At 69.5% G+C, this 56,335-nt stretch carries 51 protein-coding genes, 1 tRNA gene and 5 pseudogenes (2 of these 57 only partly in view); 44 read left to right on the top strand and 13 right to left on the bottom strand.

Annotated elements, in window-relative coordinates; translation table 11 throughout:
* The 11 genes and pseudogenes from F1D61_RS04185 to F1D61_RS04135 all read left to right on the top strand — a co-directional run.
* Positions 1-2,254: the 3' portion of a TonB-dependent siderophore receptor gene (locus F1D61_RS04185; RefSeq protein WP_432443204.1), read on the top strand. 263 nt of this gene lie to the left of the window's left edge; the window shows 2,254 of its 2,517 coding nt (coding positions 264-2,517); its start codon lies off the left edge, out of view; it ends in the stop codon at positions 2,252-2,254.
* A gap of 562 nt (positions 2,255-2,816) precedes the next feature.
* Positions 2,817-4,607, top strand: coding sequence for an IucA/IucC family protein (locus tag F1D61_RS04180; RefSeq protein ID WP_203156636.1), 1,791 nt, complete (start codon positions 2,817-2,819; stop codon positions 4,605-4,607).
* Positions 4,591-6,303, top strand: coding sequence for an IucA/IucC family protein (locus F1D61_RS04175; protein ID WP_246775704.1), 1,713 nt, complete (start codon positions 4,591-4,593; stop codon positions 6,301-6,303). Before F1D61_RS04180 ends, F1D61_RS04175 begins: the two co-directional genes overlap by 17 nt.
* Positions 6,300-7,580, top strand: coding sequence for an AMP-binding protein (locus tag F1D61_RS04170; protein ID WP_203156635.1), 1,281 nt, complete (start codon positions 6,300-6,302; stop codon positions 7,578-7,580). Before F1D61_RS04175 ends, F1D61_RS04170 begins: the two co-directional genes overlap by 4 nt.
* Complete coding sequence (locus F1D61_RS04165; protein ID WP_432443203.1) at positions 7,577-8,899, top strand: DUF6005 family protein; 1,323 nt, start codon at positions 7,577-7,579, stop codon at positions 8,897-8,899. The genes F1D61_RS04170 and F1D61_RS04165 overlap by 4 nt, the downstream gene beginning before the upstream one ends.
* Positions 8,896-9,174 carry a DUF2218 domain-containing protein gene (locus F1D61_RS04160; RefSeq protein ID WP_203156634.1) on the top strand — a complete coding sequence of 93 codons (279 nt, stop codon included), beginning with the start codon at positions 8,896-8,898 and terminating at the stop codon, positions 9,172-9,174. The genes F1D61_RS04165 and F1D61_RS04160 overlap by 4 nt, the downstream gene beginning before the upstream one ends.
* On the top strand, positions 9,171-9,683 hold the full coding sequence (locus F1D61_RS04155; RefSeq protein ID WP_246775703.1) for a GNAT family N-acetyltransferase: 513 nt from the start codon (positions 9,171-9,173) through the stop codon (positions 9,681-9,683). The genes F1D61_RS04160 and F1D61_RS04155 overlap by 4 nt, the downstream gene beginning before the upstream one ends.
* A gap of 151 nt (positions 9,684-9,834) precedes the next feature.
* A complete protein-coding gene (locus tag F1D61_RS04150; protein ID WP_246775923.1) occupies positions 9,835-10,758 on the top strand; it encodes a siderophore ABC transporter substrate-binding protein in 924 nt (307 codons plus the stop codon).
* Between the two features lie 2 nt (positions 10,759-10,760).
* Positions 10,761-11,692 (top strand): annotated as a pseudogene (locus F1D61_RS04145) (ABC transporter permease).
* Complete coding sequence (locus F1D61_RS04140) at positions 11,685-12,650, top strand: iron chelate uptake ABC transporter family permease subunit (protein ID WP_203156633.1); 966 nt, start codon at positions 11,685-11,687, stop codon at positions 12,648-12,650. Before F1D61_RS04145 ends, F1D61_RS04140 begins: the two are co-directional and overlap by 8 nt.
* A gap of 10 nt (positions 12,651-12,660) precedes the next feature.
* Entirely contained in the window at positions 12,661-13,419 is a 759-nt protein-coding gene (locus F1D61_RS04135; RefSeq protein WP_203156632.1) for an iron ABC transporter ATP-binding protein, read from the top strand.
* On the opposite strand, the gene F1D61_RS04130 is transcribed toward F1D61_RS04135, so the two are convergent.
* Positions 13,410-13,616: a hypothetical protein gene (locus tag F1D61_RS04130; protein WP_203156631.1), complete on the bottom strand. Its 207-nt coding sequence runs from the start codon at positions 13,614-13,616 to the stop codon at positions 13,410-13,412. The two genes, F1D61_RS04135 and F1D61_RS04130, sit on opposite strands and share 10 nt — an antisense overlap.
* Before the next feature lie 289 nt (positions 13,617-13,905).
* Here F1D61_RS04130 and F1D61_RS04125 point away from each other — a divergent pair, with 289 nt between their 5' ends.
* From F1D61_RS04125 to F1D61_RS04115, 3 genes are all read left to right on the top strand, one after another.
* A complete protein-coding gene (locus tag F1D61_RS04125; RefSeq protein ID WP_203156630.1) occupies positions 13,906-14,403 on the top strand; it encodes a MucR family transcriptional regulator in 498 nt (165 codons plus the stop codon).
* A gap of 321 nt (positions 14,404-14,724) precedes the next feature.
* Complete coding sequence (locus F1D61_RS04120; RefSeq protein ID WP_203156629.1) at positions 14,725-16,314, top strand: gamma-glutamyltransferase; 1,590 nt, start codon at positions 14,725-14,727, stop codon at positions 16,312-16,314.
* A gap of 87 nt (positions 16,315-16,401) precedes the next feature.
* Positions 16,402-16,478, top strand: a tRNA-Arg gene (locus F1D61_RS04115).
* 252 nt (positions 16,479-16,730) lie between these two features.
* On the opposite strand, the gene F1D61_RS04110 is transcribed toward F1D61_RS04115, so the two are convergent.
* Complete coding sequence (locus F1D61_RS04110) at positions 16,731-17,111, bottom strand: hypothetical protein (protein WP_203156628.1); 381 nt, start codon at positions 17,109-17,111, stop codon at positions 16,731-16,733.
* A gap of 167 nt (positions 17,112-17,278) precedes the next feature.
* On the opposite strand from F1D61_RS04110, the gene F1D61_RS34970 reads away from it, so the two are divergent.
* The 8 genes from F1D61_RS34970 to F1D61_RS04075 all read left to right on the top strand — a co-directional run bounded on the left by F1D61_RS34970 (position 17,279) and on the right by F1D61_RS04075 (position 24,110).
* Positions 17,279-17,992, top strand: coding sequence for a recombinase family protein (locus F1D61_RS34970; protein WP_348649425.1), 714 nt, complete (start codon positions 17,279-17,281; stop codon positions 17,990-17,992).
* Positions 17,986-18,768, top strand: coding sequence for a recombinase family protein (locus tag F1D61_RS34965; protein WP_348649424.1), 783 nt, complete (start codon positions 17,986-17,988; stop codon positions 18,766-18,768). The genes F1D61_RS34970 and F1D61_RS34965 overlap by 7 nt, the downstream gene beginning before the upstream one ends.
* Positions 18,768-19,664 carry a plasmid partitioning protein RepB C-terminal domain-containing protein gene (locus F1D61_RS04100; RefSeq protein WP_246775702.1) on the top strand — a complete coding sequence of 299 codons (897 nt, stop codon included), beginning with the start codon at positions 18,768-18,770 and terminating at the stop codon, positions 19,662-19,664. Before F1D61_RS34965 ends, F1D61_RS04100 begins: the two co-directional genes overlap by 1 nt.
* The gene (locus F1D61_RS04095) at positions 19,661-20,569 is read left to right on the top strand and encodes a plasmid partitioning protein RepB C-terminal domain-containing protein (RefSeq protein ID WP_203156627.1); all 909 of its coding nucleotides are present in this window, start codon (positions 19,661-19,663) and stop codon (positions 20,567-20,569) included. Before F1D61_RS04100 ends, F1D61_RS04095 begins: the two co-directional genes overlap by 4 nt.
* A gap of 260 nt (positions 20,570-20,829) precedes the next feature.
* Positions 20,830-21,210 (top strand): hypothetical protein, encoded by a 381-nt coding sequence (locus F1D61_RS04090; RefSeq protein ID WP_203156626.1) that lies wholly within the window; start codon positions 20,830-20,832, stop codon positions 21,208-21,210.
* On the top strand, positions 21,195-21,380 hold the full coding sequence (locus F1D61_RS04085; RefSeq protein ID WP_203156625.1) for a hypothetical protein: 186 nt from the start codon (positions 21,195-21,197) through the stop codon (positions 21,378-21,380). The genes F1D61_RS04090 and F1D61_RS04085 overlap by 16 nt, the downstream gene beginning before the upstream one ends.
* A gap of 1,228 nt (positions 21,381-22,608) precedes the next feature.
* Positions 22,609-22,965 (top strand): hypothetical protein, encoded by a 357-nt coding sequence (locus F1D61_RS04080; protein WP_203156624.1) that lies wholly within the window; start codon positions 22,609-22,611, stop codon positions 22,963-22,965.
* Between the two features lie 248 nt (positions 22,966-23,213).
* The gene (locus F1D61_RS04075) at positions 23,214-24,110 is read left to right on the top strand and encodes a hypothetical protein (RefSeq protein WP_203156623.1); all 897 of its coding nucleotides are present in this window, start codon (positions 23,214-23,216) and stop codon (positions 24,108-24,110) included.
* Here F1D61_RS04075 and F1D61_RS04070 read toward each other — a convergent pair.
* Complete coding sequence (locus tag F1D61_RS04070) at positions 24,097-24,381, bottom strand: hypothetical protein (protein WP_203156622.1); 285 nt, start codon at positions 24,379-24,381, stop codon at positions 24,097-24,099. The two genes, F1D61_RS04075 and F1D61_RS04070, sit on opposite strands and share 14 nt — an antisense overlap.
* Before the next feature lie 118 nt (positions 24,382-24,499).
* Between F1D61_RS04070 and istA the strand changes: the two are divergent.
* A pseudogene (gene istA / locus F1D61_RS04065) lies at positions 24,500-25,993 on the top strand (IS21 family transposase); the annotation flags it as partial.
* 5 nt (positions 25,994-25,998) lie between these two features.
* Positions 25,999-26,730 (top strand): IS21-like element helper ATPase IstB, encoded by a 732-nt coding sequence (gene istB, locus F1D61_RS04060; protein WP_058619611.1) that lies wholly within the window; start codon positions 25,999-26,001, stop codon positions 26,728-26,730.
* Between the two features lie 153 nt (positions 26,731-26,883).
* On the opposite strand, the pseudogene F1D61_RS04055 reads toward istB, so the two are convergent.
* Positions 26,884-27,204: pseudogene (locus F1D61_RS04055) on the bottom strand (transposase); the annotation flags it as partial.
* 179 nt (positions 27,205-27,383) lie between these two features.
* Between F1D61_RS04055 and wrbA the strand changes: the two are divergent.
* The 3 genes from wrbA (at position 27,384) to F1D61_RS33850 (ending at position 28,635) form a co-directional block, all read left to right on the top strand.
* On the top strand, positions 27,384-28,013 hold the full coding sequence (gene wrbA / locus F1D61_RS04050; protein ID WP_246775700.1) for an NAD(P)H:quinone oxidoreductase: 630 nt from the start codon (positions 27,384-27,386) through the stop codon (positions 28,011-28,013).
* A 113-nt stretch (positions 28,014-28,126) separates the two neighbouring features.
* The gene (locus F1D61_RS34775; RefSeq protein WP_281437036.1) at positions 28,127-28,258 is read left to right on the top strand and encodes a hypothetical protein; all 132 of its coding nucleotides are present in this window, start codon (positions 28,127-28,129) and stop codon (positions 28,256-28,258) included.
* 50 nt (positions 28,259-28,308) lie between these two features.
* Positions 28,309-28,635, top strand: coding sequence for a DUF892 family protein (locus tag F1D61_RS33850; protein WP_246775699.1), 327 nt, complete (start codon positions 28,309-28,311; stop codon positions 28,633-28,635).
* A gap of 65 nt (positions 28,636-28,700) precedes the next feature.
* On the opposite strand, the pseudogene F1D61_RS04040 reads toward F1D61_RS33850, so the two are convergent.
* Both F1D61_RS04040 and F1D61_RS04035 read right to left on the bottom strand, forming a co-directional pair.
* A pseudogene (locus F1D61_RS04040) lies at positions 28,701-29,681 on the bottom strand (DUF4113 domain-containing protein); the annotation flags it as partial.
* 818 nt (positions 29,682-30,499) lie between these two features.
* Entirely contained in the window at positions 30,500-30,886 is a 387-nt protein-coding gene (locus F1D61_RS04035) for a hypothetical protein (RefSeq protein ID WP_203156620.1), read from the bottom strand.
* A 143-nt stretch (positions 30,887-31,029) separates the two neighbouring features.
* Between F1D61_RS04035 and F1D61_RS04030 the strand changes: the two genes are divergently transcribed.
* From F1D61_RS04030 to F1D61_RS04015, 4 genes and pseudogenes are all read left to right on the top strand, one after another.
* Positions 31,030-31,659, top strand: a complete 630-nt coding sequence (locus tag F1D61_RS04030; RefSeq protein ID WP_203156619.1) for a hypothetical protein — start codon at positions 31,030-31,032, stop codon at positions 31,657-31,659.
* Positions 31,542-32,042: pseudogene (locus F1D61_RS04025) on the top strand (integrase core domain-containing protein); the annotation flags it as partial. The gene F1D61_RS04030 and the pseudogene F1D61_RS04025, both read left to right, overlap by 118 nt.
* Position 32,043: 1 nt before the next feature.
* Entirely contained in the window at positions 32,044-32,214 is a 171-nt protein-coding gene (locus F1D61_RS04020; RefSeq protein ID WP_203156618.1) for a DeoR family transcriptional regulator, read from the top strand.
* 215 nt (positions 32,215-32,429) lie between these two features.
* Positions 32,430-32,585 (top strand): hypothetical protein, encoded by a 156-nt coding sequence (locus F1D61_RS04015; RefSeq protein ID WP_203156617.1) that lies wholly within the window; start codon positions 32,430-32,432, stop codon positions 32,583-32,585.
* A 108-nt stretch (positions 32,586-32,693) separates the two neighbouring features.
* On the opposite strand, the gene F1D61_RS04010 is transcribed toward F1D61_RS04015, so the two are convergent.
* Positions 32,694-33,938 carry a metal-dependent hydrolase family protein gene (locus F1D61_RS04010; protein ID WP_203156616.1) on the bottom strand — a complete coding sequence of 415 codons (1,245 nt, stop codon included), beginning with the start codon at positions 33,936-33,938 and terminating at the stop codon, positions 32,694-32,696.
* Between the two features lie 122 nt (positions 33,939-34,060).
* On the opposite strand from F1D61_RS04010, the gene F1D61_RS04005 reads away from it, so the two are divergent.
* The 7 genes from F1D61_RS04005 (at position 34,061) to F1D61_RS03975 (ending at position 41,516) form a co-directional block, all read left to right on the top strand.
* Complete coding sequence (locus F1D61_RS04005) at positions 34,061-34,717, top strand: TetR/AcrR family transcriptional regulator (RefSeq protein WP_203156615.1); 657 nt, start codon at positions 34,061-34,063, stop codon at positions 34,715-34,717.
* Positions 34,718-34,850: 133 nt separating this feature from the next.
* Positions 34,851-35,693, top strand: a complete 843-nt coding sequence (locus tag F1D61_RS04000; protein ID WP_203156614.1) for an ABC transporter permease — start codon at positions 34,851-34,853, stop codon at positions 35,691-35,693.
* Positions 35,693-36,778 (top strand): ABC transporter ATP-binding protein, encoded by a 1,086-nt coding sequence (locus F1D61_RS03995; RefSeq protein WP_203156613.1) that lies wholly within the window; start codon positions 35,693-35,695, stop codon positions 36,776-36,778. The genes F1D61_RS04000 and F1D61_RS03995 overlap by 1 nt, the downstream gene beginning before the upstream one ends.
* Entirely contained in the window at positions 36,775-37,800 is a 1,026-nt protein-coding gene (locus F1D61_RS03990) for an extracellular solute-binding protein (RefSeq protein ID WP_203156612.1), read from the top strand. The genes F1D61_RS03995 and F1D61_RS03990 overlap by 4 nt, the downstream gene beginning before the upstream one ends.
* A 226-nt stretch (positions 37,801-38,026) precedes the next feature.
* Positions 38,027-38,854, top strand: a complete 828-nt coding sequence (locus F1D61_RS03985; RefSeq protein WP_203156611.1) for an ABC transporter permease — start codon at positions 38,027-38,029, stop codon at positions 38,852-38,854.
* A 26-nt stretch (positions 38,855-38,880) separates the two neighbouring features.
* Positions 38,881-40,491, top strand: a complete 1,611-nt coding sequence (locus F1D61_RS03980; RefSeq protein WP_203156610.1) for an amidohydrolase family protein — start codon at positions 38,881-38,883, stop codon at positions 40,489-40,491.
* Positions 40,488-41,516: a CobW family GTP-binding protein gene (locus tag F1D61_RS03975; protein ID WP_203156609.1), complete on the top strand. Its 1,029-nt coding sequence runs from the start codon at positions 40,488-40,490 to the stop codon at positions 41,514-41,516. The genes F1D61_RS03980 and F1D61_RS03975 overlap by 4 nt, the downstream gene beginning before the upstream one ends.
* An 83-nt stretch (positions 41,517-41,599) precedes the next feature.
* Here F1D61_RS03975 and F1D61_RS03970 read toward each other — a convergent pair whose 3' ends face one another.
* The 4 genes from F1D61_RS03970 to F1D61_RS03955 all read right to left on the bottom strand — a co-directional run bounded on the left by F1D61_RS03970 (position 41,600) and on the right by F1D61_RS03955 (position 45,706).
* A complete protein-coding gene (locus F1D61_RS03970) occupies positions 41,600-42,538 on the bottom strand; it encodes a pirin family protein (RefSeq protein WP_203156608.1) in 939 nt (312 codons plus the stop codon).
* Between the two features lie 445 nt (positions 42,539-42,983).
* Positions 42,984-44,717: a ubiquinone-dependent pyruvate dehydrogenase gene (gene poxB, locus F1D61_RS03965; RefSeq protein WP_203156607.1), complete on the bottom strand. Its 1,734-nt coding sequence runs from the start codon at positions 44,715-44,717 to the stop codon at positions 42,984-42,986.
* Between the two features lie 443 nt (positions 44,718-45,160).
* Entirely contained in the window at positions 45,161-45,436 is a 276-nt protein-coding gene (locus F1D61_RS03960) for an adenylosuccinate synthase (protein ID WP_203156606.1), read from the bottom strand.
* 15 nt (positions 45,437-45,451) lie between these two features.
* A complete protein-coding gene (locus F1D61_RS03955; RefSeq protein WP_203156605.1) occupies positions 45,452-45,706 on the bottom strand; it encodes a hypothetical protein in 255 nt (84 codons plus the stop codon).
* Positions 45,707-46,050: 344 nt separating this feature from the next.
* On the opposite strand from F1D61_RS03955, the gene F1D61_RS03950 reads away from it, so the two are divergent.
* The 6 genes from F1D61_RS03950 (at position 46,051) to F1D61_RS03925 (ending at position 54,517) form a co-directional block, all read left to right on the top strand.
* On the top strand, positions 46,051-46,980 hold the full coding sequence (locus tag F1D61_RS03950) for an AEC family transporter (RefSeq protein ID WP_203156604.1): 930 nt from the start codon (positions 46,051-46,053) through the stop codon (positions 46,978-46,980).
* An 81-nt stretch (positions 46,981-47,061) separates the two neighbouring features.
* On the top strand, positions 47,062-48,408 hold the full coding sequence (gene gltX / locus F1D61_RS03945) for a glutamate--tRNA ligase (protein ID WP_203156603.1): 1,347 nt from the start codon (positions 47,062-47,064) through the stop codon (positions 48,406-48,408).
* Between the two features lie 1,302 nt (positions 48,409-49,710).
* The gene (locus F1D61_RS03940) at positions 49,711-52,074 is read left to right on the top strand and encodes a TonB-dependent siderophore receptor (RefSeq protein WP_203156602.1); all 2,364 of its coding nucleotides are present in this window, start codon (positions 49,711-49,713) and stop codon (positions 52,072-52,074) included.
* A 9-nt stretch (positions 52,075-52,083) separates the two neighbouring features.
* Positions 52,084-52,392, top strand: coding sequence for an iron transporter (locus tag F1D61_RS03935; RefSeq protein WP_203156601.1), 309 nt, complete (start codon positions 52,084-52,086; stop codon positions 52,390-52,392).
* Positions 52,393-52,631: 239 nt separating this feature from the next.
* Positions 52,632-54,185 carry a PepSY-associated TM helix domain-containing protein gene (locus F1D61_RS03930; protein ID WP_203156600.1) on the top strand — a complete coding sequence of 518 codons (1,554 nt, stop codon included), beginning with the start codon at positions 52,632-52,634 and terminating at the stop codon, positions 54,183-54,185.
* Positions 54,182-54,517 (top strand): DUF3325 domain-containing protein, encoded by a 336-nt coding sequence (locus tag F1D61_RS03925; protein ID WP_203156599.1) that lies wholly within the window; start codon positions 54,182-54,184, stop codon positions 54,515-54,517. Before F1D61_RS03930 ends, F1D61_RS03925 begins: the two co-directional genes overlap by 4 nt.
* A 154-nt stretch (positions 54,518-54,671) precedes the next feature.
* Here the strand turns inward: F1D61_RS03925 and F1D61_RS03920 are convergent, their stop codons facing one another.
* Together F1D61_RS03920 and F1D61_RS03915 are read right to left on the bottom strand one after the other, a co-directional pair.
* Positions 54,672-55,469 (bottom strand): inositol monophosphatase family protein, encoded by a 798-nt coding sequence (locus tag F1D61_RS03920; protein WP_203156598.1) that lies wholly within the window; start codon positions 55,467-55,469, stop codon positions 54,672-54,674.
* Between the two features lie 62 nt (positions 55,470-55,531).
* On the bottom strand, positions 55,532-56,335 hold the 3' portion of the coding sequence (locus tag F1D61_RS03915) for a dihydrodipicolinate synthase family protein (RefSeq protein ID WP_203156597.1). It continues 93 nt past the right edge of the window; the window shows 804 of its 897 coding nt (coding positions 94-897); its start codon lies beyond the right edge, outside the window — the gene reads right to left on this strand; its stop codon occupies positions 55,532-55,534.

Below are 56,335 nucleotides of genomic sequence, written 5' to 3'. Positions count from 1 at the left end.
CCTCGACGCCCTGCGCCGGCTCCTCGACGGGACCGGCCTGGCCTATCGCAGCGTGAGCCCCTCCACCCTCACCCTCGTCAATCCGCGCTACGCCCAGCTCGGCGGGAGCGCGGAGCAAGCCGTGCGCCTCGACGAGATCGTCGTCGAGGGCCGGCCCGCCGGGGCCCGCGCCGGGGACAGGGGGCTGCCGCCGCCGACCGGGACGGTAGGCCAGCCCCCGCCGCCCTATGCCGGCGGCCAGGTCGCGACCGGCACCCGGGTCGGCTTCCTGGGCAACCGCTCGGTGCTCACGACGCCGTTCAACGTGACCGGCTTCACCGAGAAGCTGATCGCCGACCAGCAATCCCGCACCGTCGCCGACGTGGTGCTGAACGATTCGTCCGTGCGCAACGACGCGCCGCCCTTCAGCGAGCGCGACTCGTTCTTCATCCGCGGCTTCCCGGTCACCAGCCTCGACGTCGCCTTCGACGGCCTGTTCTACCTCGCCAACCCGCGGCGCTCCTACGCGGTCGGCCTGGAGCGGATCGAGATCCTGAAGGGCCCCTCGGCGCTCATCAGCGGCGGCACCGGCCGGGTCGGCGGCACGATCAACCTGATCCCCAAGCGCGCCTACGACGAGCCGCTGACCCGGCTCACCACGACCTATCTCAGCGATTCGCAGGTCTGGACCCACGCCGATCTCGGCCGCCGCTTCGGCCCGTCGAAGGAATGGGGCGTGCGGACCAACCTGTCCTATCGCAACGGCAACACGGCGCTCGACAAGAACGCCATCGAGGTCGGCGTCGCGACGCTCGGCCTCGACTATCGCGGCGAGCGCCTGCGCGCCTCGCTCGACCTCGTCCACAACACCCAGAACGTCACCGCGCCGACCTCGCTGTTCAACGCGGTCGCGCCCGGGATCCCGATTCCGCGGGCGCCCAATCCCCGGCTCAACACGGCAAGCTCGCTCGAATACATCGACAGCCGCTACAACATGGCGGCGGGCCGGGTCGAATACGACATCCTGCCCGACATGACGGTCTACGCCGCCGGCGGCGTCAGCCGCTACAACGAGGACTTCCTGACCTCGTCCTACCGGATCACCAGCGTGACCGGCCAGGCGACCAACTCGCTCGCCATCCAGCCGCAGGAGATCTCCGGCATGACCGGCGAGGTCGGCCTGCGGGCGAAGTTCCAGACCGGCTTCATCGGCCACCAGATCAACGTCGCGGCGGTCGAGGCGGACAACCGGAACTATCGCGGCGGCTTCCTCGCCCCGACGCTGCCGGTGTTCCAGACCAACATCTACGATCCGGTCCACCTGCCCCGGGGCTCGGTCGCCACCGCCCTTCTGCCGCGCTCCGATAACGGCCGGCCGCTCTTCGCCAAGCTCGCCGTGCGCAGCGTCGGCCTCGCCGACACCCTGTCGCTCGGCGACGACCGCTTCCTGCTGACGCTGGGCGGGCGCTTCCAGCAGATCGACCAGCAGAGCTACAACACCCGCCCCGGCACGGGCTTCGGCAACCTCGCGGCGACCTACGACCAGGGTCGCTTCAGCCCGGCCCTGGCGGCGGTGTTCCGCCCGACCGACAACCTCTCGTTCTACGGCAACTACATCGAGGCGCTCGATCCCGGGCCGTCGCCGCCGCTCACCGCGGTCAACGCCAACGAGATCTTCGCCCCCGTCGTCAACCGGCAGCGGGAATTCGGCGCCAAGTACGATTTCGGCACGGTGGCGGTCACCGCCTCGCTGTTCGAGATCGAGCAGCCCAACGGCTTCACCGATCCGGGCACCAACCGGTTCTCGGTGAGCGGCCTCCAGCGCAACCGCGGCCTCGAACTGACGGCCTTCGGCGAACCGCTGCCGGGAGTGCGCCTCGTCGGCGGCGTCACCTTCCTCGACGGGCGCCTCGTCAACACCCTCAACCGCCAGTTCGACGGCAACCGCGCCCCCGGCGTCCCGGACGTCGCGTTCAACCTCTACGGCGAGGTCGACCTGCCGCCGTGGCTCGCCCCCGGCCTGACGCTGACCGGCCGCGCGATCTACACCAGCGGCCAGTTCTACAACCAGGCCAACACGCAGAGCGTGCCCGACTGGACGCGCTTCGATGCCGGCCTGCGCTACACCTTCGCGGGCGCGTCGGGAAAACCGGTGACGGTGCGGGCGATCGTCGAGAACGTCTTCGACAACGCGTACTGGGCCTCGGCCGCCCGCGGCTTCCTGGCGGTCGGGTCGCCGCGCACGGTCATCGTCTCGGCGACGATGGACTTCTGAGGGTTGGAGAGACGTCGGCCCTGAGCGTCGTACGAGGTTTCTCCTCTCCTTGCGGGCGCGGGCCGTCCGGGGAATGGAATGGCGCGGACTTCTCCCTCCCCCCTCTGCGGGGGAGGGTGGCCTGCGGAGCAGGCGCAGCGGGACGAAGTCCCGCCGAGAGGGGCAGCGCGACGCTTCGGGGCTTGGCGCCCTTCAGAACGGTTCAGTCATGTCCGGAAGCGGCGTCCCCTCTCCCGCCCGGCTCCGCCGGGCACCCTCCCCCGCAGAGGGGGGAGGGAGAATCGCGCGCCACTTTCTTCGTACATTCATCTCCTTGTCCACGATAGCACTTGAAATCGACTGAATAGCAGCGCTCATCTTTTTCATAATAATTCAAATCTACGCATGTTCGTGCAATAAACCGTCATATTTTCTTGACTCATGACTATCGCACGGGCGATAGACCCGGCCGCGATGCAAGCCCGGACGCGCTCCGCAAGGCGGCTCGGCCCCGCCCGTCACCGGGCACCACCGCCCTCACGCACGCGAAGCCCACCGGAGGCCAGAACGAGGTTTGGTCGTCATGTCCCCCAAGTCCCCGTCCCTCTCCTCCCCGCCCCCCTCGTCGCAGAGCGTCGCCGAGGCCGCGGCCTTCCGCAGCTTCGCCAACGGCTACCTGCGCGAGATCGACCCCGGCATCCCGGTGCGCCACGCGCTCGCCGACGGGCCGCCCGCTCTCTGCGTGGAATGGAACCTGCGCGGCCAGCGCGTCGCGATCCGGGCCGAGATCGTCGCGCCCTCGCTGTGCGGCGCGCAAGGGTTCGGCCGGCTCTGGACCCGCCACCTGCACGAGCCGCGCTGGCGCCCCGTCGCGCCGATGCGGGCGTTGCAGGACCTGCTCGGCGAGGCCTATGCGCGCTGCGAGGAGGCCGGCGGCGAGGGCGCCCGAGAGCGGGAACTGGAGCTGCTCGGCCGGGTGCTCGACAGCTACCGCGAGACCGCCCGCCAGCTCGACCTCGCCGCGCGTGAGCCCCGTGAGGGCACGGATTTCATCGACGCCGAGCGCGCCCTGGTCTTCGGCCACTGGCTGCACCCGACGCCGAAGAGCCGGCAGGGCCTCACCCCGTGGCAGGCGCGCACCTACGCCCCCGAGGAAGGCGGCATCTTCCGGCTCGCGGTCTTCGCCGTCGATGCGTCCCGGGTCCGGCACGATTCGGCTTTGGCCCGCTCCGCCCCGGAGATCGCCCGCGACCTCCTCGGTGCGGATGCCGCGGGCCTGCCCTTGCGCTCCGGCGAGATTGCCCTGCCGATGCACCCGCTCCAGGCCGAGGCCCTGATGCTGACGCGGCCGATCGCCGAGATGGTGGAGGCGGGGATCCTGCGCCCGCTCGGCGCCGCCGGTCCCCGCTTCACCGCGACCTCGTCGCTGCGCACCGTCTGGGCGCCGGACAGCGCCTGGATGGCGAAGTTCTCCCTGCCCGTCACCCTGACCAACTCGCTGCGGGTGAGCCGGATGGCCGAGCTGGAGGCCGGGGTCGCGGTGGCCCGCCTCCTGGCGCGCGGCGGCGCCGCGCACCCGACCTTCAAGATCATCGCCGATCCGGCCTGGATCACTTTGCACAGCCCGGGCAACCGCGAGAGCGGCTTCGAGACGGTGTTTCGCGAGAACCCGTTCCGGAACGGTGCCGAGCGCGGCATCGCGACCCTCGCGGCGCTCACCGCCGAGCCGGTACCGGGCCGCCCGTCGCGGCTCGAAACCCTGATCCGCCGCCTCGGTAGCGGCGATCCCGCCCATGCCGGCCGGACCTGGTTCAGCCTCTACCTCGACTGCATGCTGGAGCCGGTGATCGCGCTCTACGACCGGCACGGCGTCGCGCTCGAGGCCCACCAGCAGAACTCCCTTCTCGACGTTCGGGACGGCTGGCCGCGCCGCGGCTTCTACCGCGACAACCAGGGCTTCTATCTCTCGGAGGCCGCCCGGCCGCGGATCCAGGGCCTCGTGCCCGAGATCGGCACCATCGCCGCGCTGTTCTTCGACGACGACGAGATCGCCCGGCGCCTCGCCTATTACCTCGTGGTGAACCAGGTCTTCTCCGTGGTGGCCCGGATGGGCCATGACGGGATCGTCCGCGAGGAGGTGCTCCTCGACGACCTCGCCCGCCGGCTGGAGACGATCGCCCGGCGCATGACCGGTCCGGGGCGGGCCTTCGCCCGCGCGGTGCTCGACGGGCCGACGCTCTGCACCAAGGCCAACCTGCGCGTGCGCCTGGCCGATCGCGACGAGCTCGCCTCGGCGGACGGGGCCGGCACCTATGGCGAGATGCCCAACCCGCTGCGGCGGGTGCAGGCGAGCGCCCGTGTCCTGGCGTCCTGACATGCCGGAGGAGCCCGAGGATCGCGTGAAGCGGCAGCTCGCGGAGGCAGTCCTGTTCGAGGGCCTGGCCGAGGCCGCGCCGCGGGAAGCCCGGCTGCATTGGCGGCTCGGCGGGCGGCACTTCCGCGCCCTCGGCACGTTCGGCCCCTTCGGGCGCCCCCGCCTCGCCGGGCCGGTCGAGATGGCGGAGGCCGACGGAGGCTGGCGGCCGGCCCCGCTCGCCGCCCTGGTGGACGCGCTGCCGGCGATCCCGGAGAACTGCGAGCGCCTGGACCGGGAGCTCCGGCAGACGGTCGCGCTCTGCCGCTGGAATACCGAAAACCTGCCGGCGCGGGAGCGCCACACCCTGCCCTTCGCGGCGCTCGACGGCGCGATGTCGGAGGGGCACCCCTACCATCCCTGCTTCAAGGCCCGCACCGGCTTCTCCCTCGACGACCATGCCGCCTACGGGCCGGAGGCGGCCCGCGCCTTCCGCCTCGACTGGCTCGCCCTGCCCCGCGCCACGGTCGCCGCCGCGCTGCCTTGCAGCGAGGAGACGTTCTGGCGCGGGCTGCTCGGGGCGGAGTGGGACCGGCTGGTGCATCGCCTGACCGAGGCCGGCCATTCCCCCGCCTCGCACGCCGTTCTGCCGGTCCATCCGTGGCAGATGCGCCGCCTCGCGGGCGAGGAGCCCCTGCGCACTCATCTCACGGAGGGACGGGCGGTCGCCCTCGGGCCGGCCGGTCCGCGCTACCGGGCGAGCCAGTCCCTGCGCACGCTGCACGATGCCGACGACCCGCGCGCGCCGAGCGTGAAGCTGGCGATGAGCGTCGTCAGCACGTCGAGCCTGCGGATCCTCGATCCGCATTTCGTCCTGACCGCCCCGGCCCTGTCCGGCTGGCTCGCCGAGGTGGTCGCCGGCGACCCGCTGCTCGACGGGATGGCGGTGCTGCGCGAGCACGCCGCCGTGATCGCCGACCGCGACGGCCCCTTGGCCGGACGGCTGGCGGCGATCTGGCGCGAGAGCCCGGTCCTGGCACCGGGCGAGGCGGCCGTACCGTTCAACGCGCTCTGCGCGGCCGAGCCGGACGGCCGCAGCTTCGTGGCGCCGTGGCTCACGCGCTACGGTCTCCAGGCTTGGCTCGACCGGCTGGTCGAGGTCGCGGTGCTGCCGGTCTGGCATCTCCTGGTCGCGCATGGCGTGGCGCTCGAGGCGCACGGCCAGAACATGATCCTGGTGCATCGCGACGGCTGGCCCGAGCGGGTGATCCTGCGCGACTTCCACGAGAGCGCCGAATACGCGCCGGACTTCCTGCGCGACGTGCCCCCCATTCCGGATCTCGGCGCCATAGACCCGGCCCATGCCGGGCCGCCGGACGACCGCTTCCACGCCATGCGCTCGCCCGCGACCCTCGCCGAACTCGTCACCGACAGCCTGTTCGTCTTCAACCTGAGCGAGATCACCCATGGCCTCGCTCGCCGGCACTGGCTCGACGAGGCCGGGTTCTGGGAAAGCCTCGGCCGGCGCCTGCGCCGCCACGCGGCCGAGCACGGGCTGACGAACCGGCTCGCACAGCTCGCCGTGGAGGCGCCCCGCCTGCGGGTCGAGGCGCTGCTCGCCCGCAAGCTCGGGCTGGCGGAGGCGCGCTGCAGCCGCCTCGTCCCGAACGCCCTGTTTCCTTCCCTCCTGCCTTCCCTCCTGCGGACAGCATCATGATCGAGATCGACGGACGCATCCTCGCGGCGGACGAGATGGAGGCCGCCCTCGTCCATTTCACCGAACGCGCCGCCTTGCGGGGCGGCAGCGGCGAGCGGGTCGCCGCGCGCTTTCGCGACAACGCCTCGAGCCTCGCCTTCATCCTCGCCGCCCGCCGGGCCGGCGCGACGCTGCTGCCGATCCATCCGGCCCTGCCCAATGACGGCGCCCGGCGCCTCGCCGCCCGCGCCGGCTGCCACCGGATCTTCCTCGACGACCTCGATGGCGAGAACTTGGACGGAGAGAGCCTGGACGACGCGCCGCCCCCGGTGCCGGGCGAGGGGCATCTGCTCCAGATGAGTTCGGGCACGACCGGCGAGCCGAAATGCATCGCCCGGCCCTGGCAGGCGGTGGAGCGCGAGATCGCCAGCTACGTCGCGGCCTTCACCGAGCCGGAGGGCATGACGCCGGTGATCGCCTGCCCAATCACCCATTCCTACGGGCTGATCTGCGGCCTCCTCGTCGGCCTGCATCGCGGCCGGGCGCCGGTGGTGCTCGATACCGGCAACCCGCGCTACCTGCTGCGCCGCCTGCGCGAGGCCGAGCGGCCGCTGCTCTATACCTCGCCGGCCATGCTGCACACGCTCGCCCGGCTGCTGCCGGAGGACGAGCGCATCCATGCGGCGATGACCTCCGGCACCCTGCTGCCGGCGCCGTGGTTCTCCGCCATCCGGGCCCGGGTCGAGCACCTGTTCCAGCAATACGGCTGCTCGGAAACCGGCTGCATCGCGGTGAACCCGGACCTGCAGCGGGCCGACGCGATCGGCCGCCCCCTGCCCCATCACCGGGTGACCGCGGGACCAAGCGCCGAGGCGCCGGCGGAGATCGTGGTCGAGGGCGAGGCCGGCACGGTGCGGACCGGCGATCTCGGCTACCGGACGCCCGACGGCATGCTGGTCTTCGTCGCGCGCCTGAGCGACACGATCAACGTCTCGGGCCTCAACGTCTATCCGGGCGAGGTCGAGGACGTGGTGATGGCGATGCCCGGCATCACCGACGCCGTCGCCTTCGCGCGGCCCGACGCCTTCGCGGGCGAGCGGGTGACGCTTCTCTTCAGTGCCGAGGCCCGGATCGCCCCCCGCGACCTCCAGGACTGGTGCCGCCGTCTCCTCGCCGGCCACCAGGTGCCGGTCGAGACGGTGCAGGTCGCGGCGATCCCGCGCCAGGCCAACGGCAAGATCTCCCGCCGCGAGGCCGCCGCGCTCTACCGCAGCGGCGCCCTGGAGGCCGCGGAATGACTCCCGCCCCGATGAATCCCACTCTGACCCGGGACGCCGCCATCGCGGCCATCGGCACGGTGCTGCGCGAGGAGATGAACCACCCGCATCTCGACCGGTTCGGGCCCCATGCCCGGCTGAACGAGGATCTCTATCTCGATTCGGTGCAGGTGCTGCAGCTCGTCCTGTCGCTGGAGATGAGCCTCGGCCTCGCGATCCCCGAGGAGGCGATCGCCGCGAGCGACCTCGCGACCGTCTCCGACCTCGCCGGGCTGCTCGCCCGCGAGCCGGCCGTGGCGGAGGTTGTCGCCGCCGCCCCGGAGGGCGTCCACGGCGAACTGGCCTACGACCTCAAGATCCACTGCTTCGTCAGCTGCGTCTGCGACGGGCTGAAGGCGCGCGGGATCGACCACCGGCCGTTCTACGCCCTGATCTGGGACGCGGAATTCGCCATCACCGACGATTTCCGCCTCGCCTACCACTCGGACGCCCAGGACCACGAGGCATTCCGCCACTGGTTCCAACGGCTCTACGGCGTGCCGCTCCACGCCTGGTACGACCCGTCGCGGACGAAGGACGAGAACGTCGCGACCTTGCTCGAACTGCTGGCGCGGCGCGAACCGGACGAATGCATCATGGTGATGCTGGACATGTTCCACCTGCCGGAGCGGGAGAACAAGTTCAACCAGAACCCCTTCCCGCATTACCTGCTGGTGAGCCTCACCGAGGACCCGGACCTGTGGCAGGTGCGCGATCCCGACTTCCGGTGGGAAGGACGGATCGAACGCGAGCGGATGCTCAACGCCATCCGCCAGCCCAGCGTCGCCGGCGGCTACCGCTTCGATCCGGGCCTGGCCCGCCCGCCGAAGAAGGCCGATCTCGCGGCCTTCTTCGAGGCCTGCTTCATCCTCGACGCCAACCCGCTGATCGACGCGGTCCGGGCGATCGTGGCGGCCCATGCGGAGGGGCGCGGGGGGCTTACCCTCGCCGCCCTCGGCGAGGCGTTGCGCGAATTGCCGGTCATCACCATCCGCAAATGGGCCTACGAGCACGGCTTCGCCTTCTTCTGGCGCGCCCTGCGCTGGCCGGACGCCGAGTTCCAGCGCATTTGCGACGAGATCGAGGCCCTGGTGAACGGTCTCACCGCCCTGCACTACGCCGTGTTGAAGCTCGCCCGGTCGGCCGACCCGGCGCAGGTGGCGGGCCTCATGGCGAGGCTCGACGCCCTCGATGCCCTCGAATCCTCGCTCAAGCGCCAGCTCGACCGGGCCCACCGGGCGTGGGCGCAGGCGCATCTCACCGATCACCGCAGCCTCGTCGAGGAAGGATGCCTGTCATGATCCAGTCCCGCGCCGTCGTCGGCACGGCCCATGCGAGCCGCTACCTCCAGCAACTCGCCAAGCACTGGTCGCACCGGTTCGAGACCGAGTTCGATCAACACTCCGCGCGGATCGCCCTGCCCCTCGGCGAAACCCGGCTCACCGCCAGCGACGAGGCCCTGACGATCGACCTGTCGGTCCCGGACCCCGCCACCCTGCCCGACTTCCACGCCGTGATCGTCCGCCACCTCGAGCGTTTCGCCTTCCGCGAGACGCTGCGGATCGACTGGGCATGACCGGCATGGCGGACGTGACCGTGCGGGCGATGCGCGAGGAGGACGCCGCGGACCTCTACGCGCTCTACAACCAGCCGGCTTTTCGCAACGGCACGCTGGCGCTGCCGTTCGAATCCTTCGAGGCGGTCAAGGCCTGGGCGACGCCGCGCTCGCCGCGGGACGTGCACATCGTGGCAGAGATGGCCGGCCGGGTCGTGGGCGCCGCGGGGTTGCGCCCGTTCTACGGCCGGCGCGCCCACGCGGCCGAGTTCTGGATCGGCGTGAGCGAGGAGTTTTCGGGGCGCGGCATCGGCCGCCAGCTGCTGGCCGCCCTGATCGACACCGCCGACAACTGGCTCAACATCCTGCGGATCGAGATGACGGTGTTCGTCGACAATGCCCGGGCGATCGCGCTCTACGAGCGGTTCGGCTTCGTCATCGAGGGCACCCACCGGGCGGCGAGCTTCCGGGACGGGGCTTTCGTGGACGTGCATTGCATGGCGCGGCTGCGGGCGGGGACGGAGCGGTGAAGGGCTTCTGTCATCCGGTCGATCGCGCCGACGACCCGGACGTCTCGGAGTCATTCCGGGGCCGCGCAGCGGAGCCCGGAATGACGAGTTGGATGACGATGCCGGCAGCGGAACCAGACGAATTTTCGAGAGGAAACACACGGTGCCGTCGCTGAAGACCATCCGGCTCCCCATCGCCACCCTCCTCCTGGCCCTTATCCTTTCACCCCCCCTGGCCTGCCCCGCCGCCGCCGAGATCACCGTCCCGCACGCCCGCGGCCAAACCGTCCTGCCGGCGGTCCCGAAGAGGGTCGTGGTCTTCGATCTCGCCGCCCTCGACACCCTCGACACCCTCGGGATTCCCGTCCTCGGGGTGCCGGCCGGCGCGAAACCGCCCTCCCTCGCCCGGTACGACGAGCCCCGCTACCGCCGGATGGGCACGCTGTGGGAGCCCGACTACGAGGCGGTCGACGCGGCCGAGCCCGACCTGGTCGTCGTCGGCGGCCGCTCGGGGCCGCGCTACGAGGCGCTGGCGAAGATGGCGCCGACCATCGACCTGTCGAGCGACGCCGCCGATCCGCTGGGCAGCGAGCTGCGCAACATCCGCACCCTCGCCCGCCTGTTCGGCAAGGAGGCGCAAGCCGAGGAGCGGATCGCCCGGATCGAGGCCGGCATCGCGTCGATCAAGGCAAAGGCCGCTCAGGCCGGCACGGCCCTGTTCGTGCTCTCCACCGGCGGGCGGCTCAGCGCCTTCGGCCCGGGCTCGCGCTTCGGGCTGATCCACGGCGCCCTCGGCTTTAAGCCGGCCTCGCCCGATCTCGGCGCCGGCATCCACGGCCAGCCGATCTCGTTCGAGTTCATCGCCAGGACCGATCCCGACTGGCTGTTCGTCCTCGACCGGGACGCCGCGATCGGGGTGCGCGGCCAGCCGGCGCGCCAACTGCTCGACAACGCGCTGGTCCGGCAGACCAAGGCCTGGCGCAAGGGCCAGGTCGTCTATGTCGACGGCGCCAACTGGTACCTCGCCGCCGGGGGCTTGCGGTCGCTCCAGGCGACGATCGATCCGATTGCCGCCGCCCTCGACGGCGCCCGCTGACGATGGCCTCGCGCCTCCTCCTCCCGGTTGCCCTCGCCCTCCCGCTCCTCGCCGCCGCCAGCCTGCTCGTCGGCGTCGGCGATGCGGGCGGCCCCGAGATCCTGCTGGCGAGCCGGGTGCCGCGCACCCTGGCGCTGGTCCTCGCCGGGCCGGCATGGCGGTGGCGGGCGTCATCATGCAGCTCGTGGCGCAGAACCGCTTCGTCGAGCCCTCCACCGCCGGCACGGCGGAATCGGCGACGTTCGGCATGCTGCTCGTCACGCTCCTCGCCCCCGATGCGCCGGTCGTCGTAAAGATGCTGGCCGCGACCGCGAGCGCGCTCGCCGGCACGTTCCTGTTCCTGCGGGTCCTGCGCGCCATGCCCCTGCGCGCCCGGCTGACGGTTCCGCTCGTCGGGATCATGCTGGGCGGCATCGTCGGGGCGGCCTCGACCTTCGTCGCCCTGCGCACCGACATGCTGCAATTCCTCGGCACCTGGCAGGCCGGCGACTTCTCGACCGTCCTGCGCGGGCGCTACGAGCTCCTGTGGCTCGCGGCCGTCCTTACCCTCGTCGCCTATGCCACCGCCGACCGCATCACCATCGCGGGGCTCGGCCGCGACGCCGCGATCAATCTCGGGCTCGATCACCGCCGGGTCGTCGCCGGCGCCGTCACCCTCGTGGCGATGATCACCGCGGTGACGATCGCCACGGTGGGGGCGATCCCGTTCCTCGGCCTCGTGGTGCCCAACCTCGTCGCGATGGCGGCGGGCGACAACCTGCGCCGCTCCCTGCCGCTGGTAGCCTTGGCCGGCGCCGGGCTGCTCCTTCTCTGCGACGTGCTCGGGCGGGTGATCCGCTATCCCTACGAGATCCCGGTCGGCACCGTGATGGGGGTGGTCGGCAGCGCCGTGTTCCTCGCCCTCCTGCTGCGCCCGGGCGCCCGCCATGCGTGACGGGTTCGCGGCCGCGCGCCTGCGCCCCGCCGCCATCCTGGCGCTCCTGGCGCTGGCTGCCGTGGCCATCGCCGTCGCCTTCATGACGGTGGGGGCCAACGGCCGCTGGGGCTTCGTGCTGCCGTTCCGCGGCACCAAGCTCGCCTCCCTCGTCCTCGTCGGGTGCGCCGTCGCCACCGCGACGGTCCTGTTCCAGACCGTCTCGGGCAACCGCATCCTGACGCCGGCGATCATGGGCTTCGACGAGCTCTACCGCCTGATCCAGACCGGGATCGTCGTGGCGGTCGGCACCGTGGGCGTCAGCGATCCGCGCCTGCGCTTCCTCGCCGAGACCGGCGCGATGATGCTGTTCGCGCTCCTGCTCTATCGCGGGCTGCTGAACCGGACCGGGCGCAGCCTGAACCTGCTCCTCCTCGTCGGCGTGGTCTGCGGCACGTTCTTTCGCAGCCTGTCGCAGGTCCTGCAGCGGTTGCTCGATCCGAACCAGTTCGTCGTCCTGCAGACGAGCTTACTCGCCAACTTCAACACCATCCACCCGGAGCTGCTGGCGCTCGCCGCCCTCGGCCTGACTGTTGCGGGATCGTTGGCCTGGCGGCTCTCGGGGACGCTCGACGTGCTGCTGCTGGGCCGGGACGAGGCCATCGCGCTCGGGATCGACCACCGGCGGACCCTCGACCGCGTCCTCGTCCTCGTCGCGCTGCTAGTCTCGATCTCGACGGCTTTGGTCGGGCCGGTGACCTTCCTCGGCCTCCTCGTCGCGAACCTCGCCTACCGGGTGATGCCGAGCTACCGCCACGCCGTCGTGCTGCCGGCCGCCGCGCTGATCGCCGCGATCACGCTCGTCGGCGGCCAGTTGGTGCTGGAGCGGGTCTTTTCCCTCAACGCCGCCCTGTCGATCGTGATCGAGTTCCTGGGCGGCCTCACCCTCCTGGTTCTCCTCGCGAGACGCGCCCGATGATCGAGACGCCATGATCGTGACACAGGACCTCACGCGCCGCTACGGCGACACCGTCGTGGTGGACGGCGTCTCCCTGCGCCTGCCGGAGCGCGCCTTCGTCTCGGTGATCGGCGCGAACGGCGCCGGCAAGTCGAGCTTCCTCTCGATGGTCAGCCGGCTCCTGCCGCCGAGCGCCGGCCGGGCCTTCGTCGACGGCCTCGACGTGGGCACGACCCCCGGCGACGTCCTGGCCAAACGCCTCGGCATCCTGCGCCAGGAGCACGGCGTCACCGCGCGGGTGACGATCCGCGACCTCGTCGCCTTCGGGCGCTATCCCCATTCCAAGGGCCGGCTGACCCCCGCCGACCACGCCCACATCGCCGACGCGCTCGCCTTCCTCGACCTGGAGCCCCTCGCCGACCGCTTCCTCGACGAGGTCTCGGGCGGGCAGCGCCAGCGCGCCTACATCGCCATGGTGCTGGCCCAGGACACCGACTGCATCCTGCTCGACGAGCCCCTGAACAACCTCGACATGCGCCACGCCGCCAGCATGATGGGCCTGCTGCGCCGGGCGGTGGACGAGCGCGGCCGCACCATCGTGGCGGTGCTCCACGACATCAACTTCGCGTCCTGCTACTCGGACCGGATCGTGGCGATGCGCGACGGCCGGGTGGTCGCCGTCGGCCCGCCCGAGGAGATCGTGACCCCCGACGTGCTGCGCGCCGTCTACGGGATCGACGTCGAGGTGGTGACGGTCCGGGGCTACCGGACCGTGTTCTTCTACCGCTGATCCGCGCGGCCGCGCCCCGCGGCCGGCCCCTGCCCGACGCCCGAGATGGCCGCCGCCAGGGCGACCCGGTCCGGCACGTCCTCTTCCGAGCCCCACCAGATCGTCTCGCCGCTGGCCATCCGGGCGAAGCGGGCCTGCCCGCGGATTCCGACTTCGACGACCCGCCCGGGCCGCCCCGACTTGCGCTCGATCACCATGGCTGCCGCTCCCGCGCCCCACCACCGAACGCCGCTCCCGGCCTCCGGTTCGAGCGCGGCCGTACGGAACGCGGGCGCCCGTGCCGACGGACCGTCCGGGGCCGACGCAATCTTGCCATTTCATTTGTTCCGACCCGGGCGAAACCTGGTGTTTCCGGTCTTTGCAAGCTTAATCCCCATGAAATCGGGCGGCCGGCCGCTTTTATCGGAGGGTTCATCGGTTGTGCCGGTTGACCCTGGCACGGCGGGCGCCCATCACAGGACGGGTTGGTATTTTTGGAAGAAAAAAATGGACGACGCAGTCTCCCTCACCTCTCCGATGATCGAGCTGACGAGCGACATCGTCGGCGCCTACGTCTCGAACAATAACGTTCCGGTCGCAGATCTGCCCGGCCTGATTGCATCGATACACGCAACGCTGGTCGGCCTCGACCAGCCGGCGCCGGAGCCGGTGGAGGACCACAAGGTCACGTCCGCCCAGATCCGGAAATCCGTGACGCCGGACCACATCACGAGCTTTCTCGACGGCAAGCAGTACAAGAGCCTGAAGCGGCACCTCACCACCCGCGGCTACACGCCGGACGAGTACCGCCAGAAGTTCGGCCTGCCCTTCGACTACCCGATGGTGGCGGCGAGCTACGCGGCCCAGCGCTCCGAACTCGCCAAGAGCCTCGGCCTCGGCCAGATCCGGCGCGAGCGCGCCGCGGCCCAGCGGGCCCAGGCCGAGACGAAGGCCGAGCCCGCCACCCCGGCCCGCCGCGGCCGGCCGCGCAAGTCGGACGCCTGAGCCCCTGTCGCGGACGCGGCCGCCGGTTTCATGACGAGAACCGGCGAGACCATTGGACATTGAGCGCTGAGTTGTGTCCCGCCGACGGATCTCGAACCCACTCCGCCATTCCGGGACTGCGAAAGCGGGGCTCGGAATGACGAGGAGTGTGTCGAGACTGTCGCGCAAGACGAACGGCCTTTGATCGGCATGTGAAGGGCTCCCCTGCCCGTCGGACACACCGCCCCCACCGCTTCCGCGCTTGGCGCGCCCTCCCCGGCCGGTCCATCCTCGCCGATGCGACGAGACCGCGGGGATGACGGCTCTCGGGAGGACATGCGGATGCCGGCTCACGACACCACGCCCTATCGGACGCAGAACTGGACGGTGACGAAGCCGGTCACGTCGGGCCGGAACGGGATCGTGGTGGCGCAGAACCGCGGGGCCGCCGAGGTCGGCGCGGCGATCCTGGAAGCCGGCGGCAACGCCGCCGATGCCGCCGTCGCCACCGCCTTCACGCTGGCGGCGGTCGAGCCCTGGAACAGCGGGCTCGGCGGCATCGGCTTTGCTCTGGTGCTGCCGGCCGGCGCCGCGCGGGCGACGGTCGTCGATTTCGGGCCGGTCTCGAGCCGCAACACGCGAGGGACCGACTATCCCCTCACCGGCGGCGAGAAGCGCGACCTGTTCACCTGGCCCGAGGTTACGGGCGACCGCAACGTCCACGGGCCGCTCTCGTTCTGCATCCCCTCGGCGGTCGCAGGCTATGCCGCGCTGCACGAGAGGTTCGGAACCCGCCTCCCGGTTGCGGAGCTGCTGGCGCCCGCCATCGCGCTGGCGCGGCGGGGCCTCGCCCTGGACTGGTTCACCACCCTCAAGGTCGCCTCCTCGGCCTCGGTGCTACGGCTCTACGAGGAGAGCGCGCGGATCTATCTGCCGGACGGCCTGCCGCCGGTGCCGCCCTACCAGGGCGCTCCCGGCTTCCGGCCGCTCGGCCGCTTGGCCGAGACGCTGGAGCGGCTGGCCGGCGGCGGCCTCGGCGACTTCTACGAGGGCGGGATCGCCCGCGACCTCGCCGCCGACATCGCGGCCCTCGGCGGCGTGATCGACCGGGACGACCTGGCCGGCTGCCGCGCCACCTTGCGCGACGCGCCGACCCTCGCCTGGCGCGGCGACTACGTCGTCCACCATGCGGGCGGGCTCACCGCCGCGCCGACGCTCGCCGAGGTCGTCGCCGGCATGGCGGATGTCGGTCTCCCACCCTCCGGTCCGGACGCCGCCTGGTTTTCCACGCTCTCGACGGTGATGCGGGAGGCCTATGCCCGTCGCCTCGCGGGCTTGGGCGCGGCGGCGCAGGAGCCCGGCGACACCTGCACGACGCATCTCACGGTCGTCGACCGGGACGGGATGCTGGTGTCGCTGACGACGACGCTGCTCTCCTCGATGGGCAGCCGGGTCGTGCTGCCGACGACCGGCGTTCTGATGAACAACGGCGTGATGTGGTTCGATCCCCGCCCCGGCAGCGCCAACCCGATCGCCGCGGGCGCACGCCCGCTCTGCAACATGTGCCCGGTCATCGTCACGCCACGGACGGGCGACGGCCCGCGCCTCGCCGCCGGCGCCTCGGGCGGGCGGCGCATCCTGGCGAGCGTCTACCAGACCCTCGCCTACCTGCTCGATTTCGGCATGGAGGCGGGCGCGGCGGCCCACGCGCCGCGCATCGACGTCTCGGGCCCGGACGGCACCACGGCGGATGCCCGCCTCCCCCCGGAAATCCGCGCTGCCCTCGCGGCGGCGGGCCCGCTCGCGGTGGTGGAGCACGGCGTCCTGCCGATCAACTTCGCCTGCCCCAACTTCGTCAGCGTCGCGGGCGGCGAAGCCACGGGCTGCAGCGACGCCGCCTCGCCGTGGTCGGCGGCCGTGGCGGCGGGGTAGAGCTGGCATCCCCCGAGAGACGGCCGTCGGCCCCGCCTGTCCCGTGTGGACGGGCGGCAAGCGTCCTGCTACCACGTCATTCGGTCAGGCCCCGTAGCTCAGCTGGATAGAGCAGCCGCCTTCTAAGCGGCAGGTCGTAGGTTCGAGCCCTACCGGGGTCGCCAATATTTTCAATGGTTTAGCGGCGAGCTGGCTCGCCGCCGCCACAGCTAGGACAGCCTGAGGACAGCTTTGGTCCCGGGTCCGCTGATTCATGCCAGGAGCGACGGTGAAGCGGGATTGGGGTTTTGCCGTCCCGGAAGGTCGATGCAGCCGTCGGGATCCTTCGCTTGGCGGCCAGGCGTCACCCAAGGGTGGACGACCTTAGACGGTAGAATGGAACGTCGGGCGTCAGCCTCATGGCGTCGCCTCGCTCCTCAGCCTTCCTCTCGATCGTTGCCGAGGATCCGATCCACAGCCAGGGACGCTGCTCTCAACCTGTCGCGAACATCGACAAGCACCGCGGCGGTGGCGACGTCGTGTCGATGCGCCAGGATCAGAAATACGAACAGTACCTCGTTGGAGCGCTCGACCAGCGAGACGAGGTGTTCCCCGCTCGGAGCGAAACGTCCGGCCAACCAGTTCTTCGCCGCGCGCTCGCTGGCGCCAGTCCATTGCGCCACTGTCTTCACCGCGGCGTGTGAGTTGCCGAGCTCCCTCCGCAGGGCCTTGGCGATCTCCGTCGCGACCGTGCCTTCCGAAACGGGATGGCGGCCCCCGCCGACTGGAAACTTATTGCTCTCTTTCGGAAACGACATTCCCAACCTCCTGTCAGTAGGTTCGGGATGAGAGAAGCTTACGGCTTCCAAGATGCGATCGCATAGTAAGCCGTGCTAACGAGGATCGTTGTTTGAGGACGACCGGTAAAGACGCCCTGGACGGTCGTGGTCGCCGCAGGCCCAAGCCGGCGGTGGCTTACGTGCGCATGTCGACCGAGCCGCAGACGTTCTCGCCAGAGAACCAGCTCGCCTTCATTCGTCGCTTCGCCGAGGAGCACGGATTCGAGATCCTCCGGGTCTACGAGGATGCCGGACGCAGCGGCTTGACGCTGGAGGGACGCGATTCCCTGCGCCGGTTACTGTCCGAGGTCGAGGGTGGCCGAGCGGACTTCGAGGCGATCCTGGTCTACGACGTGAGCCGCTGGGGCCGGTTCCAGGATGCTGACGAGGGCGCCTACCACGAGCACGTCTGCCGCCGCGCCGGCATCACGGTCCACTACTGCGCCGAGCAGTTCGACAACGACGGCAGCATCGGCTCGACGCTCCTCAAGACGGTCAAGCGCCTGATGGCCGGCGAGTACAGCCGGGACCTGTCGGTCAAGGTCTTCGCCGGGCAGTGCCGCCTGATCGAGAAGGGATTTCGGCAGGGCGGGATGGCGGGGTACGGACTGCGCCGCCTGATGGTCGACGAGCACGGCGCCGCCAAGACCGAGCTGCGCCTCGGCGAGCGCAAGAGCCTCCAGACCGATCGGGTCATCCTGGTGCCGGGCCCCGAGGCCGAGGTGGCGACCGTCCGGCGCATCTACGCCCTCTTCCTCTCCGGCGAGCCGGAGCGCGAGATCGCGGACAGGCTGAACGGCGAGGGGGCCGGACCGACCTCGGGTGCCCATGGACGCGCGGGACGGTGCATCAGGTGCTGACGAACCCGAAGTACGTCGGCGACAACGTCTACAACCGGGTCTCCAACAAGCTGAAGCAGCGCCGGGTCGTGAACCCGCCAGGCCTGTGGGTGGTCGCGAAGGGGGCCTTCGAGCCGGTCGTGGCGAGCGACGTCTTCGAGAAGGCGCGCGCGATTGTCGAGGATCGCAGCCGCCGCTACGACGACGCGGAGCTGCTCGAACTGCTGGCGCGGCTGCTGGAGGCGGCGGGCGCCTTGTCGAGCTTGGTCATCGACGAGCGCGAGGACATGCCGTCGAGCAGCGTCTACCGGCGCCGCTTCGGCAGCCTCCTGCGCGCCTACCGGCTGGTGGGCTACACCCCGGATCGCGACTATCGATACCTGGAGGAGAACCGGCGCCTCAGGGCCCTGCATCCCGAGGTGGTCGGCTCCGTGGTCGAGGGTCTGGAACGCGTCGGCGGCACGGTCGACCGCGACCCTGCGACGGACCTCCTCGGCGTCAACGGCGAGTTCACGGCCTCCATCGTCATTGCCCGCCATCGCAGCACCGCCGCGGGATCGTCCCGGTGGCGCCTGCGGCTCGATGCGGGTCTCGCGCCGGACTTCACCGTCGCGGTCCGCATGAATCCGGGCAACGAGACCCCGCTGGACTACTACGTCCTTCCGAGCATCGACATGACCGAGCCGCGGCTGCGCCTCGCCGAGCGCAACGGGTTCTCCCTCGACGGCTACCGGTTTGACGACCTCGACTTCTTCTACTCGCTCGCCAAGCGGGCCAGCTTCACGGAGGCCGCGTGATGGAACGGGTCACCAAGCGCGTCGTCATGATCCCGGTCGACCGGATCACGGTGCTCAACCCGCGGTCGCGCGAGAAGCGGCGCTTCCAGGAGATCGTGGAGAACATCGGCAGGGTTGGCCTGAAACGCCCGATCACCGTCAGGCGTGTCCCGTCCAAAGATGGCCAGGAGGCCTACGGCGTCGTCTGCGGCGAGGGGCGCCTGCGGGCGTGCATCGAGCTCGGCCAGACGGAGATCCCCGCCGTCGTGGTCGATGCGAGCGAGCAGGACTGCCTGGTGATGGGCCTGGTCGAGAACTGCGCGCGTCGCCAGCATCGCCCGGTCGACCTGCTCCACGACATCGGGACCCTCCGCAAGCGCGGCTACAACGACGCTGAGATCGCGACGAAGGTCGGCTGCACGCAACAATGGGTCAACATGATCGGCAGCTTGATCGAGCGGGGCGAGGAACGCCTCCTGTCGGCCGTCGAGACTGGGATCCTGCCGATCAGCGTGGCCATCGAGATCGCGAAGGCCGACGAAGCGGGGGAGCAGGCCCTCCTGGCGCAGGCATACGCGGAGAAGAAGCTGTCGGGCGGGAAACTGGTGAAGGCGCGCCTCCTGCTCGAAGCCCGCCGGAAGCGGGGCCGCGAGGTCGACAACAACGCTTTCGGACGCAAGGAACCCCCACGGTCCCCAACATCACCGACCGCGCTGCTCCGCATCTTTCAGCAAGAGGCCGATCGTGAGAGGGTCCTCGTTAAGAAGGCGGAGCTCACGCAATCTCGCTTGATGTTCATTGTCGAGGCCATGCGTAAGCTTCGAGGGGACCAAGCCTTCGTGCAGTTGCTGCAGGCCGAGAGGCTGGATGCGATGCCGGCCGACCTAGAGGCCCGCGTGGCCGGGAGGACGTCATGAGCGAGAGGCGGCGACAATCAGTGAGCCTCGGGTTCGAGCCGGGGATCGTGGTTGTGCCGATCGCCTCGCTGATGCCGGTGAAGATCCTCAGGCCGACCCTGAGGGCGAGCCTCGCGTACGCGCAGATCGCGCAGTCCATCCGAGAGATCGGCGTAGTCGAGCCCCCCGTGATATCGAGGGACGCGGCGGCCCCGGGGCGCTACCTCCTGCTCGACGGCCACGTCCGGGTGGAGGTGCTGAAGGACGAGGGGGCGACCGAGGTGGAATGCATCGTCTCCAAGGACGACGAGGCGTACACCTACAACCGCCACCTCAACCGCCTCACCCCCGTGATGGCGCGGGCGATGATCGTCCGCACGATTGAGCGCGGCGTGCCTCAGGAGAAGATCGCCGCCGCGCTTCGGATGGACGTTGTGAGCATCCAGCGCCGCGTGAAGATGCTGGATGGGATATGCGATGAGGTGGTAACCCAGCTGACGGACCGGCACTGCCCGCTGGCCGTCTTCGACATCCTTCGGAAGATGAAGCCCTTGCGGCAGATGGCCGTCGCTGACCTCATGGTCCAGCACAACAACTTCAGCGTGGCCTACGCATCGGCGATCCTCGCTGGGACGCCTCAGGCGGACCTCGTCTCTGGGGCGAAATCCAAGCCGAAGGGCGTGAGCCCGGCGGCGATGGCCCGGATGGAGCGGGAGCTGGAGAACCTGCAGATGTCCATGGGCGCGATCCAAGATTCCTTCAGCCGGGACAACCTCCACCTGACGGTGGCCAAGGGCTACCTCGCGAAGCTCCTCGCCAACCGGCAAGTGCACCACTTCCTCGCCACCCGGCATCCCGAGCTGCTCGAACCGTTCCAGGCAATCGCTGAGGTCACGTCGACCTTGCCCGAGGGCGAGGCGGCCTGAGGTTGAGCCGCGGGGGCGCACCGCCTCCGCGTGCTCATTTGCGCGGCGGCAGCCCCCGTTCGCGCCGTGGCTCGCGCTTCGATGGCCGACGCCGAGACCATGCCGCTGGGCACCGGTCCGCTAACATCGGTCGCCAAGGGACAGCAAAACAGCTTGCTGTCATGCTGTCCGATATGTGCCGTCGGGCGGATCTACACGGTAACCCGTCCTTGAAGATGAGCTGGCAAGCCAGCATGCTGTTGATGCAGCGAGAACGACGCATGCCTCGGTCGAACGGCATTCCGGCCGGGGATCCAGAGCCGAACGCCAAGCGGAAGGTCATGGTCTACGTCCCAGCCGGGGTGCACCGGGCGATGCGGCAGGCCGCCCTGGATGATGGGGAGCGATCCACCAGCGACGTCTACGTCGAGGCCGCCCGGGCCTTCCTGGCGAGCCGAGGAGTTGCGATCGAGGAGGGGGGCGCCGACGGCGTTCCGGCGATCGATCCTGCGCCATCGATCGCGGGCCTCGTCGTGGCCATCGAGGGACTGGGGAGGCGCGTCGAGGAAGCGTTGGAGCGCGGTGCCGCCCCCGACCTACCGAGGGGCAACTGGCCGGGACCCGTTCGGCCGAGGCGATGCGAGCGGTGCTGCAGGCCCTGAAGGAGGCCGAGACGGACGGCCTCTCCCATCGCGAACTCTCGGACGCGGTACGGGGGCTCGGCATCAAATCGGGAGCCGAGGAGACCGCGAAGGCTGTCCTGCGCGCGGCCGGCCTGGTCCGCCGCGAGGGACGACGCTGGTACCTCAATGGGTCGGGCCGGGACGAGTGAGGGGGCTGGTCGCACCGGTCGGGAAGGCCCGAAGGTTCCCCCGCCACCATATAATGTGCTCCCGACCGTGCGCCCGACGTCAGGCGCACGCGGCCCAATAATTGGCCCTGGTTGGGCCGGGAGCCCTCCGTTTGCCGGCATAAGCCCCGCCCCCGGTGGGTAACCCTTCCCAGTGTCTCCGAGGGCGCCGTCGGGCGGAGCACTCTCACGCTGGCAAGCAGGATCCCTGACGACGCGCTGGGCCGGAGTGTGGCGTCGGGGCTGCATCGCCGTGCGTGACGTCTATTCCATGGAGCATGCATGGCTTCCATGGAATGGGTGTCTGGGACGGCCGGTGGTTCGGCGCCGCCCGTCCCATGGAATGCTTTCAGCCAGCTAATAACGTGCTCCCGACCGTGCGCCCGACGTCGGGCGCACACGCCGGGTAATTGGGCCCGGCGGTGTGTCGGGTGAGGAATGCTCTGGCCAGCGCGGCCACGCATGCCGAGAATGGGCCGTCGATGGCTGCTCGCTCCAGGCATGCCGCATGGCCTCAGGGAAGCGCCGAGATGAGATGGCAAGGCTGGCGGCCCCGTCCGCCACGGGGGCCGGGGAAGGGCCTTTCGCGAGCGTCGAAGAGTACGTGCGAGGGATCCGCCATGGGTGCGGATGGGCCAAAAACCATCCCGGAGGTTTCCCGCATGTTTGGTTTCGCGCGTAGGGACGGGACTGCATCGGGCCCGATCGCGCCGAACCGGGATCGATGATAATCAACGGGTTAGGATCATTCGGTTTCTTACCAGGAAACAACCGGCAGGGAGCGGGCGCAGGGCGCGGGGCCGCGTCCTCCCGGCGGCTTCCCGACGGTTGCGGCCGGGCCCGGGGGCGCCGGTGGCCCGCCGCGGCCCCGCCCGGGCCGCCAGGACCGTTCCCTTCCATGGCGGCCCGGATCCCTTCCATGACATGCGCCCGCCCCGGTCGCCTGCCCGGGGCGGGCGCCCTCCCGCCACGCCTTCGCGGCGTGAGGCATTCCACGGCGCGGGCCATCGCCGGCCCCCCGCCGAGCCCGTCCATGGGGCCGGCGGCCACGCCACGACGTCCATGGAAGACCCGGGCGCATCCACGGGCCCGGGCGCCGCGCCCGTCGATCCATTCCACGGAACGCCCGGGCACGGCCGACCCTCCGTCACCCTCGCGGAGCGGGACGCGAGCCCACGCGTTCACCCCGGCGGCCAGACAGGGAGCGAACGTGCCCGACGTCATCATCAGCTTCGACATGAACACGAAAGGCAGCCGGAGCACGGAGGCGCGCCAGGCGTTCGAGGACGCCCTCGCGACCGCGGGCTGGAGCAAGGAGATCCTCGTGGGCGATCGGTGGGAGACCTTGCCGGACACGACCCTCGTGGCCACGAGGACCGCCATCCAGGCGAAGGGCGACGTCGCGGCCGCCGAAGCGGCGGCCAAGAGGGTCGAGCCCCTCTTCGCCGTGACAAAGTTCGTCATCAGCAAATACGACCGGATCGACAGCCGCAGCAACGACACGCGGCCGGGCCAGAGCTTTCAGGAACGCGTGGACGCCCTCATGAAAAACGTGGGCCTTCGCTGAGTGCCGCGGTCCGGGAGGCGTTGCTCGCCTCCCGGCGGCGAGGCCGACGGGGCATGCTGGCCGGGGCCCGGGCGGTCGGCATGCCGGCCCCGTGCCGGGTAGGCATCGCATCGACGCGGCGAGGCCGACGGCCCCACGATTTCGCGGCCGCCACCCCACGTCCCGTCGTCTATGCTTGCGTCATGCCTCGATTCGACGATCCCGCCTGGAGCGGCCCGACCCTGATCTGGAAGCGGCCAGGGACCTGGATGGCCCCGCTGACCGCCTGGCTGGGTCCGCGCCTGCGCCCCGGCGGCTACGAGGCGCTGGGGCCGGGTTCCGAAAGGGACCTGTGCTGGGACGACGGGGAATGGCTCGACATCCTGGACACGGCCCTCGCGGGCGACATGGAGGACGTGGTCGCCGATCTGGCCGACGCCCTGAGACGAGCGTCCCTGCGGACGTATCACGGGACCCGGACGGCGGATGCCGGCGTCTTCTTCCGAAAGGGGCTAAAGGTCCACGACCGCGGGGCGATGACGCGGCGAGTGCATGACCTCGTCGCGTCGCACGAGAGCCTCGCCGCCCTGCGCGGCGATCGCCTCTCGAAGGCCATCGCGGAGATCGACAACACGACCGACGACGGGCGACTGTACGTCGTCGCCGACGACGCCTTCTTCCTCGACCATGCCGCCCACTACCTCATCTACGGCAGCGAGTGGACCATGGCCGTCCTCGGGGACGTTGGCCGCAGGTTCCTCAGGGCGCACGGCACGCCAACGCTGCTGGAAATCGACCTGCCTTTGAGCATGGCGCACCCTGGCACCCTGCACGCCTTCGCACAGGCGCTGCTCCAGGAATGGACGCGGATGACCTGCAACCGACCGGACTGGAGCGCTCCGATCGACTTCACGTTCTGTCTACAGGTAGACATCCCGGCATTGTGCATCGTCGGGCACACGCATCCGACGGACCTCCGCGATCCGCATGCCCGCGGGGCGACCTATCGATCGAACGCGACGACCTGCGCGCTTTGCGCCATTTCCTCGGAACCGCTCGACCCCGGTTGGCGTCGAGCTTCGACCGTCCCGAACGACGAAGGGCCGCGCGATGCGGCCCTCCCCCTTCCGATCGGCCAAGCGGCCCCGGCGACTAAGCCACCCTGACCAGTCGCCACGGCGTGACCGTCCCGGACCGGGCATCCGCGGTCGGAGCCCTGGCGCTGGCGATGCGTCGACGCTCCGTGGCGGCCGGTCGTTCGTAGGCGTCGTCGTTCGCCGGGACGGCCATGACGATCGGCTCCGGCCGGGTGGGCACCAGGGCGAGGAGGGGCTTGGCCTTCCTGAGGCTCCTGAGGTCCGCGAGGGCCTCGGCGGCGACCTCCTGGCCCGCCAGGGTCCACTGCCCGTAGACCCGGACCATCGTCTCCTCGGACATGCCTGTGATTAGGCGTGGAATAAGGACCCCGTTTCCGGGGTGATCGGCGTCCAAACGGGACCCCCAGGATACTTCATCCAGACTGCCTCCCGCATTCGGAACGGGAGGCTCGCGGAGGATGTTGGTCGTGGAGACGGTCGCGAAGATCCGCCGCGCGTACTTCGTGCAGCATAAGCCGATCAAGCAGATCTGCCGGGAGCTGAAGCTCTCCCGCAAGGTCGTCAGGAAGGTGATCCGCTCGGAGGCAACTGCCTTCCGCTACACCCGCAGCGTCCAGCCTGCACCCAAGCTCGGGCCCTGGCGCGACGAGCTCGACCGGATGCTGGCGGCCAATACGGGGAAGCCGGCGCGGGAGCGGCTGACGCTGACCCGTATCTTCGAGGCGCTGCGGGGGCTCGGCTACGAGGGCGGCTATGATGCCGTCCGCCGCTACGCCAAGACGTGGAAGCGCCAGCAGGCCAGCGTGACGGCTCCCGCCTTCGTGCCACTCGCCTTCGCCCCGGGTGAGGCCTACCAGTTCGACTGGAGCCACGAGATCGTGCTGATCGCCGGCGTCACCACGACGGTCAAGGTCGCCCACGTCCGGCTCTGCCACTCGCGCATGCTGTTCGTGCGGGCCTATCCGCGCGAGAGCCAGGAGATGGTCTTCGACGCCCACGACCGGGCGTTCGCCTTCTTCCGCGGCACCTGCCAGCGGGGCATCTACGACAACATGAAGACCGCGGTCGAGACGATCTTCGTCGGGCGCGAGCGCGCCTACAACCGCCGCTTCCTGCAGATGTGCTCGCACTACCTCGTCGAGCCCGTGGCCTGCACGCCCGCGTCAGGCTGGGAGAAGGGGCAGGTCGAGAACCAGGTCGGGCTGGTGCGCGAGCGCCTGTTCACCCCGCGCGTCCGGGTGAGAAGCTACGACGAGCTCAACGCCCTGCTGCTCGACGGGGTCGTCGCCTACGCCAAGGCCCACCCGCATCCCGAGCAGCGCGAACTGACGATCTGGCAGGCCTTCGAAGCCGAACGGGGAGCCCTGGTCCCCTACGCCGGACGCTTCGACGGCTTCCACGCCGTCCCGGCGGCCGTGTCCTCGACCTGCCTGGTGCGCTTCGACAACAACAAGTACTCGGTCATGGCCTCGGCCATCGGTCGCCCGGTCGAGGTGCGCGCCTATGCCGAGCGCATCGAGATCCGCCAGGACGGACGCGTCGTCGCCGAGCACCCGCGGGCCTTCGGACGCGGCCAGACGGTGTTCGACCCCTGGCACTACGTCCCCGTGCTCGCCCGCAAGCCCGGCGCGCTGCGCAACGGCGCACCGTTCAAGGACTGGGTCCTGCCCGCCGCCCTCGAACGGATCCGCCGCAAGCTCGCCGGCAGCGCCGACGGCGACCGCCAGATGGTCGAGATCCTCACCGCCGTGCTCGGCGACGGCCTCTCCGCGGTCGAAGCGGCCAGCGCCGAGGCACTGCGCGAGGGCGTGCACTCGGCCGACGTGGTGCTCAACATCCTGGCCCGCCAGCGGGAGCCGCCCGCGCCCGTCTCGCTGCTGACGCCCGAGAGCCTGCGGCTGCGCCACGAGCCGGTCGCCGACTGTGCCCGCTACGACAGCCTGAGGAGAGCCCCATGATGGAACGTCAGCAGATCCTCGCCACCATGGGCGAGCTGAAGCTGTTCGGGATGAAGGCGGCCTACGACGAGATCATCAAGGTCGCCCTCAAGCGCAGCCACGAACCGCAGCAGATCGTCGGCGACCTGTTGCAGGCCGAGATCAGCGAGAAGCAGGCGCGCTCGATCCGCTACCAGATGACGATTGCCAAGCTGCCCCTGGCCAAGGACCTCGCCGAGTTCGCCTTTGCCGGGACGCCGATCAACGAAGGTCTGGTGCGCGACCTCTGCGGCGGCGAGTTCCTGGCCCACCAGCGCAACGTCGTGCTGGTGGGCGGCACCGGCACGGGCAAGACGCACCTGGCCATCGCGGTCGCCCGGTCGTGCATCCGGGACGGGGCGCGGGCCCGGTTCTACAACGTGGTCGACCTCGTCAACCGGCTCGAGGCCGAGGCGCGAGCCGGCCGGCAGGGCCGCATCGCCGACCACCTCGCCCGGCTCGACCTGGTGGTGCTGGACGAACTCGGCTACCTGCCGTTCGCGCAGTCGGGCGGTCAGCTGCTGTTCCACCTGATCAGCCGGCTCTACGAGACCACCTCGATCGTGGTGACGACCAACCTGGCGTTCGGGGAGTGGCCGAGCGTGTTTGCCGGCGACGCCAAGATGACGACGGCACTGCTCGATCGGCTGACCCACCACTGCGAGATCGTCGAGACCGGCAACGAGAGCTGGCGCTTCAAGAACCGGGCGTGAGGGCGGCCTGTGCGCGGCTCATCCTGGCCCCCTGCTCAGCCCGGCTGCGCCACCCCGACCCGCTTCGCCGGGCTGAGCAGGGGCGTCGCGCATGCTCAACAAGGGGGCCCGATTGGACGCCGATCAGGGGTCCCGTTCCGATGCCGTTTGACAGTTGATGCGATCCAAGTGACCGCCATCGACCAGAACTCGCCAGTAGTCGTAACCGATTTTGGACGGCGGGAGATCTTTGGGCATGGCATCCCACGGGATGCCGTACCGCTGCACGTAGCAAATGCCATTGATGATCTCCTGAAGGCTGTAGGTCCGTGGCCTGCCGATCCTTTGGGCGATGGGCAGGAAGGGCTCCAACTCGCGCCATTCGTCCGGCGTCAGATCGCTCGGATATCTCTGGTTACGGCGGTCATACCGCGCCCTGTTCTTTTTGGTCCAAACCACGGCCGAGCCATCAAGCAATTCACGACGCGCCGCCACTCCGCATAATCTTTAAATATACTGATGCCACCCTTTCCAAACGGACTCTTAGATCAATACTAGATATTTATCAGTAAAATCACCTTAAAAGGCCTGACCGTCAGGGCCCGATCCTGTTGTCCGACGCAACTCTCCAACCTTCACGGGCAGGCAGGACAATGGTCGAGCCGCGGGTTCGTATGCTGGTCGTCTTCTACTCGCGCACTGGGTCCGTCGAGGCCCTGGCGGTAGCCGCTGGAGAAGCAGCGCGCGAGGCCGGTGCCGAGGTGCGCCTACGGCGCACGCGCGAGGTCGCCTCAGCCGAGGACATGTCCAAGGTCGAGGGGTGGCGTGAGGAGGCTGACCGCCAGAACGCCCTCTACCCGGAGCCGACGCACGAGGATGCAGAATGGGCCGACGCGATCCTGTTCGGTACACCGTCCTACTTCGGGGCGCCGGCTACCGAGCTGAAGAACTTTCTCGACCGCCTCGGCCCACAATGGAAGCGTGGCACTCTGTCGGGAAAGGTCGGCGGCGCGTTCGCCGCTGCATCCTGGCCGCATGGTGGCTCGGAGGTAGTGACGCTGGCCCTCTACGCTCCGATGGCGCATCTCGGCATGGTGATCCTACCGACGGGCTACACCGACGAGGCCATGCTGGAGGCAGGCTCACCCTATGGGGCCTCGACGATCGTTGGCGGCCGGAAGGGGATGCCGCGGCAAGAAGACCTCGACGCTGCACGCCACCAGGGGCGGCACACCGTTGCGATCACTAGAGCTCTTGTCATCGCCGATGAGATGCCGAGCCGCACGAAGGCCAAGTCGCCATAGGCGCTGCTTCGAAAACTCCGCTGGGGTCAGGAAGTCGCACCAAATCCGGGCGAACCAGCTCGCCCCCGCGCGGTTGATGCGCGACTGCGTCATCATACAAACGAGACGAGGCCATGGCTTCAGACATCAACAGCATCTACGTGACCGCCCTTCGTAATACCCGCGCCCTCGTGAAGCAGGGCCTTGAGCAGATGGAGCGGCAGGTCTCGGGCCTGAAAACTATACAGATTATGCGCTTGTACTGAAAGATTATATAACAACGACCAAGGGTCAGCTTGATCGTCTCGACGCTGCTTTGAAAGCCATTGGCGAAAGCGGCTCCTCTCTCAAGGAGACGGTCGCTGGCATCGTCGGCACGGTCGGCGCCGCAGTTCATGCAGCGACAGGCGACGAAACTCCGAAGAACCTCTACTCCGGCTACGCCTACCAGTACGACCAGATCGCCGCCTACCGCTCCCTCATCGTGATCGCCGAGGCCGCTGGCCAGGGCGCACAGGCCTCCGGCTTCCGGACCTCGATCGAAGAGGAAAAGAAGGCGGCTGAAGCGATCGATCGCCTCATCGAACCGGTCACGAAGACCTACCTCACCCGCGAGACCAGCGGTCAGAAGGCCGACAGTTAAGGCACCGGCCTGACGGCCGCGCCACCAATCGCGCTCACCGCCGGGATCTCAGGGAGCCTGGTGGTTTAGCACGGCGAGCGCATCTCGAACTTTGTCGACCAGGTGCGCTTCCCGACCAGCCCCGCCCGCGCAGGCACCACCGCGCCGCGCCCGAACCGGCTGTTGCAGGCGTCCATGGCCGCCATCAGCGCCCCAGACTTCTCCGGTCGAGGGCGCCGGACAGCGGGCGAGGGGCCCCGTCGAGCGGCACCAGATCCTTCGTGACCAGCCCCGCCTTGCTGTAGCGCCAGGGTTTCGGGCCCTGCTCCTTCCAGGTCTTCGCGACCCCGTGGAGGGCTGCCTGGATCAGGTGGCGGCTGTCGTTCGTTGCCTCCGGCAGGTGGACCACCGTCGAGACCGCGCGCATCGGGTCGCCACGGTCGTGCTCGCTGGTGTGGTAGAAGACCGTGACGGCCGAGACGGCGAGGCTGTCGCGCCGCAGCTTCTCGCCGAGGCGCGTCGCGTGCGCCGCTACCGCCTGCTCCAGGACCATCCGCTCGATGATCCGGGACGAGAACGAGCGGGTGACCGCGCAACCCTTGCGCCGGGCCGGCACGATCTCGAGTGGCAGGCAGGTGCGGCCGCGCAGCCCGTGGATGATGCGCTCGCCCACCACCGTCAGCGAGGCGCGGGCCGGCCGGGGATCGAGGTCGCACAGGTCCGCCACCGTGTCGACGCCTATGGCGGTGAGCCGCGCCAGCGAGGCGAGCCCGATGCCAGACCTCGCCCACCGAGATCCCGACCATCCACGCGGCGCGCTCCGCCTCGTCGGACAGGTCGCACACGCCCCCAAGCTCGGGGATGGTCTTGGCGATGTCGTTGGCGAGCTTGGCGAGGATCTTCGTCGGGCCGATCCCGACGCAGGTCGGCAGGCCGGCCCACTGCCGGACGGTGGAGCACAGGTCCCGGGCGAGCGCCACCCGTTCGCGTTCGCGCACGTCGGACAGGTCCAAGAAGCTCTCGTCGATCGGGTAGATCTCCACGTCCGGCGCGAACTGGCGATAGAGCCAGGGGGCGACCAGCGTGCAACTGGCATTTCCCTGTCGTGACCAATCTCGGCGTCTGCTACCGCGCCACGTCTTCGGGCAAGACGTGTCGTGGCAGGAGGGGTTGGGCACAGACGCAGAAATGCACCCCGAGCCGGAGCCCGGGGCGCGTAGACGGCTGTTAACAGGGAGGGCGGATCAGCGCCGCGGCGGCGTCCCTCGCATCGACTCCCGGATCTGCCGCAGTCGGTCGACCGACATGGAGATCTGCTGCTCAAGCCAGGTCAGCCAGCCGTTGCACTCAATTTGCCATGAATATTTCCTCAGAAGATGAGCGTTAATGCGCCGTCCGTAGCAATAGTGGCATCTCTATCACGATTTCACAACACCACCCCGCTGACTACGAGATAATTTTCACTTCAGCTTTTGCTAGAATGCTGAGAAAGTCATTTACGTGCATGTTTATTGAGATTGCCTCGGAAGGTTGCGAAGCAAGATATATTTTACAGCCATGTCCGTTGCCATCGACTGATAAGTGTGAAATACTATTAATATTGATAAATACTGTTTGCTTATCAGATGTTAGTAGGCGTAGCATTTTCATCAAAATCTCCAAGATCCATGCGGAGGCCAGGCAGCGTGCACACGCCGAGAGACGGCGTAGACGCGGCTTGCCTTAGCATACACCGGATCATCTGAGGAGTGCGAATGCTCCGACGCTCGGTAAGAGTGTGTTGGCATCGAACAAAACGCCCCATTCGGCGGGTACCGGCGGGACTTGCTAGGTCTTCGGTCTGGGCGGTCCGCCAGCTAACGGGGCGGCAGCTGGCGGGTTCCGATCAGGGCATCTCGGCTCCGTAGCCCACCCCATTCTCGAGCCAGGGCTGGACAGCGGCCGCGAGCCAGTCGAGATCGGGACTGACGATCGTAAGGTAGAGCACGATGCCGACCGCGACCACCCAGGCCAGGGCCAGGGTCCACCGGCCCGCCGGCGTCACCCCGCGCCCGAACAGGTTAGGCCCCTGCACCAACGCGCCGATTCCGACGATGATGCCGATCCGGCAGCCGTCGTAGAGCACGTTGTTCACGAGGTAGGAGGGCTGGCCGGACAGCCGCCAGAATACCGACCAAAGTGCGTTGACCGCGACCAAGAACATGATGAGCCACACCGTCAACACGGCGCGCTGGTCGCGCTCCGGCCAGTGCGGCGCCAGCAGCACGCGCATCGCCACCCGCTGTCCATCACCCTCAAGGCCACCTGGGCGCTCGCCAAGGTCGACCGAGCCGCCAAGGCGCACTGATCCGCCCGGAAGGCACCCCGGGTCACCACTCCCCACAACCCGAAGCCTGCACCCTAGGAGCCTCGCTCATGGTCTCGGTGACACTCGCCCTCCTCACGGTTCTGCTCGCTCGCCGCGCCCTGGTGCCTGACGTCGTGGCCCTCCTCGCCAGCCCCGCGAAGTCGTCACCCGCTCCCCTCCACAGCATGGCGGCGGCACCCATCCTCGACCTGCCGGCGCCCGCGGCCGTCGCTGACCCGATCCTATCCGCCATCCGGGCGCACCGGCGCGCCTTGGCTCTTTTCCAGATCGCGCCCGATGACGCGGCGGCTGCGGCTGATGAAGCCGAGCACGAGGCTTCGATGCGGCTCCTCGGCACCGCCTGCGCCTCCCGGGCTGGCGCGCACGCCCTGATTGCGCACCTTCGCTGGTATGTGGCGGAGGAAGGCACGAACGTGCTGACCAGCGGCATCGGCGGTTGTGAGCGAGGCGACCTCGTTCGTGCTCGTCTCGCCGAGCTCGTGCTGTTCGTCCCGGAGGCCTCGCCGCCGGCCGTCATCGCCCTGCCTTCGGCGAAGGAGCTGAGCCCGCTGCTGGCGGCGACCGAGTTTCGAAGTTCACCTACGTCGAGTTCCACGAGAGTGCCGGCAAGATGGAAGGGTCGGCGTTCCTCCGGAACGTTGTGTCAATATTTCCTTATAAGATCCACACCGTCCTGACCGACAATGGCATGGCCTTCGCTGATCTGCCGAAAAACAGGACAGGGCCGAGCCGACGTTTTCTAGGTCCGCATATCTTCGATCGCGTCTGTATCGAGCATGGGATCGAACATCGCCTGACCAAACCGTACCATCCTTGGACCAATGGTCAGGCTGAACGCATGAACCGGACGATCAAGGATGCGACCGTCAAGGTCTTCCACTGCGATGACCTGCAGAGCTTGAAGGCGCACGTGCTGGCCTTCGTCACAGCTTACAACTTCGCCAAGCACCTCAAGGCGCTGCGCTGGAAAACCCCGTTCCAAACCATCTGTCAGGCCTGAACCAAAGATCCGGACCGGTTCAAGATCGATCCGCACCACCTCATTCCGGGACCATACAGCCATGCAGGCCGGCGAGGTCGTGGTCGAGGAGCCGGCGGAGCGCTTCGGCGTCTCCGCCTCGACGATCCGGCGCGACCTGCAGCACCCGGCGAGCGCGAAGACGATCCAGCGCACCTGCTTCGGAATCGTCGGCGGTGATGGATCCCGGGTTCCAAGTCGGTCGGCCAACTAACCAGGCTCTCACGCCGGCAGCGCCACCCCGAGCTAAAAATACCTACGCAGATCAGGATCTAACATACCAAGTGATTGCGCAATCAAACTTTCCCATGTTTCCCATTTTTGCTATTTGCAACAGTATTCGCGCACCAATAGACAGATAACCATTCGTCAATCATCGTCACCCGGCGAGCGGGACGTCCGAACCCGCCGACAACAGAGAACGGCATCATGAAGAAGCTCGACGCCAAGTCCCTCGACGCCAAGTCCCTCGGCGCCATTGCCGGCGGCTGCTGCCTGCCGGCCTGCCCGCCCCCGTGCCCGCCGCCGACCCCCTGTCCGCCCCCGGCGCCGACCTGCTGCAGCACCAAGTCCCGCGTGTGCTGAGGCTCGCATCGGCCAGGTCGCGCCTCCGCTGAGGCGCGGATCCGAGCGAAGCCGGGATCCCCTGTCCTCGAACGGGACAGGGGCTCTCCGGTCCGCCGACGCGCCGCATCAGGCCGCCAGCTCGTCCTTCACGAAGCGCCCGTCGATCATGATCGCCCGCATGTGACGGCCCTGGCCGGTGAGCAGCGACAGGTCGGCGAGGGGATCGCCGTCGACCACGATCAGGTCGGCGAAGGCGCCGGGCGCCACCACGCCGGCCTTGCCCTCCAGGCGCACGACCTTGGCGGCGTTGATCGTGGCCGAGCGGATCACCTCGATCGCCGGCAGGCAGCGGCCGCGGATCACGAATTCCTCCGACTGGTGGCGGTGCATCTCGCCCAGGAGATCGGTGCCGTAGGCCATCATCACGCCGGCCTCGCGCAGGGTCTCGAGGGCCTTGAGCCCGGCCTCGCGCACGTCCTCGATCTTGGCGACCGAGGCCGGCGGGAGCCCCAGGCTCGCCCCTTCCTTGGCGAGCGCGTCGAAGGTGACGTTGGTCGGCACCACGTAGGCGCCCTTCTCGCGGATCAGCCGCGCGGTCTCCGGCGTCACCAGGTTGCCGTGCTCGACCGAGATCACCCCGCACTCGACCGCCCGGCGGATCGCCGCGTCGGTGTAGAGATGGGCGGCGACGTAGGTCTGGGCGTTGTTCGCCTCCTCGACGATCGCCCGCAGCTCGTCCACCGAGTAGCCAAGGAAGGCGATCGGGTCGGTCGGCGAGGACACGCCGCCATTGGCCATGATCTTGATGAAGTCCGCCCCGGCCTTGATCTCCTCGCGCGCCACCCGGCGCACGGCGTCGACCCCGTCGCAGACCCGGCCGAGCGCGCCGAGCTTGGTGCCGTAATGGCTCACGTCGCGGGCGTGGTAGCGGCCGCGATAATCGGTGTGGCCGCCGGTCTGCGACAGGGCCTTGCCGCAGATCACCAGGCGCGGGCCGTCGATCAGGCCTTCCTTCACGGCCATCACCAGCCCATGATCGGCGCCGCCGAGGTCGCGCACGGTGGTGAAGCCGCGCATCAGCATCCCGCGCATGATCCTGGCCGTGCGCAACGCCACCAGCGAATCCGGCAATTCGGCATTGGCGCCGAGATCGGGGATCGTCGCGATGACGTGGACGTGGCAATCGATCAGGCCCGGCATCAGCGTGCGCCCGGCGAGATCGATCACGCGGGCCGCGGCGGCCTTGAGCGGCTTGTCCGACACCTCCCGGATGGTGCCGCCCTCGACCAGCACGTCGTGGCCGTCGAGCGCGGTGTCGTGGGTGCCGTCGAGGACCCGGGCGTTGCGGAACAGGACGAGGTCGGCGCTCATGCGGGCGGTCCTTATCGTGATGTGGGCGGCCCGGGGGCGAGCGCGCGGGAATCGTGCGGCACACTGGACAGCGAGAAAAAAACAGGCAAGCTTGTTTTTTTATCAGGCACCCGTGAGGATCGGTGACGCAGACCGGACGGCCGCCCCAGGCCCGCAGCCTCGCGACCCGCGAGCGGGTGGTACGCGCGACGATCGACGAGATGTTTGCGGTCGGCTACCACGCCGCGACCACGCAGGCGATCGCCGAGCGGGCGCAGGTCTCGCGCGGGGCGCTGCTGCACCATTTCCCGACCCGGGCCGACCTGATGCGGGCGGCGCTCGAGACCCTGCTCGACGACGGCACCGCCGAGATCCGGTCGATGTCGCAGGACGTGCGCTCGGGCGCGCTGCCGCTCGCCGAGTTCGTCGAGTTCCTGTGGCCGCTCTTCTCCGGCCGGTTCTTCCAGCTCTCGCTGGAACTGATCAACGAGGCGCGCACCGATGCGGACCTGCGCCGCTGCCTGATCCCGGTGGTGCAGCGCTTCCACGCCGCCCTCGACGCGATCTGGGTCGAGTTCTGCGATGCCGAGTCCCGGCCGCCGCGGGAGGCCCGGATCATCCTCAACCTCACCGTCAACCTGATGCGCGGCATGGGCGTGCAGACCGTGCTGCGGCCCGATCCCGACTATTTTCGCGACCTGATCGAGGCCTGGAAGGCGGTGCTGCCGCTGCTCATCGCAGGGCCTGCCGGCGATGCGGCCTTCGCAGGGCCGCGCTTTCGCGGCGCGTCGGCATCATGAGCGTGGCACCCGTCTTGCCAACAGGTCCGTTGCCGACGGGACCGGCGTCCATCTTGCCAAAAGGGCGGACACCTGTCCTACAAATCAGTCAGCTGCCGTCACTCTCCGAAATCCGAGCAACCACCGCGACCCGATGAGCGCCGCCACCCTCTCCCCCGCCGGGCCCGGCCTCTCGGCCCGGCTCGGCCGCCTCGCCGTCCTGGCGGCGGTCGTCCTCGCCTATGCCATAGTGTTCGCGCCGATCGTGATGGTGGTCGTCACCTCGTTCTTCGACCAGGAGATCGTCACCTTCCCGCCCGAGGGCCTGACCTGGCGCTGGTACCTCAACGCCTGGGCGCAGCGCGATTTCGCCCGCGGCTTTCTCACCTCGCTCCAGATCGCGCTCGCCGCCACCGCGATCGGCGTGCCGCTGGGCACCGCCGCGGCGCTCGCCCTGGTGCGGGCGAACATCCCGGGGCGGGGCCTCATCAGCACCTTCCTGCTGGCGCCGCTGGCGGTGCCGGCGATCGTCGCGGGCTCGGCCCTCTACATGTTCTATCTGCGGGCCGAGAACTGGCTCGACATGGACATCAAGGCGACGCTCGGCGGCCTGGTGGCGGCGAACGTCCTCATCACCATTCCCTGGACGGTGCGCCTCGTCACCGCGAGCCTCGCCGGCCTCGACCGCGCGGCGGAAGAGGCCGCGGCCAATCTCGGTGCCAGGCCCTTCACGGTGTTTCGCCGCATCACCCTGCCGATGCTGCGGCCCGGCATCGTCGCGGCGGCCCTGTTCTCCTTCGTGGCGAGCTTCGAGAACCTCGAACTCAACCTCCTCCTCGTCGGCCCGGGCCGCACCACCCTGCCCGTCGCCATGCTGAGCTACCTGGAATTCCGAATGGACCCGACCCTGGCCGCCGTCGCGACCGCGCAGATCCTGATGGTGACGATCCTGATGCTGGTCACCGACCGGTTCGTGAAGCTGTCGCGGATCGTCTGATGGGCACCCTCCTCCTCGACGGCGTCACCAAGAGCTACGGCGACGCCAAGGCCGTCGCTGGCGTCGACCTCGACATCCGCCAGGGCGAGCTGGTGGCGTTGCTCGGCCCCTCCGGCTGCGGCAAGACCACGACGCTCCGGATGGTCGCGGGCTTCATCGAGCCGACCGCCGGTCGCGTCGTGATCGGCGGGCGCGACGTGACGCGGCTGCCGCCGCATGCCCGCGACACCGGCATGGTGTTCCAGTCCTACGCGCTGTTTCCCCATATGAGCGTCGCCGACAATGTCGGCTTCGGGCTCGAGATGCGGAAGGTGGGCCGGGCGGAGCGCGACCGGCGCATCGCCGAGGCCCTGCGGCTGGTGCGGCTCGACGCCCTGGCCGACCGGCTGCCGCGCCAGCTCTCCGGCGGCCAGCAGCAGCGGGTGGCGCTCGCCCGCGCGCTGGTGGTGAGCCCGGCGGTGTTCCTGCTCGACGAGCCCCTGTCGAACCTCGACGCCAAGCTCCGGTCCGAGGTCGGCCTGGAGATCCGCGAATTGCAGCGGCGGCTCGGGCTGACCACCCTGATGGTCACCCACGACCAGGACGAGGCGCTCGCCATGGCAGACCGGCTGGTGGTGATGGAGCATGGCCGCGTGCTCCAGGTCGGCAGCGCGGAGGATCTCTACGAGCGCCCGGCCAACACCTTCGTCGCCGGCTTCGTCGGCCGCTGCAACCTGCTCGACGGCGTACGCGAGGGCGCCGACGTGTTCCGGCTGACGAGCGGCGCCGCCGTCCCCTGCGCCCCCGACGCGACCGCCCGCACCGGCCTCCTGGCGATCCGCCCCGAGCGGATCGAGGTCGCGCCCGACGCGGGCGGCACCGGGCGGCTCAGGGCCGTGACCTATCTCGGCGCCCGCACCGAGTACCACCTGGACCTCGCCGGCGAGGCGATCGTCGCGGTGAGCCCGACGCCGCTCCCCGACGATCCCCGCCGCCGCCTCGCCGCCGGCGATCCGGTCCGCATCTCCTGGGCCGCGGATGCGGCCCGCGTGATTCCCAGCGCCGACGCGTCCCGCGTCATGCCTTCAGAGAGCCCCGCCCGATGATCACCCGTCGCAACATCCTGCTCGGCAGCGCCGCCCTCGGCCTTGCCGGCACGCTCCCCGCCCGGGCCGAGGCCGGCCCGATCGTCGTCGGCACCTGGGGCGGCGATTACGGCGCGCTGCTCCAGCAGAACATCGACGTGCCGCTGATGAAGCCGCTCGGCATCGAGGTGTCGCAGGACATCGCCAACCAGGATGCCCGCCGCACCAAGCTGATCGCCGAGCGCACCAGCCGCCGCGCCAGCATGGACGTGGCCTGCATCAACGACATCGACAGCTACATGCTGAGCCAGCTCGGCGTGCTGGAGACCGTGCCGGCCGCCGAGGTGCCGCGCCTATCGCAGGTGGTCGACGTCTTCCGGAAGCCGCACTCGATCCCGCACATCTACTCGGCGCTGGTCGTGCTCTACAACCCGAGCAAGGTCACGACCCCGCCGACCCGCTACAGCGACATCTTCGATCCGAAATATAAGGGCCGGGTCGGCTTCTCGGACATCCTGTGGAACTTCAACATGGCCGGCGCCAATATCGGGGCCGGCGGAACGCCGACCGACTTCACCAAGGGCAAGGCCGCCCTGATGGACCTGAAGAAGCTCGACCCCAAGGTCTACCCGTCGAACGAGGCCCTGGCCGCGGCGCTCAAGTCCGAGGAAGTGTGGATCTCGATGATGTGGCTCGCCCGCGGCTTTATGTGGAAGCAGGCCGGCATCCCGGTCGAGATGGCGATCCCCGAGGAAGGCGCGCTGCCGATCCTGTTCGAGGCCGGCGTGCCGAAGAACTCGCGCGCCAAGGAGAGCGCCTTCAAGTACCTGAACGCCATGCTCGACCCGCAGGCGCAGGTCGCCTTCGCCCGGAAGATGGGCTACGTGCCTACCGTCAAGGACGCCAAGCTCCCGGAAGATCTGGCCAGGCAGATCAGCCTGACGGAGGCCCAGCAGGCCAAGCTCCGCCCGATCGACTACGCGACGATGCAGGCGCAGCAGGCGGCGTTCAACGATTTCTGGAACAAGGAGTTCAAGGGGTAGGCTGTCGGAGCGGCCGCACGGCCTCACCGACACTCCGCTTCATCCTCTCCACACCCTCATCCTGAGGTGTAGCCGATTGAAAATCGGCTGACCTCGAAGGAGGGCTCCAGTGATCGCGAGGTCCCTGGAGCCCTCCTTCGAGGCTCGTTTCACTCGCACCTCAGGATGAGGTCGCGGGTGGGATGGGTGTCCCCCAGCCGACTGGCTCAGATCGAGACTTCCGCCCGTGTTCGCCCTCATCCTGCCGGCCGTTCTCGTCGTCGCCGCACTTCTCGTCGGCCCGATGGTACTGCTCGCGCGCATCTCGCTCAACGAATACAGCCCGACGCAGCTGATGATCGAGGCGACGACGGCGCAGAACTACCTCGACGCCGTCGCCGACCCGTATTACCGCGGCGTGATGGGCACGACGCTCGTCATGGCCTTCACCTGCACGGCGCTGACCCTGGCGCTGGGCTTCCCCGCCGCCTACCGGCTCGCCCGGATGGAGAGCCGCTGGAAGAGCCTCGCCACCGTGCTCACCCTGATCCCGCTTTTGGTCGGCAACGTCGTGCGGGCGGCGGGCTGGCTCGGGCTTCTGGGCAATGACGGGCTGATCAACGCCTCCTTGCGCGGCCTCGGCGTGATCGCCGCGCCGCTGCAACTGATCTACACGCCCGGCGCCGTCGCCATCGGCACGATCGCCGTGGTGCTGCCCTACATGATCCTGACCCTGTCCTCGGTGATCGAGAGCATCCCGCGGGCGGTCGAGGAGGCGGCGGCCAATCTGGGTGCCAGCGCCTTCACGGTGTTCCGCCGGGTGGTGTGGCCGCTGGCGCTGCCCGGCACGGTGGCGGGCTGCGTCCTGGTCTTCATTCTCTGCATGAACACCTACGCGACCGCGGTGCTGCTCGGCGGGTCACAGTTCAAGATGATGGCGCCTGCCGTCTACGACCAGTTCTCGAAGAGCACGAACTGGCCGTTCGGGGCGGCCCTGGCCTTCATCCTGCTCGCCGCGACCCTGGTGCTGACGGCGCTCGGCACCGCGCTTCTCGGCCGCCGCTACGCGCGCTAGAGCTAACAAGAAGTCCGGAGGACACCATGAGCGACGCCCCCATTCTCGCCGGCAACGAACTCGCCGCCGAGCGGGCCAGGGCCGGCCAGCCGCCCCTGGTGCCCTCGACCTCCCGCGACCGCGGGATCGGGCCGCACAAGCGCCTGGTGCTGCGGGCCGCCACGGTCATCGACGGCACCGGCGCGCCGCCGATCGGCCCGACCGACATCGTGGTCGAGAACGGCCGCATCGTTCAGCTGAAGAAGGTCACCGGCAACCTCGCGAACACCGCCAACCGGCCCGCACCCGGCGACCACGAGATCGATTGCCGCGGCAAGTGGGTGACCCCCGGCTTCGTCGATTGCCACGCCCATGCCGGCGTCGCCTACCACGCCGCCAACGGCTGGGTGCCGCCGGTCGAGTACGTCTACAAGCTCTGGCTCGCCCACGGCGTGACGACGGTGCGCGAGATGGGCTCGTTCAACGGCCTCGACTGGATGCTCGACCAGAAGAAGCGCGCAGCGGCCAACGAGATCGCGGCGCCGCGGCTCTTGGCCTACAGCTACTTCCCGGCCGTCAACGACATGCTGAAGCTGATCCACACCCCCGAGGAGGGGCGGGCGTGGCTGCGCAAGCTGAAGGAACGCGGCGCCGACGGGGTGAAGTTCTTCGGCGCGCCGCCCGCCATCATGGAGGCGGCGCTGGACGAATGCGCGAAGCTCGGGCTCAAATCCGGCTGCCACCACGCCCAGATGGCAGTGACGCGGATGAACGCGCTCACCACCGCCGGCTGGGGCCTGACCAGCGCCGAGCATTATTACGGCCTGCCCGAGGCCCTGTTCGAGGATCGGGTGGTGCAGAACTTCCCGCTCGATTACGATTACAACGACGAGTACTTCCGCTTCTCGGTCTCCGGCCAGATGTTCCGCCAGGGCGCCGAGCCGGGCTCGAAGAAATGGAACGAGACCCTGGAGCGGTTCCTGGAACTCGGCTTCACCTTCGTGCCGACCTTCACGATCTACGACGCCAACCGCGACCTGATGCGGGCGCGCCAGGCCGACTGGCACAAGGAGTATACCTGGAAGTCGATGTGGGACTACTTCACGCCGCAGCGCGGCGGCCACGGCTCGTACTGGTATCGCTGGTCGACCCAGAACGAGATCGAGTGGAAGGAGAACTACCGGCTCTGGATGGCCTTCATCAACGAGTACAAGAACCGCGGCGGCCGGGTCTGCGCCGGCTCGGATTCGGGCTTCATCTACCAGATCTTCGGCTTCGGCTATATCCGCGAACTGGAATTGTTGCAGGAGGCCGGCTTCCACCCGCTGGAGGTGGTGCGCGCCGCGACCTCGCAGGGTGCCGCCCTGTGCGGGCTCGAGGACGAGATCGGCACCGTCGAGGTCGGCAAGCGTGCCGACCTGCTGGTTCACGACCACAACCCGCTCACCGACTTCAAGCTGCTCTACGGCACCGGGGCCTTGCGCCTCGACGAGGCGACGAACGGCGCCACCTGGCACCGGGGCCTCAAATACACGATCAAGGACGGGGTGATCTACGATACCGCCGAACTGCTCGCCGACGTGCGCGACCTGGTGAAGGCGACCTGGGACGAGGCGGTGCCGGCCAAATACGCCAAGACGGATCAGGCGGCGCCGTGACCGACATCCTCGATGTCGTGGTGCTGACCGGCTTTCTCGGTTCCGGCAAGACGACCCTGCTGCGCGACTACCTCACCCGTCCCGAGGCCGCCGACACCGCGATCATCGTCAACGAGGCCGGCGAGATCGGCCTCGACGGGCTGATCCTGCGCGAGACCGCAGGCGAGGTGCCGATGACCATGCTGGCGAATGGCTGCGTCTGCTGCCAGATGACCAGCGACCTCGCCCGCACCGTCGAGGCTCTGCTCGCCGCCGAGCGGCCCGGGGCGTCGGGGCCCCTCCGGAGAATCGTGCTGGAGACGAGCGGGCTGTCGAAGCCCGGCCCGGTCCTGCGCCAGTTGGCGAGCCTCGCCGGGTTCCCGATGCGGGTCTCGGTCGTCGCCACCTACGATGCGCTCCGCGGCCCCGGGACGACCGCCTTCGAGGAGGCCGCGGCGCAATGGGCCGCCGCCCACCGCATCGTCGTGACCAAGCTCGACGCCGCGCCGCCGGATCGCCTCGGCGAGGTCCGGGCGGAGATCGGCGGGCTCAACCCGCTCGCGGACACGATCGCCGATCCCGACCGCTCGGCCACGGTCGCGGCGGCCTTCGCGCCGCTTCCCGGCGCCGGCCTCGATCCGGCGCTGCTGGCCCCGGATGCCGGCGGCGCCCATCCCCGCATCGCAATCTGGCTCGCCCGGCCCGTCCGCCCCCTCCCCTACGACGACCTCGCGGCCTGGCTCGACAACCTCGCCGGCCATCTCGGCGAGCGGCTCTTACGCCTCAAGGGGCTGGTGGGGGTCGTCGAAGCGGACCGTCCGCTGCTGGTCGAGAGCGTCGGCACGCTGTTCTCGCGCCCGCGCCCCTTCGGCCGGCCCGGAGAGGACGCGGCGCCGTTCGTGGTGGTGATCGCCCGCGACCTGGGCGTGGGCGAACTGGACGAGGTCGCGCCCAAAGGCCTGTTCCGGCTCGCGCCGCGTGTGCCGGACAGCCCCTTCGCGCGAGCGGGCGCCGGCATGCCGCGGGCGGAGGTCGTCCCAGGCTGACGGCCTCTCGTCACGTCGACCCGTGGAAGCAGGGCGCCTTCGCGTCGATGGGGGCCGGCGGTCGCGGGCTCCCTCCCGCCCGGTCACGGATAGCGGACCGGTGGCGGATCCTCGGGCAGCGGGATGAACTCGGCGTCGTTCGGCACGGTGTCGAACCGGCCCTGGCGCCAATCCTCCTTGGCCTGGGCGATCCGCTCCGGGCGCGAGGAGACGAAGTTCCACCAGAGGTGCCGCGGCCCGTCCATCGGCTCGCCGCCCAGCACCATGAAGCGGGAGGCCTCCTTCGCCCGCACGCTGATCCGGTCGCCGGGGCGGAAGACCAGGAGCTGGCCCGGGCCGAAGCCGTCGCCGGCGATCTCGATCGCGCCCGACACCGTGTAGATCGCGCGTTCGTCGTAATCGGCATCGAGCGGCAGGACGGCGCCGGCCTCGAGCGCCACGTCGGCATAGACCATCGGGGTCGAGGTCCGCACGGCGGAGCGCGCGCCGTAGGCCTCGCCGGCGATCAGCCGGACGGTCTTGCCCTCGCCTGAGACGATCGGCAGCGAGGCGGCGTCGTAATGCTCGAAGGCCGGGGCGGTCTCCTCGTCCCGCGCCGACAGGGCGACCCAGCTCTGGAGGCCGAACAGCCGCGAGCCCGTCTGCCGCAGGGCGCCGCCGGTGCGCTCCGAATGGGTGATGCCGCGCCCGGCCGTCATCCAGTTCAATTCGCCCGGACGGATCGGCAGTTCGGTGCCGAGGCTGTCGCGGTGCATGATCTCGCCCTCGAACAGGTAGGTCACGGTGGACAGCCCGATATGCGGATGCGGCCGCACGTCCATGCCCTGCCCGAGCAGGAATTCCGACGGTCCCATCTGGTCGAAGAAGATGAACGGGCCGACCATCCGGCACTGTGTCGAGGGCAGCGCCCGCCGCACCGCGAAGGAGCCGAGGTCGCGGGAGCGCGGCACGATCAGGGTCTGAATCGCGTCGCAGCTGAAATGATCGCCGGGGACCGGATCGTCGGCACTGTGCCAGCTCATCGCGCTTACTCCTTCTCGATTCGGCCCGGCATCCCGCTTCGGAGAGGCGCCGGATCGGAGAGAGATTGAGGCCTAACACGCGACTTGAAAATGGAAACGATCGAAACGCATCGTTTCGGCACTCGCAGCAATCGAGAGCCGGGACCGATTGCCGAAGCACCAGGCCTCACCGGTCGGCGGCTGTCCGGAAAAGAAGGAAGGCACGAATTTTGTCTTTCCCCTGAATATCCATAATTTTTCCGATAATATTTATTGTCAAACCCGAAGCGATCAAATCCCATGTGGATGTCATATTAATATCTCAAATCATTCACATCATTCCGGGCTCCGCTGTCGCGGCCCGGAATGACGAGGAGGATGTCGCCGCTGTCGAGCCAATCAAGAAGGCTCTCGGAGTGGAGGAATTCCAAACCCATCCTTCACCGACGCTCTCGAACTCCCGCTCTCACCGGATCAAGTTGCTCTTGGCGAGGTCGAGAACCTCGTCGCCGCGGCCGTTCATCACCGCCCGCATCACGTAGAGGCTGAAGCCCTTCACCTGCTCGGCCTGGATCCGCGGCGGCATGGCGAGCTCCTGACGGTTCGTCACCACGTCGAGGAGGGCCGGGCCGTCATGGGCCAGCATCTCGGCGATGGCCCCCTCCAGCTCGCCCGGATCCTCGACGCGGCGGCCATGCAGGCCGGCGGCGCGGGCGATGGCCGAGAAATCCGGGTTCTGGAGCGCGACGCCGGTCTCGAGATAGCCGGCGGCCTTCATCTCCATCTCGACGAAGCCGAGGGTGCCGTTGTTGAACACCACCACCTTCACCGGCAGCTTCTCCTGCACCAGGGTGAGGAGGTCGCCCATCAGCATGGTGAAGCCGCCGTCGCCCGCGAGCGCGATCACCTGACGGCCCGGCTGTGCCGCCTGGAGCCCGATCGCGTGCGCCATGGCGTTCGCCATCGAGCCGTGGGTCCAGGAACCGATCAGCCGCCGGCCTTGCGCCATCGCGAGGTAGCGCGCCGCCCAGATGGTGGGCGTGCCGACATCCGCCGTGAACACCGCATCGGGCGCCGCCGCCTCGCTCACCAGCCGGGTCAGGTGCTGCGGATGGACCGGCTTGCGGCCGGGCTTGCCGGTGGCGAGGTCGTCGAGGCCCTCGCGGGCCTTGGCGTAGTGCTTCAGGCACCGGTCGAGATGGCGGGAATCCGCACGCGGCTTCAGCCGCGTCAGCAGGCCCGCGATCGTCACCCCGACATCGCCGACGAGGCCGAGATCGAGGCGGCAGCGGCGGCCGAGATTCTCCGGCCGGATGTCGATCTGGGCGATCTTCGCCGTCTCGGGATAGAACTGGCGGTAGGGAAAATCGGTGCCGAGCAGCAGCAGGGCGTCGCAGGCCTCCATGGCGGCGTAGCCGGAGGAGAAGCCGATCAGCCCGGTCATGCCGACATCGTAGGGATTGTCGTGCTCGACATGCTCCTTGCCGCCGAGCGCGTGCACCACCGGCGCCTTCAGGGTCTCGGCGAGGCGGATCACCTGGTCCCGCGCCCCGGCGCAGCCGCGCCCGCAGAACAGGGTCACCTTCCCGGCCCCGTCGAGGAGGTCGGCGAGCGCGTCGAGGTCGGAGGCCGGCGGCAGGACGATCGGGGGCTTGGGCGCCAGGGTCGCCGGCGCCGCGAGCGCCCGCGCGGGCGCGTCCTTGAGGGCGACGTCGCCCGGGATCACCACCACCGAGACGCCGCCCTTGGCGACCGCCGTGCGGATCGCGATCTCCAGGACGTATGGCAGCTGCGCCGGATCGGAGACCAGCTCGCAGTAATGGCTGCACTCCCGGAACAGCTCCTCGGGGTGGGTGGCCTGGAAATAGCCGGTGCCGATCTCCGCCGAGGGGATGTGGGCGGCGATGGCCAGCACCGGCGTGCGGGTGCGGTGGGCGTCGTAGAGGCCGTTGATGAGGTGGAGATGGCCCGGCCCGCAGGAGCCGGCGCAGACCGCGAGCCCGCCGGTGACTTGCGACTCGGCGGAGGCCGCGAAGGCCGCCACCTCCTCGTGGCGCACATGCACCCAGCGGATCTTGCCTCTCGCCCGGATCGCCTCGGTGAGGCCGTTCAGGCTGTCGCCGACGACGCCGTAGACGCGCTCCACGCCGGCATGTTCCAGGGTCTCGATGCAGAGATCGGCGACGTTGCGGCCCGTCATGATACGCTGCTCCTGCGCATCGCGCCGCAAGCGGCCCGGCCGCTGCGGGCGAGGAAACGATGTCTCTCCGAGGCGCCCCGTCCCGGAACCGGAACTAGGGCGCAAACGCCGGAAGGGGATGCGAGGGCGCTGCGGCAAGCGAATGGACGGCCTGCGCGGGGTGCCGCCGGACGGCGACGGGCGCAGCCATGTCCTCGCCGGATTCCGGCCGCCTCGAAGAGGGCGGCGGAAGGCGATTGGCACAACAAGACGCTGAAAAGAAAAAAGGCCACCCTTGCGAGTGGCCCGAAGTCTAGGGAGGAAACGCCCAAGAGGGCTGGCAAGTCCGCGACGCCATCGCGTCCTTGCGTGAGTTGTCTATGCCATGATTTTTCGCACTGCACCATCCGGACTTTCGTGCGGGGTGCCATGCGCCCGGCGCATGAAGCGCGGCCGTATCCGGGTCAGGCCGGTGCGATCTCGAATTCCATCCCGCGCCCCGGCCCCTGGTCGGCATAATCGACGAGGGTGTAGCCGCGCTCCGCCAGGGCCGCCTCCAGGTCGTCGCGGTGCCGGCGGAACATCTGCCCGATCGCCAGCGGCGTCAGCCGCGGGCTCGCCCGCCGCAGCTCGTCCACGCCGATCTGGACCGGCGCGCCCTCCCGGTCGGCGATCCGGATCAGGATCGCGGCCAGTTCCGCCGCCTTGGTCTCGGCCGCGGATTTCGGCTTGAAGGCCATCTCGATTCTCCTCGTTCAACCGCCGCTGACCTGCTCGGCGAAATCCTCCGGGATCTCCCCGAAGGTGCCGAGGATCGTCACGCTCTCGAGTTCGCCGGTCTCGTCATCCGCCACGATGCGCAGGGCGGCCGCGCCCGGCATCCGCCCGGCGATCGCCTCCGCCCGCTTGAGCGCCCCGCTCTCCGTCGGCGTCACGTCGCGCGCGCCCGGCCGCAACCGCTTCCGGTGAATCTCGAACGTCTGGACCATGAAGGTCGTCCGCATCGTCATTCCGCTCTCCCGCCACCCTTCACCGCAGGGCCCGGCATCTCCGGGCCGTCGCCATGGCCGTAACGCTCCGGCCCACCTGTTCTTTTTTCGTTCTAGACCATCGCGCGGGCCCGCTCCACCGCGCGCCTCGTCGCGGCCGATCGCGCATCGGCGCTCGGGACTCTATAGGTCGGCTGGAACGAACCGTCCCGGCTCGATCCCCGCCCCACCTCGACAGGGTGACGGCCCGCGGACCACGCAGGCCCCCCGCCCTCCCGCCACCCTTGCACCGCCCGGCAAGCTGGACCACAGCGGAGTCCCGCCGGCGGCTTTGCCCTCGGCACCCCTCCCCGGCTTTTTTCCCGATGCAGGCCGTCCTCAACGCCGCGCTCCCGATCTTCGCGCTGATCCTGGCGGGATTCCTGTGCGGCCGCACCGCCCTGTTCGGGCCGGCCGCCGCCGACAGCCTCAACCGGTTCGCGATCTACCTCGCCCTGCCGGCGCTGATCTTCGGCGCGATGGCGAAGATCACCCCGGACCAGGTCGCCCAGGTCGGGTTCGCGGCGGGTTTCGCGGGCGGCATCGCGGCGGCCTTCGCGGTGGCCTACGGGCTCGGGCGCGGGCGATCGCTGCGCAGCGCCCAGGCCTGCATCGAGGGGCTGGATGCCGGCTACAGCAATGTCGGCTTCATGGGCATCCCGCTCTGCCTGCTGGTGTTCGGGCCGGCGAGCCTGCCGGCGGCGGTGATCGCGACCCTGTTCACCGCCTGCGTGCTGTTCCTGTTCGCGATCGTGCTGATCGAGTTCGACCTCCAGAAGGGCGCGGGGTCCGGCACCGGCCGCAAGGTGGTGCGGGCGCTGGTGCGCAACCCGCTCTTGATCGCGCCGCTGGCCGGCCTCGCGGTCGGCCTCACGGGGCTCACCGTGCCGGCGCCGATCGAGCGGTTCACGACGCTCCTCGGCGGCGCGGCCTCGCCCTGTGCCCTCGTCTGCATCGGGCTGTTCCTGGCGCAGGAGCGGGTGGTCGTCTCGGACACGCGGCCGATGGCGGTGCTGGTCGTCCTCAAGCTGGTGCTGCAACCAGCGGTGACCGCCCTCCTCGTCTACAAGGTCTTCGCGGTGCCCGACCTGTGGGCGCGCGCTGCGGTGCTGCTCAGCGCGCTCCCAATCGGCTCGGGGCCGTTCACGCTCGCCAAGCTCTACGGGCTGGAAGCCGGCGTGACCTCCGGCGCCATCCTGCTCTCGCACATCGCCTCGGTCGTCACCGTGTCGCTGCTCGTCGCCTGGTTGGCCTGACTTCCTGGCTCGCCTGATCCGGCCGCCCGGGGGGAAACGCCCGATTGCGCCCCGCTCCGCCGATGCTCTACGAGAGCCGCCATGGCACCCGTCGTTCGCTTCGCTCCCTCGCCCACCGGCTTCCTGCATATCGGCAATGCCCGGCCGGCCCTGTTCAACGCGCTGTTCGCCCGCCGGGCGGGCGGCCGGTTCTGGCTGCGCCTCGACGACACCGACACGGCGCGCTCGACGGCCGAGTTCGCCGCGGCGATCGAGGAGGATCTGGGCTGGCTCGGCATCGTCCCGGACGGGATGTTCCGCCAGTCGGAGCGCCTCGCGGTCTACGATGCGGCCGCCGAGCGCCTGAAGGCGTCGGGCCGCCTCTACCCGGCCTACGAGACCGCCGAGGAGCTGGAGCGCCGCCGCCGGCGCCAGCTCGGGCGCGGCCTGCCGCCGGTCTACGACCGCGCCGCCCTGAAGCTTACGCCCGAGGAGCGCGCCGCCTTCGAGGCCGAGGGACGCCGGCCGCATTGGCGCTTCCGCCTCGATCCCGGCACCGTGACCTGGGACGACCTCGTGCGCGGGCCGTGCCATGTCGAGGCCGACAGCCTGTCCGACCCGGTGCTGATCCGCGAGGACGGCAGCTACCTCTACACCCTGCCCTCGGTGGTCGACGACGCCGAGACCGGCGTGACCCACGTCATCCGCGGCGAGGACCACGTCACCAACACCGCGGTCCAGATCCAGATCTTCTCCGCCCTCGGCGCGGCCGTGCCGGTCTTCGCCCACCACAACCTGCTCACCACGGCGAGCGGCGAGGGCCTGTCGAAGCGCCTCGGCCACCTCTCCCTGCGGGGCCTGCGCGAGTCCGGCTACGAGCCGATGGCGGTGGCGGCGCTCGCGGTGCTGACCGGCTCGGCCGAGGCGGTGCGCCCGGTGGCCGATCTCGACGAGCTGGCCGCCCTCGTCGACCTCGCCCACGTCTCGCGGGCGCCGGCGAAGTTCGACGAGCACGAGCTCGACGGCCTCAACGCCCGGGTCGTGCATGGGCTGGACTACGCGGCGGTGGCCGGGCGGCTTGCCGCCCTCGGCGTCGCGCCCGGGCGGGGAGAAGCCTTCTGGGAGGTGGTGCGGGCGAACCTGACCCGGGTGTCGGAGGCCGCCGAGTGGTGGCGGGTGGTCGAGGGCCCGGTGACGCCGGTGACCGGTGAGAATCCGGACCTGCTCGCCGTCGCGCGCGATGCGCTGCCGCCGGAGCCCTGGGATGCCACGACTTGGAAGCGGGTGACGGAGGCGGTCCGCACGGCGACCGGCCTGAAGGGCAAGGCGCTGTTCCTCCCCTTGCGCCTCGCGCTCACCGGCCTCGACCACGGCCCGGACCTCGCCGGCCTGCTGCCGCTGATCGGGCGCGAGCGGGCGGCGGCGCGGCTGGGCGGCAAGACGGGCTGACGGGCGTGCGGTCTGGAGCGTGGGTCGGCACGGTGGATGCCGGTTCGCCGAAGACGATGCTTCGATGAATCCAGGCTTCGATTGTCTCGACCATATCGACACCGTCTGCGTCATTCCGGGGCCGCGCAGCGGAGCCCGGAAGCCAGAACCGCTGGGAGCCTGTTTGAGCGGATCGGTCCGACCAAACAGAGGGGGATCATGGGATATCCTATCTGTCCACCTCATCCTGAGGTGTTGGCGATCAGAGATCGCACGCGATCGGAGATCGACTGACCTCGAAGGAGGCTTCCAGAAGCCTCCGCGACCCCTGGAGCCCTCCTTCGAGGCTGCTTCGCAGCACCTCAGAGCCTGTTTGAGCAACGTGATTTGACAAAAACTGAGAAAAATCAGGAGATATCCTACCCTTCCACCTCATCCTGAGGTGTTAGTCGATCGCAGATCGACTAACACCTCGAAGGAGGGCTCCAGAAGCCTCCGCGATCCCTGGAGCCCTCCTTCGAGGCTCACTTCGTTCGCACCTCAGGATGAGGTTAGCGGGTAGGATGATCCAGCCCGCCTCAAGTCTTGGGTGGGAATCCTGCTCAAACAGGCTCTCATGATGAGGTCAGAGGACGAGATTATCTCGCCTCACTCAAATAATTTATAGAAAATCCCGCTCAAACAAGCTCTGATAGATCGGAAAATAGGCGGATCTCGTCCCGCTTCATCCTGTCCCACCCGAGTGTCTGGATTCCGGGCTCCGCTGCGCGGCCCCGGAATGACACGGCGGGTGCGAAATCCGTCGAGCCGAATCCGCGGACGCGCAGGGGCGCTCGGCGATGCGGATCCGGCAGGGCGCATCATCGGACCGATCGCGGCTCGCCCGTCAACAGGCGAGGATCGGATGCAACGCATCGCTGCACCGGGCGTCATCTCTCGACCTGAACGACCATCCGGGCCTCCCCGCGACCGGCCATACGCGCCGATGCGGCATCGCCTATGTCTTTCGGATTAACCGGTCCGGGCGAAGTCCCGCATGACCCTGCGTCGGGAATCCGCCCGTGCCGGCCGCTCGGCGCTCCGGGCGATGTCCCTTCTCTCGGGCACTTGACCGGAGCTTGCCCGGAACGAATCAAGATTTCCGTCAACACATGCATTGTCGACAGGCAGAAACCCGCAGATACTCTCATTGTAATAGCTAAAAAACATAGTTCTTGTTAGCACCAGACGATTTTGCCATTCGGTTTCCAGCAGCAGTCGCCTCCGTTCTGCCTCCGGGGTTGCTGGCCGCGGCCCGCGCTCCCGCTCGTCCTGGATTTCGTCATGCCCGTTCCGTCGTCGCGTCGTGCCTCCCCCCTCTCGCGCGCGGGGCGCCGGCTGACCCGGTCGCTCCTGTCGGGGGTGGTGCTGTCGTCCGGCGTGATCGTGGCAGCCCGCGGCCAGGGGGCCGGGACCGCCGCCGAGATCGCCCTCGAGACGATCAGCGTCGCGGGCGCCGCCCGTCCCGTCGCGGCGACCGCCGCCGGGACGCAACCGGGTGGGGCGCGCGGGCCGGTCCCCGGCTACGTCGCCGCGCGCAGCGTGGTGGCGACCAAGACCGACACCCCGATCCTCGAGACCGCACAGTCGATCACCGTCATCGGCCGCGAGCAGATCGAGGACCAGAACGCGCTCACCATCAACCAGGCCCTGCGCTACAGCCCGAGCGTGACCACCGAGCAGCGCGGCGGCGCCGGCGGGACCCGGCTGGAGCAGTTCGCGATCCGCGGCTTCACCGCGCCGCTCTTCCTCGACGGGATGCGCCTGCCGACCTCCCGCGACGCCTTCCCGTCGGTCGATCCCTACCGGATCGAGCGGATCGACATCGTCAAGGGCCCGGCCTCGGTGCTCTACGGCCAGTCCGGCCCCGGCGGCATCGTCAACCTCACGTCGAAGATGCCGCAATTCGTCCGCCACGGCGAGGTCTTCGTCCAGGGCGGCGGCTTCAGCGAGGTGCGCGGCGGCTTCGACGTCGGCGGGCCGATCACCTCGGAGACGACGATTCCGGGCTCGGAGGAATTCGCCTACCGGGTGACGGGCTTAGGGTGGAACGGCGACGGGCCCGCGGTGACGACCCGGGTCGAGCGCGCCTTCATCCAGCCGAGCCTGACCTGGCGCCCCTCCTCCGACACCTCGCTCACGGTGCTCGGCCTCTACCAGCGCGACCCGTTCTCGGGCTTCTACGGCGGCTTCCCGGCCTTCGGCACGGTGTTCCCGCGCAATTTCGGCAACGGCATCGTCGGGCGCCTGCCGGTCGATTTCTACGACGGCGACCGCAACTTCGAGCAGTCCGACCGCACGCAAGCCGCGGCGACCTACATCCTCGACCACCGCTTCGACGACGCCTTCCGCTTCCACTCCTCGGGCCGCTTCCTGCGGACGGAAGGGCAGTACCGCAGCGTCTACGGCGCCTTCAGCGGCAACACCCCGCTCTTCCCGGCCACGGCGCTGACGACGGGACCGCTGATCAACCGCTCGCGCATCGCCACCGACGTAGCGATCGACGCCTACACGATGGACAATTACGTCGAGGCGAAGTTCGAGACCGGGCCCCTCGCCCACACCGCCCTGTTCGGCGTCGACCACCAGACGATCAAGACCCGCACGCTCTCGACGCCCTTCCCGGCCGCGCCCGACCTCAATGCGCTGACGCCGAACTACGACATGACCATTCCCGTGCCGGGCTTCACCAGCAATGCCCGCATCACCGCGCAGCAGACCGGCGTCTATCTCCAGGACCAGATCAAGATCGACCGCCTGGTCCTGACGCTGGGCGGGCGCTACGACACGGCGCGGACCAACGGGCCGACCCGGACGCTCGCCACCGGCGCCGTCACGTTCCAGGACGTGCCCTCCGACGCGTTCACCTACCGGGCGAGCCTGCTCTACCGCTTCGACGGCGGGGTGGCGCCTTACGTCTCCTACAGCGAGGCGTTCGAGCCGATCGCGAGCGGGCGCATCTACGACCCGGCCTTCGGTACGACCGGGCGCATCCCGGACCCGATCTCAAGCCGGCAATACGAGGCCGGCATCAAATACCAGCCGCCGGGCACCGACATCCTGCTCACGGCCGCCGCCTTCGACATCAAGCGCTCGAACACCCTGACGCCGGACCCGGTGAACGGCCCGACCTTCAGCCTCCAGACCGGCGAGATCGGCGTGCAGGGCGTCGAGTTCGAGGCCCGCGCGACGCTGGCCGAGGGGCTGAACCTCGTCGGCGGCGTGTCCTTCCTCGACGTGCGCAACACCCGCGACACCAACACGACCCTCAACCAAGTCACCGGCCGGAACGTGCCGATCGTGGGCCTGCGCCCGGTCCAGGTGCCGGACCGCACCGCCTCGCTGTTCGTCGATTACACGTTCCAGTCCGGCCCGCTCCTGGGCCTGAGCCTCGGCGGCGGTTTTCGCTATCTCGGCGGCTCCTGGGGCGACCCGGCCAACACCTTCCGGGTGCCGGAAGCCGTGCTGGTCGACGCGGTGGCGCGCTACGACCTCAAGCACCTGAGCCCGACGCTCACCGGCTTCGACCTCCAGGTCAACGCCCAGAACCTCCTCGACGACCGCACCGTGACCGGCTGCTTCTCCTACGCGAGCTGCTTCTACGGCCTGCCGCGCACGGTCTATGCGACCCTGCGTTACCGCTGGTAAGGGGGCGAGATGACCCGCTCACCCACGCTCTCGGACCGGGCCGCGGTGGCCGCACGCGTCGTCCTCGCGGCAGGCGGCGGCTACGGGGTCGCAGGCCTCGCGACCGCCCTCCTCTCCCTGATCCTGCCGATGCCCCGGGCGGAGGCCGTGACGACGGCGACGCTCGCGAGCTTCGCCATCATGGTGGGCATCGTGGTCGTCGTCTTCGCGGCCCGCTCGCTCGGGCGGGCCGCCGCGATCGTCGGCGGGATCGCTTGTCTGCTCGGCGTGGCTCTCCTCGCCGTCATCGGGCTCTTCCCGCTCGGACACGCACCCTGAGAGCCCGCGCCCATGGATGTCCCCGTCTCTCCCACCCGCGACCTCATCCTGAGGTGTCAGTCCATCGAAGATGGACTGACCTCGAAGGAGGGCTCCAGGAGGCGCAGCGATCTCTCGAGCCCTCCTTCGAGGCTCAGCGATCATCGATCGTCCGCACCTCAGGATGAGGTCGCGGGTTGGATCGAACAGAGACACCTGAATAGTTTTGCTCCGATCGAGAACAGCCCGAGACTTGCGCCATGAAGCAGGGTTTTCGCCAGTCCATGGCCTGGCTGCACACGTGGTCCGGCCTGATCGTCGGCTGGGTGCTGTTCGCCGTGTTCGTCACCGGCACCGCGACCTATTACCGGGCCGAGATCTCGCGCTGGATGCAGCCGGAGCTGACGCGGCACGCCACGATCGGGCCCGAAACGCTCGCGGCCTCGGCCGACCTCGCGGTGGCGCACCTGCAAGCCCATGCCGGGCACGCGCGGACGTGGTTCGTCGGCCTGCCGACGCCGGAGCGGCCCCTCGTCGAACTCTTCTGGCGCAACGCGCCCGGCACGCCGCCGGGCCACGTCCTCCTCGATCCGCAGACCGGCGCGCCCGCCGCGCTGCGGGCGACCCGTGGCGGAGAGTTCTTCTACCGCTTCCACTTCGAGCTGAATCTACCCCCGCTCTGGGGCCGCTGGATCGTCGGGATCTGCGCGATGGTGATGCTGGTGGCGCTGGTGAGCGGCATCGTCACCCACCGGCGCATCGTCTCCGATTTCTTCACCCTGCGCCGGGACAAGGCGGCGCAGCGCGGCTGGCTCGATGCCCACAACGTCAGCGGCGTGCTGGCGCTGCCGTTCCACCTGATGATCACCTATACGGGCGTGGTCACCCTGGCGGTGATGTACATGCCCTGGGGCGTCACGACGGCCTACAAGGGCGATGCCTTCGCCTATTACGCCGAGACCGGCCAGATCACGAAGGCCCGCCCGCCCGCGGGCGAGCCCGGCACCCTCGCCCCGGTCGGGCCGATGGTGGCGAAGGCCCTGGCGACCGTTCCGGAAAAACTGGAGCGGCTCACCATCGCCAACCCGCGCGACGCGAATTCCACCGTGGTGGCGGTGTTCGAGGAGCCGCACGGCCTCTCGCACGAGCACCCGCAGGTCGCCTTCGCGGGCACGAGCGGCGCGGTGGTCGAGGTGCTGTCCGGGGGTCTGCGCCCGGCCGCCAAGACCTTCACCACGATGGTCGGCCTGCACGAGGCGCATTTCGCCGGGGCGGCATTGCGGGTGCTGTTCTTCCTGTGCGGGCTGATGGGCTGCGCCATGGTGGGGACCGGCCTGGTGCTGTGGAATGTGGCGCGGCTGCCGAAGGCCGGGGCCGCGGCGGGGCCCGGCTGGCGCCTCGTCCAGGCGCTCAACCTCGGCACCATCGCGGGCCTGCCGGCCGGAATCGCCGCCTACTTCCTCGCCAACCGGCTCCTGCCCCTCGATCTCGGGGGCCGCGCCGAGTGGGAGGTGCGTGTATTCTTCGCCGCCTGGATCGCGGTGGCGCTCGCCGGGGCGTGGCCGGCGCCGCGTCAAGCCTGGCGCGGGGCGCTCGGCCTCGTGGCGTGCCTGTTCGTCGCGGTGGTGCTCGCCGACATCGCCACCGCCCGGACGCTCTGGGACGATCCGGCCTGGTTCCTCGGCTTCGACGCCGCCCTGCTGGCGCTCGCCGCCGGCTTCGCCCTCGTCTCGCACAAGGTCGCGCGCTTTTCCGCACCGCGACGGGCGCGGCGGATGGCGGACGGGCCGGTGCCGCAGATGGGGCGGGCATGACGCTGCTGATCGGATCCGGCCTCGGCTTCCTCGGGCTCACCGCGCTGTGCCTCAGCATGGCCCGGCACCACCAGGCCCTGTGGGCGGGCCCGCCCGACCGCAGGCGCGTACTCGCCTTGCGCATCGCCGGCTGGGCGCTGATCGGCCTGTCGCTGGCCGCGGCGATCCGCCTCGACGGCTGGAATTTCGGACCCGTCCATTGGCTCGGATCGCTGATCGGGGCGGGTCTTCTCCTGGTCGTCGTCCAGTCGTACCGGCCACGGGCGCTGCTCTGGATGGCGCCGCTCGCGGCGGCGGTGGCGCTTGCCGTGGCGCTCGGGTCGCTGACCTGAGGGCCTGATTGAGCGGTTGCGCCGATCGATCCCGTACACAAGCTGACGGCTCTGAAACCCTCGATGTCATCCCGGGGCCGCGAAAGCGGAACCCGGGATGACATCGAGGGATTCATTTCCGCCGGCCCGCTCGAACAGGCCTGGCGCCCGTCCCTCACCCCCGCCGCGACGCCTCCCCCAGCCGGCGCAGATCCGCCACCACCGCGGGCGTGCCGGAATAGAGCAGCCCGCCGGTGAGCATGTCGTCGGAGCCGAGATACTCGGCGACGCCGCCGGCCTCGCGCACCAGGAGCAAACCGGCATAGCAGTCCCAGGCGTTGAGGCCGGGATCGTAGTAGCCGGCGAGCCGCCCGGCGGCGACGTAGGCCAGCATCAGGGCGCCCGAGCCGTTGCGGAACAGCACCCCGCCCTCGTCGTAGAGGCCGCGCACGAAGGCGGCGGCTTCCGCCGCGGGGGTCTTCTGGGTGGCGCCGAAGCCGATATTGGCGGAGGTCAGCACCGCCGCGGGATCGACCCGCAGGGGCCGGCCGTTGACGGACGCCCCCTGCCCCGCCAACCCGGCATAGGTCTCGCGCAGGACCGGCGCCTCGATCACGCCGACCACCAGCCCCTCGGGCCCGCGGATGCCGATCGACACGCACCAGTTCGGCTGGCCGTTGAGGAACGGGCTGGTGCCGTCGATCGGATCGACCACCCAGGTATAGCCCGACCGGCTCGGGACCGGGGCGTGCTCCTCGCCGATCACGCCGTCCTCCGGGAAGGCCTCGGCGATGCGGGCGCGGATCAGCAATTCGACCTCGCGGTCGGCCTGCGAGACGAGATCCTGGGCATCGCTCTTCTGCTCGATCACCAGTTCGTCGCGGGCATGGAAGAACCCGAGGGCGGTCTCGCCGGCGGCGCGGGCGATGGCGAGGGCGGCGTCGTAGCGCGCACGGGCGGCATCGATGGTCATGATCGGTCCTTCGACAGGGGAATGCGGCCGTCCTGCACGGCCGGTGATGTCAGGCAAAGATCTCAAGGATGCGACGGCGGGCCGTCACTCACCGCGGCAAGCGCCGCCGCGATGGCCGTGCGCGCCTCCGGCGAGGCCGGGCTCTGGGGCGGCACCGGATTGCCGACGGCGTAGCCCTGCATCTGGAGCGCCGCCTTGACGCAGGCCGCGAGGTTGTAGCGGGCAAACACCTCGTTGAAGGCCCAGACCCGCTTCTGCAACGCCACCGCCTCCGTCCACCGCTCCTCCCGGCACAACCGGTAGAGTGCCAGGCAGTCCCGCGGGATGACGCAGGCCGGCCCCGCAAACCAGCCCTTGCCGCCGAGCATCATCACGCTCGCGGCGATGTGCGAGGAGGCGGCGAAGACGTCGAGGTCGTCGCCGACGCGATTGAGGATCGAGAGCAGCCGCCCGGTATTGGTCGAGGCGTCCTTGATGCCGACGATGTTCGGGTGCCGGGCGAGCCGCGCGATCGAGGCGACCGAGAGGTCGGCGCGCTGGAAGTTCGGGTTGGTGTAGAGGATGATCGGCAGGTCGGTGGCGTCGGCTACAGACAGGAAGTAGCGCTCGACCTCCGCCTCCGTCAGCGGGAAGTAGGCGTCGAGGATCAGCACGATCCCGTCCGCCCCCGCCGCCCGGCAGGCCTTCGCCTGCGCGACCGCGCCGCGGATCGCCGTCGAGGCGACGCCGGGCAGGACCGGCACCCGGCCCCCGGCGGCGGCCACCACCGCCGCCACGGTCTCGCGCTTCTGCGCCTCGTCGAGATAGGCGAACTCGCCGGTCGAGCCGAGCGGCGTCAGGCCGTGGATGCCGGCGGCGATCAGGTC

The organism is Methylobacterium aquaticum, assembly GCF_016804325.1.
GTDB classification, from domain to species: Bacteria; Pseudomonadota; Alphaproteobacteria; order Rhizobiales; family Beijerinckiaceae; genus Methylobacterium; species Methylobacterium aquaticum_C.
Note: the sequence above shows the minus strand (reverse complement) of the source record. Positions and strands in the feature narration are given on the sequence as shown.

Coding starts and splice junctions, on each gene's coding strand:
- F1D61_RS04180 (WP_203156636.1), top strand. CDS start 2,817: ATGTCCCCCAAGTCCCCGTCCCTCTCCTCCCCGCCCCCCTCGTCGCAG.
- F1D61_RS04170 (WP_203156635.1), top strand. CDS start 6,300: ATGATCGAGATCGACGGACGCATCCTCGCGGCGGACGAGATGGAGGCC.
- F1D61_RS04165 (WP_432443203.1), top strand. CDS start 7,577: ATGACTCCCGCCCCGATGAATCCCACTCTGACCCGGGACGCCGCCATC.
- F1D61_RS04160 (WP_203156634.1), top strand. CDS start 8,896: ATGATCCAGTCCCGCGCCGTCGTCGGCACGGCCCATGCGAGCCGCTAC.
- F1D61_RS04155 (WP_246775703.1), top strand. CDS start 9,171: ATGACCGGCATGGCGGACGTGACCGTGCGGGCGATGCGCGAGGAGGAC.
- F1D61_RS04140 (WP_203156633.1), top strand. CDS start 11,685: ATGCGTGACGGGTTCGCGGCCGCGCGCCTGCGCCCCGCCGCCATCCTG.
- F1D61_RS04135 (WP_203156632.1), top strand. CDS start 12,661: ATGATCGTGACACAGGACCTCACGCGCCGCTACGGCGACACCGTCGTG.
- F1D61_RS04130 (WP_203156631.1), bottom strand. CDS start 13,616: ATGGTGATCGAGCGCAAGTCGGGGCGGCCCGGGCGGGTCGTCGAAGTC.
- F1D61_RS04125 (WP_203156630.1), top strand. CDS start 13,906: ATGGACGACGCAGTCTCCCTCACCTCTCCGATGATCGAGCTGACGAGC.
- F1D61_RS04120 (WP_203156629.1), top strand. CDS start 14,725: ATGCCGGCTCACGACACCACGCCCTATCGGACGCAGAACTGGACGGTG.
- F1D61_RS04110 (WP_203156628.1), bottom strand. CDS start 17,111: ATGTCGTTTCCGAAAGAGAGCAATAAGTTTCCAGTCGGCGGGGGCCGC.
- F1D61_RS34970 (WP_348649425.1), top strand. CDS start 17,279: ATGTCGACCGAGCCGCAGACGTTCTCGCCAGAGAACCAGCTCGCCTTC.
- F1D61_RS04100 (WP_246775702.1), top strand. CDS start 18,768: ATGGAACGGGTCACCAAGCGCGTCGTCATGATCCCGGTCGACCGGATC.
- F1D61_RS04095 (WP_203156627.1), top strand. CDS start 19,661: ATGAGCGAGAGGCGGCGACAATCAGTGAGCCTCGGGTTCGAGCCGGGG.
- F1D61_RS04090 (WP_203156626.1), top strand. CDS start 20,830: ATGCCTCGGTCGAACGGCATTCCGGCCGGGGATCCAGAGCCGAACGCC.
- F1D61_RS04075 (WP_203156623.1), top strand. CDS start 23,214: ATGGCCCCGCTGACCGCCTGGCTGGGTCCGCGCCTGCGCCCCGGCGGC.
- F1D61_RS04070 (WP_203156622.1), bottom strand. CDS start 24,381: ATGTCCGAGGAGACGATGGTCCGGGTCTACGGGCAGTGGACCCTGGCG.
- istB (WP_058619611.1), top strand. CDS start 25,999: ATGGAACGTCAGCAGATCCTCGCCACCATGGGCGAGCTGAAGCTGTTC.
- wrbA (WP_246775700.1), top strand. CDS start 27,384: ATGCTGGTCGTCTTCTACTCGCGCACTGGGTCCGTCGAGGCCCTGGCG.
- F1D61_RS34775 (WP_281437036.1), top strand. CDS start 28,127: ATGGCTTCAGACATCAACAGCATCTACGTGACCGCCCTTCGTAATACC.
- F1D61_RS04035 (WP_203156620.1), bottom strand. CDS start 30,886: ATGCGCGTGCTGCTGGCGCCGCACTGGCCGGAGCGCGACCAGCGCGCC.
- F1D61_RS04030 (WP_203156619.1), top strand. CDS start 31,030: ATGGTCTCGGTGACACTCGCCCTCCTCACGGTTCTGCTCGCTCGCCGC.
- F1D61_RS04020 (WP_203156618.1), top strand. CDS start 32,044: ATGCAGGCCGGCGAGGTCGTGGTCGAGGAGCCGGCGGAGCGCTTCGGC.
- F1D61_RS04015 (WP_203156617.1), top strand. CDS start 32,430: ATGAAGAAGCTCGACGCCAAGTCCCTCGACGCCAAGTCCCTCGGCGCC.
- F1D61_RS04010 (WP_203156616.1), bottom strand. CDS start 33,938: ATGAGCGCCGACCTCGTCCTGTTCCGCAACGCCCGGGTCCTCGACGGC.
- F1D61_RS04000 (WP_203156614.1), top strand. CDS start 34,851: ATGAGCGCCGCCACCCTCTCCCCCGCCGGGCCCGGCCTCTCGGCCCGG.
- F1D61_RS03995 (WP_203156613.1), top strand. CDS start 35,693: ATGGGCACCCTCCTCCTCGACGGCGTCACCAAGAGCTACGGCGACGCC.
- F1D61_RS03990 (WP_203156612.1), top strand. CDS start 36,775: ATGATCACCCGTCGCAACATCCTGCTCGGCAGCGCCGCCCTCGGCCTT.
- F1D61_RS03980 (WP_203156610.1), top strand. CDS start 38,881: ATGAGCGACGCCCCCATTCTCGCCGGCAACGAACTCGCCGCCGAGCGG.
- F1D61_RS03970 (WP_203156608.1), bottom strand. CDS start 42,538: ATGAGCTGGCACAGTGCCGACGATCCGGTCCCCGGCGATCATTTCAGC.
- poxB (WP_203156607.1), bottom strand. CDS start 44,717: ATGACGGGCCGCAACGTCGCCGATCTCTGCATCGAGACCCTGGAACAT.
- F1D61_RS03960 (WP_203156606.1), bottom strand. CDS start 45,436: ATGGCCTTCAAGCCGAAATCCGCGGCCGAGACCAAGGCGGCGGAACTG.
- F1D61_RS03955 (WP_203156605.1), bottom strand. CDS start 45,706: ATGACGATGCGGACGACCTTCATGGTCCAGACGTTCGAGATTCACCGG.
- F1D61_RS03950 (WP_203156604.1), top strand. CDS start 46,051: ATGCAGGCCGTCCTCAACGCCGCGCTCCCGATCTTCGCGCTGATCCTG.
- gltX (WP_203156603.1), top strand. CDS start 47,062: ATGGCACCCGTCGTTCGCTTCGCTCCCTCGCCCACCGGCTTCCTGCAT.
- F1D61_RS03940 (WP_203156602.1), top strand. CDS start 49,711: ATGCCCGTTCCGTCGTCGCGTCGTGCCTCCCCCCTCTCGCGCGCGGGG.
- F1D61_RS03935 (WP_203156601.1), top strand. CDS start 52,084: ATGACCCGCTCACCCACGCTCTCGGACCGGGCCGCGGTGGCCGCACGC.
- F1D61_RS03930 (WP_203156600.1), top strand. CDS start 52,632: ATGAAGCAGGGTTTTCGCCAGTCCATGGCCTGGCTGCACACGTGGTCC.
- F1D61_RS03925 (WP_203156599.1), top strand. CDS start 54,182: ATGACGCTGCTGATCGGATCCGGCCTCGGCTTCCTCGGGCTCACCGCG.
- F1D61_RS03920 (WP_203156598.1), bottom strand. CDS start 55,469: ATGACCATCGATGCCGCCCGTGCGCGCTACGACGCCGCCCTCGCCATC.